The organism is Albimonas pacifica (assembly GCF_900113695.1).
Classification (GTDB): domain Bacteria; phylum Pseudomonadota; class Alphaproteobacteria; order Rhodobacterales; family Rhodobacteraceae; genus Albimonas; species Albimonas pacifica.
In genome coordinates, this window is the sequence record NZ_FOQH01000001.1 from 1 (window position 1) to 57,671 (window position 57,671).

The 57,671-nt window shown below is 74.1% G+C and carries 41 protein-coding genes and 1 pseudogene (1 of these 42 running past the window's edge); 15 read left to right on the plus strand and 27 right to left on the minus strand.

The features are described from left to right. From BM064_RS27885 to BM064_RS00020, 4 genes and pseudogenes are all read right to left on the minus strand, one after another. Positions 1-203 (minus strand): annotated as a pseudogene (locus BM064_RS27885) (IS66-like element accessory protein TnpA); the annotation flags it as partial. Positions 204-272: 69 nt separating this feature from the next. After that, a complete protein-coding gene (locus BM064_RS00010; RefSeq protein ID WP_092856426.1) occupies positions 273-749 on the minus strand; it encodes a hypothetical protein in 477 nt (158 codons plus the stop codon). Then, positions 749-1,015 carry a helix-turn-helix domain-containing protein gene (locus tag BM064_RS00015; protein ID WP_092856429.1) on the minus strand — a complete coding sequence of 89 codons (267 nt, stop codon included), beginning with the start codon at positions 1,013-1,015 and terminating at the stop codon, positions 749-751. The genes BM064_RS00010 and BM064_RS00015 overlap by 1 nt, the downstream gene beginning before the upstream one ends. A gap of 160 nt (positions 1,016-1,175) precedes the next feature. Further along, positions 1,176-2,486: a tyrosine-type recombinase/integrase gene (locus BM064_RS00020; protein ID WP_092856432.1), complete on the minus strand. Its 1,311-nt coding sequence runs from the start codon at positions 2,484-2,486 to the stop codon at positions 1,176-1,178. A gap of 615 nt (positions 2,487-3,101) precedes the next feature. Between BM064_RS00020 and BM064_RS00025 the strand changes: the two genes are divergently transcribed. From BM064_RS00025 to BM064_RS00055, 6 genes are all read left to right on the plus strand, one after another. After that, on the plus strand, positions 3,102-4,094 hold the full coding sequence (locus BM064_RS00025) for a TAXI family TRAP transporter solute-binding subunit (RefSeq protein WP_092856435.1): 993 nt from the start codon (positions 3,102-3,104) through the stop codon (positions 4,092-4,094). Continuing rightward, positions 4,091-4,558 (plus strand): DUF1850 domain-containing protein, encoded by a 468-nt coding sequence (locus BM064_RS00030; RefSeq protein WP_092856439.1) that lies wholly within the window; start codon positions 4,091-4,093, stop codon positions 4,556-4,558. The genes BM064_RS00025 and BM064_RS00030 overlap by 4 nt, the downstream gene beginning before the upstream one ends. Continuing rightward, positions 4,555-6,540 carry a TRAP transporter permease gene (locus tag BM064_RS00035; protein WP_092856442.1) on the plus strand — a complete coding sequence of 662 codons (1,986 nt, stop codon included), beginning with the start codon at positions 4,555-4,557 and terminating at the stop codon, positions 6,538-6,540. Before BM064_RS00030 ends, BM064_RS00035 begins: the two co-directional genes overlap by 4 nt. Before the next feature lie 55 nt (positions 6,541-6,595). Beyond that, positions 6,596-8,329: a sensor histidine kinase gene (locus BM064_RS00040; protein ID WP_092856445.1), complete on the plus strand. Its 1,734-nt coding sequence runs from the start codon at positions 6,596-6,598 to the stop codon at positions 8,327-8,329. Continuing rightward, positions 8,326-9,666, plus strand: coding sequence for a sigma-54-dependent transcriptional regulator (locus tag BM064_RS00045; RefSeq protein ID WP_092856448.1), 1,341 nt, complete (start codon positions 8,326-8,328; stop codon positions 9,664-9,666). The genes BM064_RS00040 and BM064_RS00045 overlap by 4 nt, the downstream gene beginning before the upstream one ends. A gap of 606 nt (positions 9,667-10,272) precedes the next feature. Next, entirely contained in the window at positions 10,273-12,693 is a 2,421-nt protein-coding gene (locus BM064_RS00055; RefSeq protein WP_092856454.1) for an arylsulfatase, read from the plus strand. Between the two features lie 371 nt (positions 12,694-13,064). On the opposite strand, the gene BM064_RS00060 is transcribed toward BM064_RS00055, so the two are convergent. The 9 genes from BM064_RS00060 to BM064_RS00100 all read right to left on the minus strand — a co-directional run bounded on the left by BM064_RS00060 (position 13,065) and on the right by BM064_RS00100 (position 24,446). Then, on the minus strand, positions 13,065-14,486 hold the full coding sequence (locus BM064_RS00060; RefSeq protein WP_092856457.1) for a hypothetical protein: 1,422 nt from the start codon (positions 14,484-14,486) through the stop codon (positions 13,065-13,067). A 9-nt stretch (positions 14,487-14,495) separates the two neighbouring features. Beyond that, a complete protein-coding gene (locus tag BM064_RS00065) occupies positions 14,496-15,875 on the minus strand; it encodes a trypsin-like serine peptidase (RefSeq protein WP_092856460.1) in 1,380 nt (459 codons plus the stop codon). Beyond that, positions 15,868-16,824, minus strand: a complete 957-nt coding sequence (locus tag BM064_RS27295; protein WP_092856463.1) for a hypothetical protein — start codon at positions 16,822-16,824, stop codon at positions 15,868-15,870. The genes BM064_RS00065 and BM064_RS27295 overlap by 8 nt, the downstream gene beginning before the upstream one ends. A gap of 162 nt (positions 16,825-16,986) precedes the next feature. Beyond that, a complete protein-coding gene (locus tag BM064_RS00075) occupies positions 16,987-19,164 on the minus strand; it encodes a hypothetical protein (protein WP_092856466.1) in 2,178 nt (725 codons plus the stop codon). Continuing rightward, positions 19,161-20,417: a phosphatase PAP2 family protein gene (locus tag BM064_RS28265; protein ID WP_092856469.1), complete on the minus strand. Its 1,257-nt coding sequence runs from the start codon at positions 20,415-20,417 to the stop codon at positions 19,161-19,163. The genes BM064_RS00075 and BM064_RS28265 overlap by 4 nt, the downstream gene beginning before the upstream one ends. A 16-nt stretch (positions 20,418-20,433) precedes the next feature. Further along, on the minus strand, positions 20,434-22,035 hold the full coding sequence (locus BM064_RS00085; protein ID WP_177236092.1) for a hypothetical protein: 1,602 nt from the start codon (positions 22,033-22,035) through the stop codon (positions 20,434-20,436). Positions 22,036-22,273: 238 nt separating this feature from the next. After that, positions 22,274-23,176: a GNAT family N-acetyltransferase gene (locus tag BM064_RS00090; protein WP_092856476.1), complete on the minus strand. Its 903-nt coding sequence runs from the start codon at positions 23,174-23,176 to the stop codon at positions 22,274-22,276. A gap of 121 nt (positions 23,177-23,297) precedes the next feature. Beyond that, complete coding sequence (locus BM064_RS00095) at positions 23,298-23,759, minus strand: hypothetical protein (protein ID WP_092856478.1); 462 nt, start codon at positions 23,757-23,759, stop codon at positions 23,298-23,300. Positions 23,760-23,876: 117 nt separating this feature from the next. Then, complete coding sequence (locus BM064_RS00100; RefSeq protein WP_092856481.1) at positions 23,877-24,446, minus strand: YcjF family protein; 570 nt, start codon at positions 24,444-24,446, stop codon at positions 23,877-23,879. A 252-nt stretch (positions 24,447-24,698) separates the two neighbouring features. On the opposite strand from BM064_RS00100, the gene BM064_RS00105 reads away from it, so the two are divergent. Next, positions 24,699-26,999 (plus strand): TOMM precursor leader peptide-binding protein, encoded by a 2,301-nt coding sequence (locus BM064_RS00105; RefSeq protein WP_143103226.1) that lies wholly within the window; start codon positions 24,699-24,701, stop codon positions 26,997-26,999. 160 nt (positions 27,000-27,159) lie between these two features. Then, a complete protein-coding gene (locus BM064_RS00110) occupies positions 27,160-28,719 on the plus strand; it encodes a SagB family peptide dehydrogenase (protein ID WP_092856487.1) in 1,560 nt (519 codons plus the stop codon). Here the strand turns inward: BM064_RS00110 and BM064_RS27300 are convergent. From BM064_RS27300 to BM064_RS00145, 8 genes are all read right to left on the minus strand, one after another. Beyond that, positions 28,661-28,831, minus strand: a complete 171-nt coding sequence (locus tag BM064_RS27300) for a hypothetical protein (RefSeq protein WP_177236093.1) — start codon at positions 28,829-28,831, stop codon at positions 28,661-28,663. The two genes, BM064_RS00110 and BM064_RS27300, sit on opposite strands and share 59 nt — an antisense overlap. 124 nt (positions 28,832-28,955) lie before the next feature. Further along, on the minus strand, positions 28,956-30,236 hold the full coding sequence (locus BM064_RS00115) for a prohibitin family protein (RefSeq protein ID WP_092856490.1): 1,281 nt from the start codon (positions 30,234-30,236) through the stop codon (positions 28,956-28,958). Then, positions 30,233-31,864 carry a cyclic peptide export ABC transporter gene (locus BM064_RS00120; protein WP_177236094.1) on the minus strand — a complete coding sequence of 544 codons (1,632 nt, stop codon included), beginning with the start codon at positions 31,862-31,864 and terminating at the stop codon, positions 30,233-30,235. Before BM064_RS00120 ends, BM064_RS00115 begins: the two co-directional genes overlap by 4 nt. Before the next feature lie 292 nt (positions 31,865-32,156). Further along, complete coding sequence (locus BM064_RS00125; RefSeq protein WP_143103227.1) at positions 32,157-42,053, minus strand: autotransporter outer membrane beta-barrel domain-containing protein; 9,897 nt, start codon at positions 42,051-42,053, stop codon at positions 32,157-32,159. A gap of 239 nt (positions 42,054-42,292) precedes the next feature. Next, on the minus strand, positions 42,293-43,033 hold the full coding sequence (locus tag BM064_RS00130) for a GntR family transcriptional regulator (protein ID WP_218160902.1): 741 nt from the start codon (positions 43,031-43,033) through the stop codon (positions 42,293-42,295). After that, positions 43,030-44,310, minus strand: a complete 1,281-nt coding sequence (locus tag BM064_RS00135; protein WP_092856502.1) for a TRAP transporter large permease — start codon at positions 44,308-44,310, stop codon at positions 43,030-43,032. The genes BM064_RS00130 and BM064_RS00135 overlap by 4 nt, the downstream gene beginning before the upstream one ends. Then, complete coding sequence (locus tag BM064_RS00140; RefSeq protein WP_092856505.1) at positions 44,310-44,828, minus strand: TRAP transporter small permease; 519 nt, start codon at positions 44,826-44,828, stop codon at positions 44,310-44,312. Before BM064_RS00140 ends, BM064_RS00135 begins: the two co-directional genes overlap by 1 nt. Positions 44,829-44,900: 72 nt before the next feature. Next, the gene (locus BM064_RS00145; RefSeq protein WP_092856508.1) at positions 44,901-45,896 is read right to left on the minus strand and encodes a C4-dicarboxylate TRAP transporter substrate-binding protein; all 996 of its coding nucleotides are present in this window, start codon (positions 45,894-45,896) and stop codon (positions 44,901-44,903) included. Between the two features lie 123 nt (positions 45,897-46,019). Here BM064_RS00145 and BM064_RS00150 point away from each other — a divergent pair, with 123 nt between their 5' ends. Further along, the gene (locus tag BM064_RS00150) at positions 46,020-46,919 is read left to right on the plus strand and encodes an SMP-30/gluconolactonase/LRE family protein (RefSeq protein WP_092856511.1); all 900 of its coding nucleotides are present in this window, start codon (positions 46,020-46,022) and stop codon (positions 46,917-46,919) included. A 21-nt stretch (positions 46,920-46,940) separates the two neighbouring features. Here BM064_RS00150 and BM064_RS00155 read toward each other — a convergent pair whose 3' ends face one another. After that, positions 46,941-47,630, minus strand: coding sequence for a TetR family transcriptional regulator (locus tag BM064_RS00155; protein ID WP_092856514.1), 690 nt, complete (start codon positions 47,628-47,630; stop codon positions 46,941-46,943). A 162-nt stretch (positions 47,631-47,792) separates the two neighbouring features. Here BM064_RS00155 and BM064_RS00160 point away from each other — a divergent pair, with 162 nt between their 5' ends. The 6 genes from BM064_RS00160 (at position 47,793) to BM064_RS00185 (ending at position 53,939) form a co-directional block, all read left to right on the plus strand. Beyond that, complete coding sequence (locus tag BM064_RS00160; RefSeq protein WP_092856517.1) at positions 47,793-48,692, plus strand: shikimate dehydrogenase; 900 nt, start codon at positions 47,793-47,795, stop codon at positions 48,690-48,692. Positions 48,693-48,703: 11 nt separating this feature from the next. After that, positions 48,704-50,647: a bifunctional sugar phosphate isomerase/epimerase/4-hydroxyphenylpyruvate dioxygenase family protein gene (locus BM064_RS00165; protein WP_092857609.1), complete on the plus strand. Its 1,944-nt coding sequence runs from the start codon at positions 48,704-48,706 to the stop codon at positions 50,645-50,647. Continuing rightward, on the plus strand, positions 50,644-51,627 hold the full coding sequence (gene dctP / locus BM064_RS00170) for a TRAP transporter substrate-binding protein DctP (protein ID WP_177236095.1): 984 nt from the start codon (positions 50,644-50,646) through the stop codon (positions 51,625-51,627). The genes BM064_RS00165 and dctP overlap by 4 nt, the downstream gene beginning before the upstream one ends. Positions 51,628-51,688: 61 nt before the next feature. Further along, entirely contained in the window at positions 51,689-52,198 is a 510-nt protein-coding gene (locus tag BM064_RS00175) for a TRAP transporter small permease (protein ID WP_092856523.1), read from the plus strand. Beyond that, a complete protein-coding gene (locus BM064_RS00180) occupies positions 52,195-53,499 on the plus strand; it encodes a TRAP transporter large permease (protein WP_092856526.1) in 1,305 nt (434 codons plus the stop codon). Before BM064_RS00175 ends, BM064_RS00180 begins: the two co-directional genes overlap by 4 nt. Positions 53,500-53,501: 2 nt before the next feature. Next, positions 53,502-53,939: a type II 3-dehydroquinate dehydratase gene (locus tag BM064_RS00185; protein WP_092856529.1), complete on the plus strand. Its 438-nt coding sequence runs from the start codon at positions 53,502-53,504 to the stop codon at positions 53,937-53,939. A 10-nt stretch (positions 53,940-53,949) separates the two neighbouring features. Here BM064_RS00185 and BM064_RS00190 read toward each other — a convergent pair whose 3' ends face one another. The 5 genes in view from BM064_RS00190 to BM064_RS00210 are tightly spaced (at most 1 nt apart) and all read right to left on the minus strand, a layout consistent with a single transcriptional unit that may run on beyond the window. Continuing rightward, positions 53,950-54,885, minus strand: a complete 936-nt coding sequence (locus BM064_RS00190) for a branched-chain amino acid ABC transporter permease (RefSeq protein ID WP_092856532.1) — start codon at positions 54,883-54,885, stop codon at positions 53,950-53,952. A gap of 1 nt (position 54,886) precedes the next feature. Then, entirely contained in the window at positions 54,887-55,753 is an 867-nt protein-coding gene (locus BM064_RS00195) for a branched-chain amino acid ABC transporter permease (protein ID WP_092856535.1), read from the minus strand. After that, positions 55,750-56,493, minus strand: coding sequence for an ABC transporter ATP-binding protein (locus BM064_RS00200; RefSeq protein WP_092856538.1), 744 nt, complete (start codon positions 56,491-56,493; stop codon positions 55,750-55,752). The genes BM064_RS00195 and BM064_RS00200 overlap by 4 nt, the downstream gene beginning before the upstream one ends. Then, positions 56,490-57,272: an ABC transporter ATP-binding protein gene (locus BM064_RS00205; protein ID WP_092856541.1), complete on the minus strand. Its 783-nt coding sequence runs from the start codon at positions 57,270-57,272 to the stop codon at positions 56,490-56,492. The genes BM064_RS00200 and BM064_RS00205 overlap by 4 nt, the downstream gene beginning before the upstream one ends. After that, positions 57,273-57,671, minus strand: the end of a protein-coding gene (locus BM064_RS00210) for an ABC transporter substrate-binding protein (RefSeq protein WP_218160903.1). 738 nt of this gene lie beyond the right edge of the window; 399 of the gene's 1,137 nt are visible here — the last part of the coding sequence; its start codon lies beyond the right edge, outside the window — the gene reads right to left on this strand; its stop codon occupies positions 57,273-57,275. It lies immediately after the preceding gene.

A 57,671-nucleotide genomic window follows, 5' to 3' on the forward strand; every position in this document is an offset into this window, starting at 1 on the left:
CGACCTTCGGCCGCCGCCCTGACCGCTGGCGCCGGCGCAGCCCCGACGACCTCGACCGGCAGGAACGACGGGGTCTCATCCTCCGCCGTCCCGGCGAAGCGCGGATCGCGAAGCCAGGTGAAGACCAGATTGGTGTTCACGTCGTAGCGCCGCGCAACCTGGCTCACCGAAACCCCGGCCAGCCGCGTCTGCGCGCAGATCATCCGCTTCTCGTCGTCCGTCCAGATCCGACGCCGGCCCCGCTTGCCCAAAAACGCCTCCGATCGTGTCCATCATCCCTTCATGGACACTATCGACACTTCAGCAGACCCGGCAGAGCGGCGAGGCCGGACGCTTACCTTGCGATGGTCGGCGGCCCGTTCCTTCTGCACAAGCGATCGTGCGTGGGTCATCTGCCGGGGCCGAACGCCGTCGCGAGTGATCCACATCCTGGCCTCAGCTTCTTGGTCCGTGGCCTCATGCAGTCGGATTGCTACGGCCTCCTCCTCGATGAGATCGGGCAGCCGCATGCCGATCCGAAGCGCCCGCTCCCACCCGTTCGCGAAATCGAAGCGTCGGCCATCCCAGACCGCCCAGCCGCGGCCGGGCTGATGCAGAAGGTGGTCCGAAAAGCGGGCTGCGAGGCGAAACGCATTCGCGCGATCGCTCTCGCCAAGCCGGCTGCGCTCCACGAGCGTCATGGCGCGGAGATCCGCGATCGTCGGGGTGCTTCGCCGGGGCGCGTGCTCGGCGTCGATGTCCCAGGCCATCAGCGCGCCCTCCGCCGGTCGGAGCGCCGTTCGACCGGACGGCACTCATGGCAATCGAGCCATTCCGGCAGCTTCTCGCAGTCGTAGAGGACCATCGAGCCCACCTTGACCCTCGGCGGCCCGATGCGGGCTTCATGCCAGCGGTTCAGCGTGCGGGGCGTGACGCCGAGAAGTCGGGAAAGTTCTGCAGGCGACAGATAGCGGCGGCCGGCGAGCGTAAGGCCGCCTTGCTGAGCGTCGGTGGCGTCGGTCGAGGGCTTGCCCATGCGTCCTGCTCCTGTGCTGGAGCGAGACCCCCGCCGAAGGGACTGGTGGCCTGGGACGACGGGGCCTTCTGGCCACGGCAACCGCATCGGTGGGGTCTCGAGCGGTTGCGGCGAGGATTGGCCGTGCTTTCGTCGTAGCGCGAAAGTGGTTAACCGCGGGCTAAACTCTCGTCTGCGCTTGTCCGAGAGCGGCGTCCCTCGTGTCGGCATCGTCCACGGACTGCGCCGCGAGGACCCCGGCGACCGCTTCCGTCGCCGCCCGTAATGGATCGTCGAGCAGATGCGCGTATCGCGCCGTCGTCTGCGGCTGGCTATGGCCGAGCAGCGCGCCGATCACCGGCAGCGACAGGCCCTCCGAGGCCAGGATACTCGCATAGGTGTGGCGCAGGTCATGCAGGCGGACGGTCGGCGTCCAGCGCAGACGCGGCTCGCCCTGCGGGTCCCGCAGAACCTCGCCAGCGGCCGATCGCATGGGCTCGCCGACCGCCAGCCCGGCGTCGCGGCAAACCGCCAGCCAGGTGCGCTTCACGTCCGTCAGCGGCCGCTCCGGATCCGCGCCCGGAAACACGAAGCGCCCTCGCGCCGCCTGCCGCATCTCCGCCAGCATCCTCACCCCCGGAGCCGAGAGCGGCACGCGATGCGCCCGGCGCTGCTTGGTCTGGGAGGACGGCTTGATCCAGATCCCGGCCTCGAGATCGAACTGGTCCCAGGTCGCGCCGAGCGCCTCGGAGCGCCGCGCCCCGGTCAGCATCAGGAGCCGGATCGCGCTGGCGCTGACCCGTTCGGGATGCCGATCCAGTGCCGCGACGAGGCGACGGATCTCGGCGGGCGCAAGGTAGCGGTCGCGGGGTTCCTCCCGGTTCCGCCGCACCCCCGCGGCGGGATTGTCGGCGCGCCAGCCCCACCGGATCGCGAGGTTAAACGCCTTGCGCAGCACCTCGACGACGCGGTTCGCCCGGACCGGCCGTGTCCGCGAGACCTCGGCATGCAACCGGTCGACATCATCCGGCGCGACCTCCGCAACCTTGCGCGCGCCAAGCGCGGGCAGGATGCAGTTGCGCCACATGCTTCGATCGTCGGCCGCCGAGCGCGGCGCCTTGGTCGGCAGGTGCTCCTGATCATAGCGCGCGAAAAGATCCGCGACCGTCGGCGTCGCCCGCGCGGCGGCCGCCGCCGCGTCCCGCGCGGCGCTCTCCGCCATCGGGTCCTCGCCGAGGTCGATCCGCCGGCGCAGCGCCCGCGCTTCCTCGCGGGCTGCCGAGGTCGACCAGGCCGGGAACCGCCCGATGGTCATCCGCCGCTCTCGTCCCGACACAACGTAGTTCAGCACGAATGCGCGCGCCCCGCCCGGCGTCAGCCGCAGCCCGAAGCCGGGCAGGGCCGCGTCATAAACGATCCGGGCGCGCGTCTCCGTATCCGGGAGCGACCGGATGAACCTGTCGCTGAGCTTCTCGGTGGATCTCCTGGGCATCGACCGCCTCCGCTGAATGGCTCTTGCGGCCCGATGTCCGATCCGTGTCCGAACGAATTCCGTCCGAACTCGTCTCCACATGTCCGGGCCTGTCGCCGAGGCTCGCGAAAAGTCGTTGAGAAAGAGCTAACTGCGGATGTCGCTCAAGATCTATCAACCAAGCCAATGGCTTCACGGATGGTCTTCCGCAGGCTCATAACCTGAAGGTCGCAGGTTCAAATCCTGCCCCCGCAACCAGAATATCAAACATCACCAATCGCTTGAACGCCGCCCAAAGGGGCGGCGTTCGCGTTCGTGCCGCATGCTCCCGATGACCGCTCCCGCGCCTCATGACGTGATCCCCACGTTCTCTGACCCTGCCCCCGCGGAACCGGAATCCGGGACTGATCTGGCGGCGCCTGGCAGCCGGCTTCAAGGCTGGCGGCGGCGCGCAGCGCCGGATGCGGCCTGCGGGTGGACGCGCCGTTCTGGCGAAATCCTGCTACAAGGGTGGCGGCCGGTCGCCACGAAAATCGTCCCGGGCGGAAAAAAATCATGCCCATTCATCCTCAGGTCTGAGAGCGTGGGCCCGTCGCGGGAGGAACGCGAAACGAGACGACGTCATGGGAGGACGCAATGCTTGACGCAATTCTTCGCGGGCCGAAGGGCCTGATCGGAGCGGCGGCGCTGGTCGCGCTCGGCCTCGGCGCGGCCGCGCCGGCGGCGGCGCAGACGCAGCTGTCCATCGCGACCGGCGGCACCGGAGGGGTCTACTACCCGCTCGGCGGCGGCCTCGCCGAGGTCATCAACAAGCACGTCGAGGGCTACTCGGCCACCGCCGAGGTCACCGGCGCCTCGGTCGAGAACATGGGCCTGATCGCGCTGGGCGACGCGGACCTGGCCATCGGCCTCGCCGACACCGTGTCCCAGGCCTACGCCGGGACCGGCCGCTTCGAGGGCCAGCAGCTGCCGATGGTGCGCGGCCTCGCCTCGCTCTACGCCAACATGATCCATATCGTGGCGCTCAAGAGCAGCGGCATCACGACGCTCGAGGACCTGCGCGGCAAGCGCGTGTCGATCGGCGCGCCCGGCTCGGGCACCGAGGTCAACACCGCCGCGATCCTCGAGGCGAACGGCATCAGCTACGACGACATCGAGGAGCAGCGCCTGAACTTCAACGAGACCGCGGACGCGCTGTCGAACGGGGACATCGACGCGGGCTTCTGGTCGGTGGGCGCGCCGACCTCCTCGATCCTCAACCTCGCCACCACGCAGGAGATCGTCATCATCGCCCTGACGCCCGAGCAGCTCGCGGCGGCGAGCGAGGCCGATCCCACCTTCGCGGTCAGCACGCTGGCGGGCGGCACCTACACCGGCGTCGACGCGGACATCGACGTGCTGGGCATCCCCAACGTGCTCGCCGTCTCCTCGGAGATGTCGGACGACCTGGCCTATGCGATCACCAAGGCCATGTTCGACAACATCGCCGAGCTGCAGGCGGTGCACCCGGCCGCCAACCAGACCACGGTCGAGTTCACGCTGAAGGCGACCCCGGTGCCGCTGCATCCCGGCGCGATCCGCTACTTCGAGGAGATCGGGGCCACGGTCCCGGATCGCCTGCGCCCGTGACGCGCGGACGGCGGGGAGGGCTTCTGGCCCTCCTCCTGTCCGTCCCCGCCCTGGCCGAGGCCGGGACGCTGCTGGCCACGCGCGAGAGCGGCGAGCCGATCGCCCGGTTCGAGGCGCCCGAAGGGGCCGAATGGTGCGTTCTGTGGCGCCATTCGGTGAAGGGGTTCGAGGTCGCGGACTGCTACGAGAACCGGGGCGGGCGGATGGTGCTGGTCCGCTCGCACCTGCCGGACTTCGCGGCGGGCCTCGACCACATCCCCGGCCGCGGGCGCCAGGTCTCGGACGGGCGGGGCGGCTACTTCATACTGGATATCGACGAGCCGGTGCCGGGCGACGCCTACGTGCTCAGGCCGGGCGCGGGCGACGTCGATCACCGGCTCAGGATGGGCGACAGGGAGGTGTCCCTGTCCGCGGCCGCCCCGCGCGAGCGGGTGCGGATCGCCTTGATCGGAACGGACGAATGACGACCGAAAACGACTTCGCCCCGGGTCCGGCGCCGCAGCCCCGGATCGTGCTGCGCGCGATCACGGCGATCGGCATCGCCCTGTCGCTGTTCCAGCTCTGGGCCGCCGGCGTGCAGCCGCTGGGCCTGTTCTTCCAGCGGCCCATCCACCTCGGCTTCGTGCTGGTGCTGTGCTTCCTGATCTACCCGGTCTTCGGGGCGAACCGGCCGCGCGGCGCGCTGGGCTGGGCCATCGACGGGCCGCTGATCCTGGCCGGGATCGCGGCCGGGGCGTGGGTGCCGATGAACATCGACACCATCGCCAACCAGATCTTCCCGCGCGACATCGACGTGTGGATGGGGGTGCTGACCATCCTGCTGGTGCTCGAGGGCGCGCGCCGCGCCGTGGGCCTGGGGATGACGGTCATCGGCGCGCTGTTCACCGTCTACGCCTTCGCCGGCAACCGGGGCGAGCTGCCGTTCCTCGCCGACTGGATGCCGGGGATCCTCAACCACCGGGGCTATACGCTCGACCGCTTCGCCAGCCAGATGACGCTGGGGGCCGAGGGGATCTTCGGCATCCCGCTGGGGGTGGCCGCGACCTTCGTCTTCATCTTCGTGCTGTTCGGCGCCTTCCTGGAAGTCACCGGCGCGGGCAAGTTCTTCATCGACCTCGCCTATGCCGCGACGGGCCGGCAGCGGGGCGGGCCGGCCAAGGCGGCGGTGATCGCCAGCGCCGGCATGGGCTCGATCAGCGGCTCGGCCATCGCCAACGTGGTGACCACGGGCGCCTTCACCATCCCGCTGATGAAGAAGCTCGGCTACCGCCCCGCCCAGGCCGGCGGGATCGAGGCCGCGGCCTCGACCGGCGGACAGATCATGCCGCCGCTGATGGGCGCGGGCGCCTTCCTGATGTCGGAGTTCACGCGCGTGCCCTACGTGGACATCGTGCTGATCTCGATCTTCCCGGCCGCGCTCTACTTCGGGATCGTCTACCTGCTGGTGCACATCGCCGCCGTGAAGCAGGGCATGACCGGGCTCGCGGCCGAGGACCTGCCCCGCACCCGCGAGGTGCTGGCCGAGGGCTGGCATTTCCTGCTGCCGCTGGTCGCGCTGATCGCGCTGCTGGTGGCGGGCTACTCGCCGATGCGCGTGGGCTTCTACGCGATCGGCGCGATCCTGACCGCGGCCGCGGCGCGGGCGCTGTGGAGCTTCTTCGCCGGCCGCCCGACGGCGGCGGGCTTCGCCGCGCTCTGCCGCCGGGGCGTCGCCCTGACGCTGGAGGCGCTGGAGCTCGGCGCGCGCAACGCCGTGGCGGTGTCGATGGCCTGCGCGGTGGCGGGGATCATCGTGGGCGTGGTGGGCCTGACCGGGCTGGGCCTGAAGTTCTCGGCGATGATGATCGCCTTCTCGGGCGGCAACCTGCTGCTGGCGCTGATCCTGGTGGTGATCGCCTCGCTGATCCTGGGCATGGGGCTGCCGGTGACGGCGGCCTACATCGTGCTGATCATCCTCGTCGGGCCGGCCCTGACCGAGGAGTTCGGCATCCCGCTGCTGATCGCGCACCTGGTGGTGTTCTGGTATTCGCAGGACAGCAACGTGACCCCGCCCGTGGCGCTGGCGGGGTTCGCCGGCGCCGCCATCGCCGGATCGAAGCCGATGGAGACCAGCATCCAGGCATGGAAATACGCCAAGGGCCTGTATCTGATCCCGCTGTTCATGGTCTACAACGACGAGATCATCCTCGGCGGTCCGCTGCCGATGGTGCTGTGGAGCGGGGCGATCGCCATCCTGGGCCTGGTCGCCTTCGCGGCCGTGCTCGAGGCGTTCCTGTGGCGGCCCCTGCAGTGGTGGATGCGCGTGCTGCTGCTGCCGGGCATCGTGGCGCTGTTCTGGCCCTCGCTGACGGTCGAGATCGTGGGGGCGGCCCTGGTCGTGGCGCTGCTCGCGCTCAACTGGGCGCAGGCGCGGGGCGAGCGGGACGGGGCCGGCCGGCCCGCATGAGCGCGCGCCCCGCCCCGAGCGGCCGGGCCCGCGGCGCGCCCGGGGCCGCCGCGCCATGACCACGGCGCGGGCCCTGATCCTGGCGGGGCTGATGGCGGCCCTGGTCTGGGTGCTCGCCCACGCGCGGGCGGTCGACGTCGCGCGGCAGGAGCTCGACCAGACCCTGCTGCTGACCACCCGCGCCGTGGCCGCCGAGATCGACCGCCTGCGCGCCCTGCCGGACGTCGTGGGCCAGGACGCGCGCATCCGCCGGGCCCTGTCGGGCGCCGGCCCCCTGCAGGACGCCGACCGCTATCTCGAGACGGTCGCCGGCCACGTGGGGGCGGACGTGCTCTATCTGCTCGACGCGACGGGGGAGACGATCGCGGCCTCGAACTGGAACCGGCCCGAGAGCTTCGTGGGGCAGAACTACGCCTTTCGCCCCTATTTCCAGGACGCGCTCGCCACCGGGCACGGGCGCTACTACGCCATCGGCGTGACCACCGGCGTGCCGGGCTATTTCCTCTCGGCCCGGGTCGAGGGGGCGGGGGCGGCGGGGGTCGTCGTCGTCAAGCTCGACCTCAGCCCGCTGCAGGACACCTGGCGCGCCGCCGAGGCGGACGTGGCGCTGACCGACGAACATGGCGTGGCCTTCCTCTCGGCCCGGCCGGAGTGGCAGTACCGCCCCCTCGCGCCCCTGCCGCCCGACGTGCTGGAGCGCCTGGTCGGCGCGCGCACCTACGAGGGCGTCGGGCTGGAGGCGGCCGCGCCGCTGCTGAGCGAGCCGCCCCGCGGCGCCGACGCCCGCGGGGAGGGCTGGATCGCCCGCATCGCCCCGGTCTCGGCCACCGGCGGGCAGGTGGTGGCCGCGCGCTCCCTGCAGGGGATCCGGCTGCTGGCGGGGGCCTGGGCGGCGCTCGCGGCGCTGGCGACGCTCGCCGTCGCGGCCATCCTCCAGGGCGTCGAGCAGCGCCGCCAGATCGTCGCCATGCGCCTCTCGCAGTCCGAGCGGCTGGAGGCCATGGTGATCGAACGCACCGCCGACCTCGGCCGCGAGATCGAGGCGCGCAAGCTCGCCGAGACCGACCTGCGCACCGCCCAGGAGGCGCTGATCCACACCGAGAAGATGGCCGCCATGGGCCGCATGTCCGCCGCCATCGTGCATGAGATCAGCCAGCCGCTCGCCGCGATGGAGGCGACGCTCTCGGCCGCCGAGCTGGGGATCCCGGCCGGGGAGGCCAAGACCCTCGCGCGGATCGGCAAGGCCCGCGACATGATCCGTCGGATGCAGCGCACGACCAAGCATCTCAAGAGCTTCGCGCGCAAGGACACGGTCGACGTCAGCCTGATCGACCTGCGCGCGCCGGTGAAGTCCTCGCTCGACCTGGTGCTGCCGCGGGCGAAGACGGTCGGGGTGACGCCCGCCCTGCGCCTGCCGCCGGACCCCGCCCCGGTGATGGCCGGCAGCGTGCGGATCGAGCAGGTGGTCGCGAACCTGCTCCTCAACGCGCTCGACGCGGTCGAGGGGCGCCCGGGCCCCGAGGTGGAGGTCGCGCTCGCGGTCGAGGGCGCGCGGGCCGCGATCACGGTGCGCGACAACGGCGCGGGCATCGCGGCCGAGGACCTGCCGCGCGTGGCGGACCCGTTCTTCTCGACCAAGCTCTCCGGCGAGGGGCTGGGGCTCGGCCTCGCCATCTGCAAGGCGATCCTTGCCGATTTCGGGGGGACGCTCGATATTCGCTCGATCCCGCAGGAGGGCACGCAGGTCAGCGTCTCCCTGCCGCTGGCGGAGCAGGACGAGCGGACGTGAGCGCGGCGCGCCTTCATATCGTGGACGACGACGCCGACCACCTGGCCGCGCTCGCCGACCTGCTCGACGCCGCCGGCTACGCGGTGCGCGGCTTCGCGGCCGCCGCCGACCTGTTGGCGGCGATGGACGATCCGCCGGACATGCCCCCGGACATGGTGATCAGCGACCTGCGCATGCCCGGGATGGACGGGATCGGCCTGCTGCGGGCCCTGCGCGAGCGCGCCCTGGGCGTGCCGGTGGTGCTGCTGACCGGCCATGGCGACGTGGCGCACGCGGTCGAGGCGATGCGCGCCGGCGCCGAGGACTTCCTCGAGAAGCCCTACGACTCGGCGCACCTGCTCTCGGTGATCCGCCGCACGGTCGAGGCGCAGGCCGCCCGGCGGGAGGTCACGCGCCTCCAGCAGGTGCTGTGCCAGCGCGACCAGGGAACGATCCTGGGCAAGTCGCGCGCCATGCGCGCCTTCCGCGAGCGCATCGCGGCGCTGGCGTCGGTGGATCTCGACGTGGTCGTCACCGGCGAGACCGGCACCGGCAAGGAGCTCGCCGCGCGCGCGATCCATGCCGGCAGCGCCCGCGCCGAGGGGCCGTTCGTGGCGCTCAACTGCGCGGCGCTGCCCGAGGCGATGGCCGAGACGATCCTCTTCGGCCACGGCCGCGGCGCGCTCGCCCATGACGCCGAGGGGCGGGCCGGCAAGCTCGAGGCCGCCCACGGGGGCACCCTGATGCTCGACGAGGTCGAGGCGATGCCGCCCTCGATCCAGGCCAAGCTGCTGCGGGTGCTCCAGGAGCGCGCGGTCGAGCGGATCGGCGAAACCGCGCCGCGCCCGCTCGACATCCGGGTGATCGCCGCCAGCAAGGCCTCGCTGCGGCTGGTGGAGGGGTTCCGGAGCGACCTGTTCTTCCGCCTGGCGGGGACCGAGCTCGCCACCCCCACCCTGCGCGAGGCGGGCGAGGACATCCCGCTGATCTTCGCCCATTACGCCCAGCTCGCCGCGCGCCGCTACGGCCGCCCCGACCCGGACCTGCCCTGGCTGCTGCAGCAGAAGCTCAGGCGCCTCGCCTGGCCCGGCAACGTGCGCGAGCTGAAGGCCAGCGCCGAGGCCTATGCGCTCGGCCTGTTCGAGATGCCGCGCCGCGCCGCGGCCGCTGCGGGCCCGATGACGCTCGCCGAGCGGGTCGCCGAGTTCGAGGCGCGCGAGATCGCCGCGGTGCTGGCCGCCCGCTCCGGCAACACCCTGCGCGCCTCCGAGGCCCTGGGCATCCCCCGCCGCACCCTCAACGACAAGATGCGCCGCTACGGCCTGACCGCGGATCCCGCCGCCGAAGACCTGGGCTGAGCGGGCGCCCCGGGGCCCAGGTCTTCCAAAGCGGAAGGGGCCGGTCCCTCGGGGCCTCCGGTCGCTGCCTCCCCTCGCCCGGCCGGGTCGACCCGGACCGTGCAGGCGAAGCTCGGGGTCGCGGCGTCGGAGGCGCAGCGGTGGCGGGCGGGGAGGTCGTGGGCCCACGTGCCCGGGATCGATCGCCGCTCCTCGACGGCGGCGAGGGACGCGGCGGGCCGGACCGCCATGCGCTTCATGGCGAACCGCTCCGCAGGCCGTGGGCGGGAGCGGGCCGCAGAGACGCCGCCGGCGCCGCGGGGCGAGGCGCCGCGATGCGCCGTCGCGGGCGTTCGTCCTGGATCCGGCCGCGGGTCCCGGGCGGGCGGCGGCTGATGCATCGGAATTCGAATGCGGGCTCAGGTTGCGTATCGCCACCCCGTCTCTCGCTTCTTGATCGCAATCAATGCGCGGTCCTGACCCAGCGTCAATGCTTCCGGCGTCCTCGTGCGCGCCGGACCGGCACGTGCGGGGCGGGGCGGGCAGGCCGGGACCGCCCGGCGAGGGCGTCTCCGCTGCGGGAGGCGCGCGACGCGCTCGGTCATTCCCTTTGGGGGGAGAGCCGCCATGCTGCGCGCCTCGTCGATCGTCCCGTTGCTCCTCGCGGCCACGCCGCTCGTCGCGCAGGAGGTCCTGCCGTTCCCGCCGCAGCCCTCGGGCAGCGTCGCGGGGCGCACGATGCAGGAGTCCGTCTACAGCCCGCTGCCGCCTGCGAGGCGCCTGCCCGCGGACGCGCCCAACATCCTCATCGTCCTGATCGACGACGTGGGCCCCGCCCAGACCGACGCCTTCGGCGGCGAGATCCACACCCCCACGCTGGACGAGATCGCCACGCAGGGCATCGCCTTCAGCCGCTTCCACACCACCGCGATGTGCTCGCCCACGCGCGCCTCGCTGCTGACCGGGCGCAATCACCAGCGGGTCGGCTCCGGCCAGATCGCCGAGCTCGCCAACGACTGGGACGGCTACAGCGGCCGCATCCCCAAGAGCAGCGCCACCGTGGCCGAGGTGCTGAAGCACTACGGCTACAGCACCGGCGCCTGGGGCAAGTGGCACAACACCCCCGCCTCCGAAACCACGGCGGCGGGTCCCTTCGACAACTGGCCGACCGGCTACGGGTTCGAGTATTTCTACGGCTTCCTCGCCGGCGAGGCGTCGCAATACGAGCCGATGCTGGTGCGCAACACCGCCTATGTCGAGACGCCCCACGCCTCCGGCGGCGGCGACGCCTATCACTTGAGCGAGGATCTCGCCGACGACGCGATCGGCTGGCTGCGCACGCACAAGGCCCTCGCCCCGGACCGGCCGTTCTTCATGTACTGGGCCAGCGGCGCCTCCCACGGCCCGCACCAGGTCCCGCAGGAATGGGCCGACAAGTATGCGGGCAGGTTCGACGACGGCTGGGACGCCTACCGCGAGCGGACGTTCGCGCGCGCGAAGGAGATCGGCTGGATCCCCGAGACGGCGACGCTGACGCCGCGGCCCGGGACGCTCGCCTCCTGGGACTCGATCCCCGAGGCGGAGAAGCCTTTCCAGCGCCGCCTGATGGAGGTCTTCGCCGGCTTCACCGAGCATGTCGACGTCCAGGTCGGCCGCATCGTCGACGAGATCGACGCGCTGGGCTACGGCGAGAACACGCTGATCTTCTACGTCTGGGGCGACAACGGCGCCTCGGCCGAGGGCCAGAACGGCACGATCAGCGAGCTGCTCGCCCAGAACGGCATCCCCTCCACCGTCGAGCAGCACATGGCCGCGCTCGACGCGCTGGGTGGGCTCGAGGTGCTGGGCACGGGCAAGACCGACAACATGTATCATGCGGGCTGGGCCTGGGCGGGAAGCTCCCCCTACCAGGCGACGAAGCTCGTCGCCTCGCATTTCGGGGGCACGCGCAACCCGCTCGCCGTGCGCTGGCCGGCCGGGATCGAGGCCGACGCGGCGCCGCGCCCGCAGTTCCTGCACGTGATCGACGTGGTCCCGACGATCTACGACCTGCTCGACATCGCCCCGCCGCGGGTGGTGAACGGCGTGCCCCAGGATACGCTCGACGGGGTCAGCTTCGCCTCGACCTTCGCCGACGCCGGCGCGGAGGAAGTGCGCCGCACCCAGTATTTCGACATCATGGGCAGCCGCGGCATCTACCACGACGGCTGGATGGCCTCGGCCTTCGGTCCGCGCGCGCCCTGGGTCCCGGGCCTGCCCGAGGGCATCCACGAGTGGACCCCCGACCAGGACCGCTGGGAGCTCTACGACCTGCGCCGCGACTGGACCCAGTCCGAGGACCTCGCCGCCGCGATGCCGCAGAAGCTGGCGCAGATGAAGGAGCTGTTCCTGATCGAGCTGACGAAGAACAACGGCCTGCCCATCGGCGGCGGCCTGTGGATCCCGACCTTCCACCCCGAGCTGCGGGCGACGCCGCCCTACACCTCCTGGACCTTCCCCGGCGCGATCACCCGCCTGCCGGAGTTCGCGGCTCCCGCCCTGGGCAACCGGCGCAACCGCGTGCGGGTCGAGCTCGACGCCCCCGCCGGGGCGAGCGGCGTGATCTATGCGCTGGGCGGCTTTTCGGGAGGGCTCTCGCTCTTCGTCGAGGACGGGGCGCTGGTCTACGAATACAACCTCTTCGAGATCCAGCGCACCCGGATCGAGGCCTCCGGCAGGCTGCCTGCCGGCCGCGCGGCCATCGAGGTCGAGACGGACTACGTCGAGCGCCGCCCCGCCGGCCCCCTGCGCGTGGTCCTGCGGGTGAACGGGACCGAGGTGGCCTCGGGCGTGATCCCGGTCAGCGCCCCGCTGGGCTTCACGGCCAACGACGCGCTCGACTTCGGCCGCGATCTCGGCTCGCCCGTCAGCCTCGCCTACTACGACCGCGCGCCCTTCGCCTTCACCGGCGAGATCCTCGGGGCGGACGTCGCCTACCTCGGCGAGGATGCCGACCCCGACGGCCCCACGGAGCGCCAGGTCGCCAACCCGGTCCCGATCGGCGACTGAACCGGGCCGGTCCGCGCCCGAAGGCGCGGACCGGCCCCCTTGGGAGACGCGGACCGGGACGTGCCGGGCCGGCGCGATCTCGTCGTGGACGGCGAGGATCGCGACGGTCGGCGGCAAGCCGAAGCCGACGAGGGCGACGGAGGCGGTGACGCCGCCGCGGGTTCAGATCTCGAAGACCGCAGCGAAGACGCAGGGCGGACCGCCGTCCGGCAAGCTGTCGCCGAGGGGGGCGTGTCCCATTCCCAGACGGCCGTCCCGTCGTCCGCGTCGACCCTAAGCCGCGCCTCGATCGTGATGTCGCCGGAAAGGGGGGCGGGGGGGCGCCAGGACCCGGACGGGCGCCCCTCGGCCTCCGGGGATCGTGCGGCCCCTCAGCGACCGTCGGGAAAGCGCAGGCGGGCGGCGGAGGCGGCGAGGTTGGGCGTGGCGGGGCCTCGCGCAAGGCGCAGGCATGTCTCCGACATGCCCGGATCGATCCGCGCGACCTGGATCGCGGCGAGGCGCGCGGCGCCGTCGGGGCCGGTCGTGAACAGCGGGCTGCCGCTCATCTGGTGCTCGGTCTGGCAGGCGTGGAGCACGCAGCCCTCCGCGCTCGTCGCCATCGCCCGGCACATCACGCCGACGTCGGCGAAGAACAGCCCGCCGGTGCCGGGCGCCGGCATCGCCAGCATCGCGCGGATCGAGGCGCGCTCCCGCGCGTTCAGGTTCGGCCCTGCGGAGATCAGCGCCGCCCCCGGGTCCGCGGCCGCGATCTCGAGCTCGGGTCCCCAGCCGGTCCGCGCGTCCGCGGGCAGGGGGAGGGCGACGATGTCGTCGGCGTCGCCGTGCCCGCCCGAGCGCAGCATCGCCGGCGGGTCGGCGACGGTCCAGACCGCAGCCTCGGGCGCGAAGCCCCGGACCGGGATGCCCTCGGAGCTGCGGAACGCGAGGCCGTCCAGGGGCAGCAGCTCCGTCGGCCGGCCCGGCGCCCGCAGGCAGTGCAGGGCCGTCGCCACATGGCCGCCGACCACGACGCCGCCGCAGCGCCAGTTCGGCCGGGCGTCGTCGGTGAAGACGCCCGTGCGCCGCGCGATCGCCTCGGCCGCCGCGGCGGGCGCCGCCGTGGCGAGCCGCTCGAGCGGCGTCAGGCACAGGTCGAGATAGGCCCCCAGCGCCGCCTCGTAGGCGATCAGGAAGGCGACCCGGTCGGCCGGAGGGATGTCGCGGGCCATCAGCTCCAGCGCGCCGATCAGGTAGGCGTCCGCGCCCGTCTCCGCCGGATCGTCGCGGAACCGCATCGCGAGCAGCGCGCGCACGGCGTCGCTGCAGGGTCGGGTCTCCTCCAGCAGGGCCGGGTCGCACAGGGTCTCCATCACCGCGGAGGGCAGGCCGAGGGGGTTGCTGCACCCGGCCTCCGCCGCCGGGGGGCGGTCAGGGGCCAGGAGCTGCACGAGGCTCGGCGGCGGGGCCGCCGACGCGCCCCCGTCGGGCGAGAGGTCGAAGCCCAGCGGCTCTAGGGTTCCGCAGCAGGGCCGGCCGGTCGCGCAGCACAGGGGCTGGTCGGGCGGCCAGGGCATCCAGAGCTTCGGATCGTCCAGGAAACGCTCGGGCGGCACGCCCGGGCCCGGGACCCCTGTCGTGCCCTGCGGCGGCAGCGGAAGCCGCTGATCGGGCGTCGGCTGCGGCAGGAGCCGGTCCTCCAGCCGCGGCGTTCGGTAGGGCGGCTCCTCGCCCTGCGCCCCGGCCGGGGCGGGCGGCCAGAGGGCCAGCGCCAGGGCCGGGACAAGGGCCGCCCGGAGGGAGAAGCGGGTCATGGCCGGACCTCAGAGGATGTCGGACGCCGCCAGGATGGCGTCGATCGAGGTCGCCGAGTTGTGCCCCGCCCCGCCGCGCGTGCAGCCGCCGTGGGTGTGCACGCCGACCACCTCGCCGGCAGGGTTCATCAGCGGCGCGCCGGAGGAGCCGCCCATCGTGTCGAGCGAGCCGTAGTAGAGGCGCGCGGGGTTCGCGAAATCCAGCGGGCCCCCGTGGACCTTCTTCGGATCGCCGTTCGGGTGCTGGATCAGCATCAGCGCCGTGGCGAGCGCGGGCGCCCCCGCGGCGACGGCGGCCACGGGAAACCGGTCGCCGGCCGGCCGGCCGTCGGCCCCCGCCCCCAGGCGCACGATCGCGTAGTCGAGGTCGTCGCGCTGGTATTCGACCAGCTCGGCGATCGGGTAGGCGGTCGCCGGCCGGGGCGCGTCGCCGCTGGGGGGGAGCTGGTAGCCGAAGTTCACGTGCATCCGCGAGGCGAGCTCCGCCTCGGAGACCACGCTCCACCGGCCGCCGACGCGCACCGAGGGGCGGATCCAGCCGTCGCCCGAGCGGTGGAAGCAGTGCCCGGCCGTCAGCACGAGGTCGGGCGCGATCAGCGCCCCGCTGCACCACCGCTGGCCGGTCACGTTCCCCGGGTCGGCGTTCGGCCCCGCGTAGATCCGGTGAAGGTCTTCGTTCCACTGGAGCTGCACGACCGCGGGCTCGTGGCGCGCCACGAAGCCGACGTTGCCGGCGGGCGAAGCGCCCGGGCCGGCGGCGCCGTCGTAGCGCTCCACATGCTGGGTGTCGTCGGCCGGGCCGCAGAGGGACTCGAGCCAGGCCGAGGCCTCGCGCGCCGCTTCGGTCTCGGCGGCGGCGGCGGCGGCGGCGGGACTGTCGGCCGCCAGGCCGACCGGCGCCTCGACGAGCGCCGCGCCGGGCCGGGGCAGGGCCGGGCGCAGGGCGGACTGGGCGAGGGACGCCGCCGGCGCGGCGACGGACGCGAGGGCGAGGGCCGCGACGAGGCGGCGGCGGAGAATGCGGGACATGACGGGCTCCTTTCGCTGTCGGGTCTTGCGGGGGGGAAGGGGCGCGGGGCGTCGCGCCCCGGTCTCCCTCGTCGCCGCCGCCCGGCTCGGGGCGGCGGCGGTCGGCGGCGGCGCGGGACGGATCGGCTCGCCCTCCGGACCTTCCAGCGCGGAGAAGGCGTCGAACAGCCGGGTCGAGCCGAGGCTCTCGCCCATCAGCACGATGGCCGCGGGCGGCGCCTCCGCCACGATCCGCGCGAGGGAGGGCGTGGGGACGCCCGCCGGCTCCACCAGCGGCGGCGCGCAGGGACGCGCGCAGCCGGCGAGGTCCGCGACGGCGACGCCCAGCGCGCCCTGCAGCCCGGGGGGGCGCTCAGCCATCGCCGAGCGCCCCCACCAGGCGCGACTTCAGCGCCGGGCGCAGCGCCGCGTCGACCGCGTCGATCTCGGCCTTCGCGGCGCTGGCGTCGGGAAAGCCGCTGCCGGTCTCGCTGACGGCGAAGGTCAGCTCCAGCGCGGTCGCCTCGCTCGAGGGCAGGCGCAGCAGGCCGGTGCCCGCGGGCAGCGCCTCGCGGCCCATCGCCTGCCCGATCCGCACGTCGCCGATGGCGTAGGAGCCGAGCTCGATGTCCTCGATCGCGTAGCCCGCCTGGGAGGGCTGCACGGCCCGGATCGACAGCGCGAAGCCCATCGCCAGGCCCTCGCCCCTGCCGGTCAGCGCGGCGGTCTTGCCCGCCCAGTGGAACAGCGGCTCGAGCCGCACGGCGCCCCGGCGCGACCCCATGGGCACGAGCCGGGCGAGGTGGACGAAGGTGGTCTCGGCCGCGTCGCCCTTGCCGTGCCGGCGCAGCAGCACGACGCACTGGTCGTCGGGCTTCGCGCCGCCGGTCCAGGCCATGAAGCCGGCCGGCTCCTCGATGTACCAGGTGGCTTTCCAGGCGGCCTGGCTGCGGGCCGCGAGGGCGTCGATGGACGACTTCATCTGCGACACGATCGCCCCCGCGACCAGGTCGAAGGCGAAGGGCGCCAGCGCCAGCGCGGCGGCGCCGACGACGGACTCCGTCGTCGGCCCCGGCTGGCCGGCGGGGGCGCAGCTCGTCGCGAGCGCGGCCCGGAAGGCGGCCGCGGCCGCCTCGGCGCCGGGCGGGAAGGCCGCGCCGGCCGGGTGGGCGGACGGGGCGCCCGGCGCGACCGGCAGGTTCAGCGAGGCGCTGGCGGGGCCGGGGACGCCGCTGCCGGGCTCGGCCCTGAAGGTGGCCGCCTTGTAGGATTCGCAGCCCGACAGCGTCAGGGCCAGGCCGGCCGCGGCCGCAAGGGTCTTCTTGCGCATGGTGATCTCCTCCTCGCGCCATTCGGGTCGGCCGCGGGACCGGATCCCGGCCGCGGCGAGTGCGAGGGGAAGCGTGGAGGAGGCGCGTCAGCGCAGCGGCAGCCCGGCGTCAGCGACGCGCGAAATCGCCCCCGCGCGGCGTGCGCGCGGGGGCGGGGGCCGTCACGAGGACCGGGAGGGGAGGATCCGCCCCCGGCCGCCGCGCTCGTCGGGGGGCGTGGATCGCGCGTCCGGCGATCCGGGAAGCGGCGGGGAGAGGGGCGGGGCCTGGGCGATCTCGGCCTCTCCCTGCTCGGCCAGGCTGCGCAGCAGGGCGGCGGGATCGGCGTCGGCGCAGGTCCAGGCGTCGGCCAGGCGCCGCGCCGCCAGCGCCGATGCGGCGCTGGTCCCGGCCAGCGCGACGCCGCCGGGGCTGCGGTTGCTCGCCGTCGGCGCGCCCGGCAGGGTCGGCGCGCGGTCGGCGGCCAGCATCGCGACCGGCGTGCGGCGCTCGCGCTCCGGCGGCGGGCCGGGCGGATCCGGCCGCAGCGCGGCGGCGGCCGAGTAGGGCGAGGCGCGGCGGTCCGAGCCGCGGAAGGCCCCCACCACCAGGGGCGCCCGGCCGGTCGCGGCGCCGCTGAGCGTGCCGAACCGCCGGATCGCGCCCCCCTCGTCGCCCGGCATCTCCCGCCAGGCGCCCGCCGGCGTGAACCGCCGGTAGCTCGCGTCGCCCCCAAAGCGGCTGGGGCGGCCGCGCTGCGCCAGGCCGACGGTCTGGTCCTCGCGCTGGATCCAGGCCGCGATCTCCTGCCGCGGCTTCAGGCCGGCCGCCACCCGGATCCGCCAGACGCCGGCCGGCGCCGGGTCGCGGGGGGCGGCCGCCGCGCTCGCGTCCGTGGGCGCGAGCGCGAGCACGAAGCGGGCCTTCGCGTCGGAGAAGAACGGCCGGTCGAAGGTCAGCCGGGCGAGCACGCGGCCGTCGGCCGAGATCAGCTTGCGGGCGACGACGGACGGGCCGTCCCTGACGAGCTGCGGCCGCCAGGTCGTGGCCTGCCCGGCGTTCGGCGGCGCGATCTCGATCGCGGGCGCCTCGGCGTCGCCCGGCAGCCAGACCTCGACGAAGCTGGAGGTGCGGTCGGCGGGCGGGACATGCCAGTCCACCGCGAGCGCGACCGGCCCGGGCGCCTCGCCGCCGGCGGCGCGGGCATGGGCGCGGGACTGGAGCCCGTTGCCGGCGGGCAGGGTGAGCGCGATGGGCGCCGTCGCCGGCACGCCGTCGGGCAGGGCGGCGCCGGGGCCGGACGAGGGGTGGAAGACCTTGCGCCAGCGCTCGTCATAGGTGCGCAGCACCGCGTCGATGTGGCTTTCCATCATCCCCGATCCGTCGTGCGGGCCGCCGGAGATGCCGTAGCTGAGATTGACCAGCACCCTGACCCGAGGCTTGTTCTGCGCCGCGATCAGCGCCAGGGCCCGCAGCAGCGCATGATGCAGCGCGTAGCTCACGAACACCGTCAGCCCCGCGCCGGAATGGTCCCAGTTGCCGAAGGAGGGCAACCCCACCGTCATCAGCCAGGCCCGCTCCGCCCCGGTCGCCGCGTGCGGCGGACCCGCGGCGCCGAGACGGCCCGCCGCCAGCGCCGCCACGGCGGCGCCATGGGTGGTCCGCGCCAGGCCGACGGGCTGCTGATCGCGGGCGACGTCGATCAGGCCGAGCCGCCGCATGGCCGTCTCCGGGTCCGGCGCGGCCCGCCGCGCGGCGTCGATCTCCGCCCCCGACAGGGCGCGGCCGAAGGGCGTCTGCTGGCCCGCGCGGGCCTGGCCCTCCTGCGCCCAGTGCCACAGCACCCGGGTCCGGCTTCCGTCGGGGGCGAGGAACGCCTCGTGCGCGGGGTTGGGCGCGTGATCGACGACGATCATGATCACGTCCGCGTCGTCGAGATCGACGTCGGCGACGTCGGCGAACCGCCTTGGCGCCGGGCCGGCCGGCGGCGCGTCCGGGGCGGCGGGCGGCGTCTGCGCCTCGTGCAGCGCGTCCCGACGCAGGGCGACCGGCACGGTGAACACCGCCGGATCGTCCGGCTTGAGGTCGTCGATCGGCGGCGGGCCGACCGAAAGACGGAGCGCGCGTTCGATGAACCCCATGCGGATGTAGTCGAACGGGATCTCGGTCTCGTCGTCGCTCCGGCCGCTCGGCTGCGTCCGGATCGTCGCCCAGAAATTGGGCTCCCGCGCCTCCTGCCGGATCCGCGTCAGGTCGCGCTTGAAGTCGAGCAGGAAGTCGGCCCCGTCGTTGCTGGCCCAGTCGCCATAGGGGTCGAGGCTGTTCACGCCCGCATCCTGCCATCGGGGGGCGGGCGTCATGGCCGGCCCTCCATCCGGGCCGCGAGCTCCTCGACCGCCTTGTCCCACAGCCACCGCAGCGGCTTCGACACGCCCACGCCGCGCGCCTCGACCGCCTCGCAGCTCAGTTCGCTGGGGCTCTGGGGGTCGTCGCGCGGCGTCTCCCGCAGCCCCGGCGCGGCGTCGGGCGGGGTGATCTCGTGGGGATCGAAGTCGTCGGCGGCGTTGCGCAGGCGGGCGCCGTCGAAGGTCCAGAACCGGGCCTCGGCCGCCTCCCACCCGGCGCGCCGGGCCAGATGCGCGGCGAGGCAGCGGCCCAGCACCGCCCCCGCGAAGCCGTCGACGGGGAAATGCACGCCCGCCACCACCCGGTTGGCCGAGATCCGCGCCGCCTGCCGGTCCAGCGCCGCGTTCACCGCCTGCGCCGTCTCCGCCGCCGGGGCGCAGCGCGGGGCGTGCGCCCGGGCCGCGGCGAGCAGCATCTTCAGCAGGTCGGCCACCGCGAAAGCCTCCGCCGCATGGGCGGCCGGGAAGGCGCCGTGACCCGGCGTCGGGATCATCGGCATGATCTGGTGCGAGAGCTCGTCCGGCCGGCGACAGGCCAGCGCGTGCTTCACGCGCATCGACACGGTCGCCGCCAGCCCCTGCATCGCCGCGATCAGCTCGAGCGCACAGGCGTCGCGGGCGGGGTGCAGCGAGACGATCGTCCCGAAATAGGGCGTCGGAAAGCCGAGCTGGGAGACGATCTCGGCCTGCCGGTCGACCCGCAGGTCGGCATAGGCGCGCACCAGCTTCATCTGCTCGGCGAAGGCCGCGTCGCCGGGCGCGTCGATGCGCACCAGCGGGGCCTTCACCAGCATCGCGGGCAGGCCGTCGCGCTTCGGACGCTCCTCCAGCTCCGAGATCTCGATGCCGTGGGCCCCGTCCTCCTGCACGTCGAAGGCGAGCCTGGGGAGGATCTCGGTCGAGAGGATGAAGCCGCGCACCCAGGGCGCCCAGAGCGCCAGGTTCGCGGGATCGTCGAGCGCCCGGCCCGGGCGCGGCGCGACCGGCGCCCACGGGACCGCGATGCCGTCCGCGGCCGAGAGCATCCCGGCCGACAGGGCCGGGTCGTAGGGCGCGGGCGCGCCGCGCGCGACGAGGCCGGCGTCGAGCCCGATGGCGAGACCGCCGTAGCCCCCGTATCCGCCATAGCCGCCATAGCCGCCATAGCCCCCGTATCCGCCATATCCTCCGTAGCCGCCGTAGCCGCCGTATCCCCCCTGCGTCGCCATGGACCTCACTCCTTCCTCAAGCGCTTTGGGGGACGCCCGCCGCGGCGAGCGCCCGTGCGAATTCCTGTCCCGACGCGCTCTCCGCCGCGGGGTGGCGGGCGAGGTAGCGGTCGATGGTCAATCCCGGCTCGAGCTCCATCAGCGCCCGCGCGGCGCTTCGCGCCTCGTCGCCGCGGTCGAGCATCTGCAGCGCGATGATCTCGACCCGCCGCGTCGAGGGGTGGTTCCGGTTCGCCTTCAGCGAGGTCTGGGCGAGGTCGAGCGCCTCCTGGAAGCGCCGCCCGCACAGGTAGGCCGTCGCCCCGAGCGAGTCGTAGTGGTAGCGCTCGGGGTCCAGCGGCGAGAGGCTGCGCGCCCGCTCGGTGAGCTCGATGGCCTCCGCCGGCCGGTCCTGGAACGCCCGCACGGCGCCCAGCAGCAAGGTCGAGAAGGCGTCGCTCGGCACGATCGCGCGGGCGGCGGAGAAATGCGTCTCCGCCGCGGTGAAGTCCCGCATCAGGTGGCTGTGCACGAAGCCCGTCACCGCATGCGCCAGCGTCGCGTCCGGATCGGCGTCGAGCGCGCGCGCCGCGTGGCGCAGGGCCGCGTCCTGATCCTGCCGCGGCGCCTCGGACAGGCTGCGCTGGACCCGCATCACGTGCCACTTGCCCAGCCAGGCGTGCGTCGCCGCCTGCCGGGGATCGCGCCCCAGCGCGTGGCTCAGCAGGCGCCCGGCCTCCAGGAACTCGCCCGGGGCGGAGCGGTGCATCAGCCGGATCGCCGCCACGGTCAGCTCGCGGCCGCTGAGCTGCTCCAGCGGCAGGGCGCGCGCCTGCTCCACCGCGCGTCCGGCCAGGGTGGCGAAGACCGCCTGCGCGATGCCGGCGGAAATCGAATCCGGCCGCTCGAACGGCTCGTCGGCCGCGCAGAGGAACCGGCGGCTCCACACGAACCGGCCGGCGGCGATGTCATGCAGGTCGATCTCGCAGTCGATCCGGGGGCTGGTCTGGAGCACACGCCCGCAGACCACGAAGGCGGCGCCGAGGCTGCTCGCCAGCGGCAGGCCGGAGCCCTGGCGCACGAACTCCCGCGCCGAGAGATGGGAGACGACGTCCAGCACCCCCGTGCGCCCCAGCCGCCGGGCGACGTCCTCGGAGACCAGGTCGCCCAGCGGCGAGGGCGCGGCGGCGTATCCGGCCGACAGCAGCGGCAGGACCACGACCTCGGCGCTCCATGGGCGCGCCGGGGGCGGGACAGGGCGCCGCCGCCGGCCCTGCCGGGCCTGGCGCAGCCAGTCCTCGAAACCGTCCGCGTCGGGCAGGTCGATGCCCGCCAGCAGCTCGCCGTCGCCGGGATCGTCGACGACGCGGACGCGCTCGAGGTCGAGGGAGACGTCGCTGCGCGAGGCCGAGAGCACGCCGGCCGCCGGCCCGAGGGCGCGGCGCAGGTCGGAGATCGCGGTGCGCAGGCTCGACTGCGCCTGCGGCGCGTCCGAGCGGCTCCACAGCGCCGCCTGCAGCCAGGCCCGGGCGCGGGCGCCGTCAGGCGCGAGCGCCAGCACGGCCAGCAGCGCCTTTTGTTTCGACCCCAGCGAAAGTCGCTCGCCCGTCGAAAGTCGTGCGCTGAATCCGCCGTGCAACGACAACTCGATGAGGGCCCGGGGGGAGGTGTTCAATGGATAAGCGCCGGCGGTTGCCGTCCTGGAATGGCGATGGGTTCATGAACACATTTTGCTTTCCGTTGCGTCCGGTCTGTCAAGGGATTTGTCGGGACGACGATCCGCCCCCCGATCACTGCGCCGCGCGCCCCTCCCGGCGCCGGCGCAGGGGCGGTCCGGGGGCGAGCGGTCCGCCTGCCTGCGGACCGACGCCGCGGGCTCAGGCCCGGGCCGGCACCTCGCGCGTGCACATCTGCAGCGCACGCAGCGGCGCGGCGCCGGAGCGGGCCTGGAGCTTCAGCGAGGCCGCGTTCTCCGGGCGCACCAGGGAGAAGGCGAAGGCGGCGCCGCGTTCGGCCATCCCGCGCAGGCCGGCGCGGGTCATGTGGTCGGCGAGCCCGGTCCCCCAGTGGCTGCGCGCGATCGCCATCATGCTGTAGAAGCCGGAGGCGGGCAGGGTCTCGGCCACGCCGACCACGCGGCCGGTCGCGCCCTCGCGCGCCAGCAGCCACAGGCTCTCGGGCCGGGCCATCTGCTCGGCGAGCGCGGGGCCGTCCAGCTCCGGCCAGACCCGCTCGCGCCTCAGCATCCGCCAGGCGATGGCGGCGGCCTCGGCCTCGGCCTCGGGGTCGCCGCCGGCATGAGGCGCGACGCTCACCCCCTCGGGCGGCGCCGAGGCGGGCTGGTCGAGGGGCAGCGACACCACCAGCAGGCGCTGGTAGGGCGCGAAGCCCGCGGGGCAGAGGGGTGCGGCTGCCGGGTCCTCGGGCGCGTCGACGGTGGCGGCGAGCAGGCCGACCCCGAGAGGCCGGGCGATCGCCTCGATCCCGCGGTTCAGCGCCGCGTCGAGCGCCGGCGCCGCCCCCGGCGGGCGCGCGAAGACGCACATCCGCCCGTCGAGGCGGATCATCGCCCGGTCCTCCAGCGCGCCCAGCCCGGCCACGGGGGCGCCGGGGGCCGCGCGGTCGCGCACCAGCGCCAGGGTTTCGGGCCCCTCGTCCAGGCGCTTGCGCCACCAGGCCTCCGCCGCGGTCGTCTCGGCGAAGAGCCCGGCGAGGAAGGCATGCGCCTCGGCCGCGTCCTCGGGGCGGACCGGGGCTGCGTGCAGGTCGGGGTCGGTCATCCAGGTCTCGCGCAGGGCCGGACAGGGCGAACCCGGCTTCGGGGAAGCCGGGTTCGGGTCGCGTGCAGGCGACGCGGATCGCCGCCCGCCCCCTCCGGCCGGAGGAGACGGGCGCGGGGCCTCAGCCCGCGGCGAAGGACGCGTGGTCCTCGGACGCCGCCGGGGACGCCTGGCAGCAGAACAGGCACACGCAGGGCGCGGCGGCGGCGGGTGCGTCCAGGACCTCGGCCGCCGGCGCCTCCTCCGGGCCCCTGCACATGAAGCAGCAGGGGGCGCAGGGCGCGGAGGCGGAGAGCGGCGCGTCGAGGACCTCGGCCGCCGGCGCCTCCTCCGGGCCCCTGCACATGAAGCAGCAGGGGGCGCAGGGCATGGCGGCGGAGAGCGGCGCGTCGAGCGTCTCGGCGGCCTGCGCCTCCTCCGGCCCCTTGCAGACGTAGCAGCAGGGCGTGCAGAGGAGGGCGGCGGCGAGGGGCGCGTCGAGCGTCTCGGCCGGCGCGGCGGCGGGGCCGGCCGCCGTCGGCCACGGGGCCGGGCGCGCGTCGGGCGCGAGATCGAACGTGGCTGCGATCAGGTGATGGGTCATCTTCGGGTCCTCCCCCCACGGGTCAAATGCCAGGAGCGCCGGGCTGTCGGCGCGCCGCGTCGCCGGGCGGAGCGGCGACGTCGTGTCGGCGGCGGCGGGCGCGGCCCGCCGGGCCGGTCAGCCGGCCTCGGTCTTGACGACCTCGGCATCGTCCGCCTTCGACGTGTCGCGTCGGCGGACCGCGGATTTCACCGCGGATTTCCCCCGCTCCACCTCGGTGGCGAAGCGGCTGCTCAGGGCGGCGGGGTTCAGGGTCTCGATCGTGCCGCCGCGGGCGAAATGCCAGTCGAAGACCCGGCCCACGGCCCAGGTCACCGCGCCGTTCAGCGCCGGCAGCGTGGCGACCGCCAGCAGCGTGCCGATCCCGGGCACCGACTTGGCGGCCGAGATCGCCGGGTAGCCGAGCACGCCGCGGGGCAGGCCCACGGTGATCAGGGTGGAAATCACGGTCTTCACCGCCTGCTCGGAGAATTTCACGCCGCGCGCCTCGCACAGCTGGGCGACCATGCGCACCTGCACGGTCGTCGCGGCGGCGATGTCCACCGCGGGGATCGGCACCAGGCCGGCGACCGCCGCATAGGCCACGTGGTTCCAGATGATGCGGTCGCAGGCAGCGTCGGCCTCGGGCGTCGGCGCGCGCGGCGGGCCCCCGTCGTCGCCGGACGTCGTCTCGATCTGAGCCGTCATGCCTTCCCCCCCGTCTGTCCCGGCGTCGCCCGGCGCCCGTCATGCGTGCATGGCGCGGCAGTCGATCCGCCGCAGAGCGTTTCACAAGGGCGACGCAACGTAAAGTTCTTTTCCATGAAAAGTCGTTCATGGTCAGGCGGTTCGGACTCGCGGTCGCAGCCATGTTTGCCTTGCCAGCGCCGCCCGCCCCCGGTTACGCAAGGGAAAAGGGGAGGGCGCGGCGGCGCCGGCGGACGGGAGGCGCGGCGGGCCATGGCCGAGGATCTGGCGGACAAGCACCTGGCGATCGCGCCCCATTTCACCGTCCACCAGGAGGCGAGCGACCGCTTCCTCCTGTTCGCCGAGGGGCGCAGCCTGCGCCTGCGCGGCGACCTCTACAGCCGCCTGATTCCCCGCCTGACCGGGGAGCGCACCGGCGCCCGCATCCTCGCCGAGATCGCCGCCGACCCCGGCGCCGCCCCCGACGCGGGCGAGCAGGCGCGCCGCACGCTGGTCAGCCTCTACGAGGCGGGGCAGGTGGTGGCGCTGGCCCCGGGCGCCGACGTCAACCGCCAGGCCTTCTGGTCCGAGGGCGGACTGCCCCCGGCCGAGACCGAGCTGCGCCTCGCCTCCGCCCGCGTCGCGGTGGCCGGGCTGGGGCGCGGGGCGGCGGCGGGCTCGACCGGGGCGGGGGCGCTGACCGGGATGCTGATGGGCTCGGGCTTCGCGCCCGGCGACCTGCGCACGGCCGAGCTGGTGGTGGCGCTGGTCGACGACTACCTCGACCCCGCGCTGCAGGACCTCGCCCGGGCGCTGGGGTCGGAGCGGACCTGGCTGCCGATGCGCCCGGGCGGGCGGCGGGCGCTGATCGGGCCGCTGATGGGGCCGGGCTTCGGCGGCGCGACGGGGGGCGGCTGCCTCGCGTGCCTCCTGCGCCGGATGGCCGAGCACCGGCCCAACGACGCGCTCGCCCCCGCCGGCGCCGCCGGGCCCCGGCCCGCGCGCGCCTGGCTGCCGGCGTCGCTCGAGATGGCCCGCGCCGCCGCCACGCTGGAGATCACCCGCATGGCGCTCGACGAGGGCGAGACGCTCTCGGGCGCGCTTCTGGAGATCGACGGCGCCACGGGGGAGCGTCGCCTGCACCGCTGCTGGACCTTCCGCGACTGTCCGGTCTGCGGCCCCGAGGCGCCCCCGCCCCCCGCCGCCGCCGAGCCCTTCCCGCTGGGCGAGGAGGCGTCGGTCGACAGCGAGATCGGCGGCTGGCGCGCCTGGAGCGCCGAGCAGGCGCTGGCGCGGCTGGAGCCGCTGGTCAGCGACCTGACCGGCATCGTCTCCGGCATCGTGCCGGGGCACGACCACGGCCGCGGCCTCTATGTGTTCAACGCCAGCCAGGCCACCCGGGGCGGCGTCGACTTCACCCGCAACCGGCGCGCGGGCAAGCCGGGCGCCGCCAGCGGCAAGGGCCTGACCGAAGCCCAGGCCCGCGTCTCCTGCCTCGCCGAGGCGGTGGAGCGCTACGGCTCGGGCTGGTCGGGGGCCGAGCCGCGGATCCGCGCGCGCCTGGCCGACCTGGGCGAGGCCGCGATCCGGCCCGAGGCGCTGCTGGGCTTCTCCGAGCGCCAGTATGCCGAGCGCGCCCGGATCAACGCGCAGAGCTCGCCGCTTCACCACGTGCCCGTGCCCTTCGACGAGACGGCGGAGGTCGAGTGGACCCCGGTCTGGTCCCTGACCCACGAGGCCACGCGCTGGCTGCCCACGCGCTTCTGCTACCACGGCTACGAGCCGCGGGGCGTGCCGGGGGACCATCCCTTCGCGCTCGGCGATTCCAACGGCTGCGCGGCGGGCGCGACGCCGGCGGAGGCGGTCCTGCAGGGCCTGCTGGAGGTGGTCGAGCGCGATGCGGTGGCGATCTGGTGGTACAACCGCCTCGCGCGGCCCGGCATCGCGCTGGAGGGGATCGCCGACGCCTTCGTCGAGCGGATGCTGGCGGTCTACGCCGAGCGCGGGCGCCAGGTGCACCTGCTGGACCTGACCACCGACGTGGGCATCCCGGCGGCGGTCGCGGTCTCGTCGACGATCGAGGGGGGAGGGCGGATCCTGATGGGTTTCGGCGCCCATTTCGACCCCCGCGTGGCGGCGGAGCGGGCGCTGACCGAGCTCAACCAGATCATCGCCTTCGACGGCCCCGAGGGGGCGGAGGCCGAGAAGGCCGAGTTCGACGGCCACCTCGCCCGCTGGCTGGAGACGGAGACGCTCGACCGCCAGCCCTGGATGCGCCCGGCCGCGGGAGCGCTGCGCGACGTGCGCCGGATGCCGCGGCCCGAGGCGCCCAGCCTGCGGGGCGCGGTGCTCGAGGCGCGCGACCGGCTGGCGGCCTGCGGGATCGAGATGCTGGTCCACGACTACGCCCGCGGGGACCTGCCGCTCGCCTGCGTGAAGGTGGTGGCGCCGGGAATGCGCCACTTCTGGTCCCGGCGCGGCCCGGGCCGGCTGCTCGAGGTTCCTGCGAAGATGGGCTGGCGCGACCGCCCCGCGCGGGAGGAGGAGCTGAACCCGATCGATTTCGTCCTGTGACCCGCCCCGCGCCCTCCGCGGCCCTGGCGCCCGCCATCGCCCCGACCCCGGGGCGTCGCCCGGCGCCTGCGCGGGGCCGGGCGTCCGCCGCGACCTCCCGGGCTCCGGGCCCGGCATCCGTCCCGGCCGCCGCATCCGCTCCCGCCCGGCGGGCCGCCCGATGAGCGGCGACGCGCCCGGGCCGCCGCGGGGGGAGACGCTGCGCCTGGTCCCCGCGGCGGCCGGCGGCGAGGCGGAGGCGCCCGGACCGCGGCCCGAGTCGGACCCGGAGAGCTGGAGCCTGCATCTGGGCCTGCATCCCCGCGTCACGGCCGCTCAGGCCCTGCCGGGCGCCCTGCGCCTGACGCTGGTCGAGACCCGGGAGACGCGGCTGCCCTGGGAGGCGCCGGCGCTGGGCCGGGCGCTCGCCGCGCTGGCGCGGGGGGGCCTGGCCTGGGCCCAGCTCTCGGCCCTCTGCCAGGGCGTCGACGGCGCGCCGGACGCGCCTCCCGCCGATCCCGCCGACACCGCGCGGCTGGCGGAGGAGGCGCGGGCGCTGCTGGCGCGGCTGCGGGCCGAGGGCCTGCTGACCTGGTGGCTGGGCGCCCCCGGCCTGCGGGCCGCGACCTTCGAGCCGCTGCGCCTGGGCTACCTGCCGCTCGATCCCACGCCGCCGTCGCTGTCGCTGCGGCTGCCCCCGGGGACGGTCGCGGCCCGCGGCCCGCGCGAGACGATCCTCGAGATCCCCGACCTCGACGCGCTGGTGACGCTGGGGCCCGAGGGGCTGCCGCTGCTGGGCGCCCTGCTGGGCCACGGCCACGCCGGGGCGCCGCCGATGCCGGCCATGGCGCGCGGGGTCTTCGCCGCCGCCGGCGTGCTGCGCCCGCCGCCGGTCCCCGGCTCGGCCGAGGCTGCGGCGGACGCCGGCTGGACCGCCTGGGACCGGCTGGGCCACCGTCTGACCCGCAACGTGCACCGCCTGCACGCGCCTGTCCCGGGCGGGCCCGAGCGTCCGCCCCTCCCCGCGCCGCCGCCGGCCTGGGCGCGGTCCGACCTTGCGCGCGTGACCCTGCCGCGCCCCGCGCCGGACGCCCCCTCGCGCCCCCTCGCCGCGGTTCTGGAGAGCCGCCGCTCGCGCCGCGAGCCGGGGGCGCGGCCGCTGGAGGTCGGCGCGGTCGCCACGCTGCTGTGGCGCATCGCCCGCCGCCGGGCGGAGCGCGAGGCCGCCGGCCTCGGCGGGCACTCGCGCAACCTGCCGGCGGGGGGCGCGAAGGGGGACGTGTCGCTCTACCTCGCCGTCGGGCGCTGCCTGGGCCTGCCGCGGGGGTTCTATGGCTACGACGATCTCGCCCACGCGCTGACGCGCTTCCCGGACCCGTCCGTCGCGGGCGGCGATCCGCTGCAGGCGGTCCTGGACCAGACCCGGGAGGCGATGCAGGCCCGCGCGACGCCCGACGCGGTGGTGGTGCTGGCCTGGCGGCCGGGCGCCCTGGCGCCGCGCTACGCCTTCAACGCCTACCGGCTGGGGCTGATGCACGCCGGCGTGGGGATGCTGGCGCTGAGCCTCGCGGCCGAGGACCTCGGCCTCGCCGGCTGCCCGGTGGGCCTGGGCGACCAGCGCCACTTCGCGCTCCTGACCGGGTGCGATCCGCGCATCGAGACCTCGCTGGCGGAGTTCGCGCTCAGCGGGCGGGACGACGCTGCAGCAGCACCAGGGCCAGCAGCACCGCCAGGGGCGTGAACAGCAGCGACAGCACCAGGCAGCCGCCGAAGCCGGCGAGGGTGCTGCGCCCCAGCCAGCCGACGCCCAGCGCGCCGGCGATGTAGATCGCCCAGAGAATGTAGGGAAGCATCGCGCGTCCTCCTTGCGGCGGCGCCCCCGGCCCGGCGCGGGCCGCGGGGAAGGGCGCGGGGCGCGCGCGCGCGCCCCCCGCCGTGCGCGCGGGCCCCGGAAGGCGGGGCCGCGCGGGCCCCGCCTCAGTTCGGCGGGGGCGGCGAGCCCGGGGGCGCGCCGCCGTCGGGGGCGGGCTGGCGGCCGTCCTGGGGGATGGCGCCGACTGCGGGCTCCCCGCCCGGCCGGGCGACCGCGGCGCCGGGGTCGTCGGCGTCGCCGCCGGTCCCCCCGCTCCGGCCGCCGGGCAGGGCGGGCAGGCCGTCGCCGGGCTCGCGCTCGGGGGCGGAGCCGTCGGCGGGCAGCGGGCCGCGCGGGGGCAGGACGCCGCCGCTGCGGGCCCCGCGCGAGTCCACCTGGGACTGCAGCTCGGGGAACAGCATGGGGATGTCGTTCCAGTTCGGCAGCGCCGTGTCCTGGCCGGGCGGCATCGAGGGGACCGGCTGGGCGACCGCGGGCAGGGCGCCCAGCTCCCCGCCCAGGATCAGCGGCATCGCGTCCTTGCCGTTGCCCACCACCACCACCTTGGCGTTGGGCGACTTCGACAGCTGCACCGTCGCCTCGATCCCCCGCCAGGTCAGCAGCGAGTCGTTCAGCGCCTCGGAGACGATGGTGTAGAAGGTGCGGATGCCGATCGCCTCGATCCGCCGGCGCTCGGCCTCCTGCTTCTCGGACATCAGCCGGAACTCGTAGGAGGCGGCGAGCTGCTCCTGCGCCAGCTTCTGGTCGATGGCCTGGGTCACCTGCTCGGGCAGGTAGATGCCGCGCACGGCGACGTCGAGGAACTCGATCACCTCGGCGGCGCGGTGGGTGGTGATGTCGTCCAGCACCTCGCGCTTGAGCGCGTCGAAGTTGATCGAATAGAGCTCGTTCGAGGTGTGGTTGGCCACCGCGTGGCGCAGGGCCGCGACCGAGATCGGCCCCACCACGCGGGCGCGGTATTCCGGCCCCACCGCCTTCTGCAGGCCGCCCAGCGTCTCGTAGCGCACGCGGTAGATCACGTTGCCCTCGATGCGCACCGACATGCCCTCGGACGAGAGCGCCTCGATCGAGAAGGGGAACTGCTGCACGCGCAGCTCGTAGATGTAGATCCGGTCCCAGGGCCACTTCAGCGCGTAGCCCTCGGGCAGGGCCTCGCCCAGCTCGGTGCCCCCGCCCAGAAGCTTGTAGCGCACGCCCGCCTGGCCGGGGAGGATCTGCACGAAGATCACGTTCCACAAGACCAGCAGCACGATCGCCAGCGCCCCCGAGACGCCCACCGCCCAGGCCACGATCCGCTCGCCCCGGGTGAACAGCGGCGGCTTCTCGGGCCGGGCGGGACTGCGGGGCGGGGGCGCGGCGGGGCCGGGCTGGCTGGGATCGGTCACTCTCGCGCTCCTTCCAGGCGCCGCTCGTCCACGATGCGCCCGTCCGCGAAGCGGATCACCCGGTCGGCGCAGTCGTAGTAGCGGTCGTCATGGCTCACCACGATCAGGGTTCGCCCCTCCCGCTTAAGGCGGGGCAGGATCTCCCGGTAGAGACGTTCGCGGAACTCCTGGTCCTGGTCGGCGGCGACCTCGTCCAGGATCAGGATCGGGCGACGCTCCAGCAGCGCCACCGCCAGCGCCAGCCGCTTGCGCTGGCCGGTCGAGAGATCGGTGGTCGAGAAGGCCCCGTCCTCGAAGCGCACCTTGCGCCCCAGGCCCAGGTCCGCGAGCAGGGCGTTCACCTCCGCGGGGTCGCGGTCCTCGAGCCCGTAGAGCCGGTCGAAGAGGTGGAAGTCGGTGAACACCGAGCTGAACAGCCCCCGCCACTCCGCCGCCTGCGCCGGCCCGACCGGGCGGCCGTCGAGCTCCAGCGCCCCGGAGTCGGGCGGGTAGAGCCGGCAGAGCAGTTTGAGGAAGGTCGACTTGCCAGAGCCGTTGCCCCCCACGACGAACAGCGTCTCCCCCGCCGGCACCGTCAGGTCCACCGGCCCGATCGAGAAGGCCGGCGCCCCGGCCGCGTCGCGATAGGTGAAGGTGGCGGCGCGGACCCGGATCTCGCCGAAGGCGGCCGGGACCTCGCCGGTCTCGGCCCCGGCGGCGGCGGCCTCCACCGCGCGCTCGGCGCGCTCCAGCTCGTCGAGGGCGAATTCCGCGCGCGCGATCAGCGGGATCGAGCGCAGGATGATCTCCACCGTCGAGAGCAGGAAGATCGCCACGTAGATCGCCTGGCCGATGATTTCCTGGTCGCCGACGAAGGGCGGCAGCACGAAGGCGATCGAGGCCAGCGCCACGTAGAAGAACCCGTAGGAGATCGAGATCCCGCTGTTGATCCGCGCCGCCGCCCGGGCGCGCGCGTCGCGATGCGCGGCCGAGGCGGGGGAGAGGTGCGCGTCCTCCAGCGAGTCCCCGCGCGGGCGGTGCAGGCGCGTCTCCTTGAAGCCGTGGACCACGTGGCCGAGCAGGCGCAGGAAGGCGGTCTCGGCGCCCGCCGCCTCGGTCAGGGCGGCGCGCACGCTGCGCTGGGAGATCGTGTAGAGCGCCGCCGAGGCGCCCAGGATCCCCGCCAGGGTGAAGAACACCACCGGCGACAGCGCCAGGGTGTAGAGCCCCCCCAGCGCCAGCGAGCCCAGGGCCGCGTAGCCCGGCAGCATCACCATCGCCGCTTCCGAGATCACGCCGGTGTTGCGGGTCAGGGCGTCGTAGATCCGCCCGCCGCCGATGCGCTCGAAGTCGGAGTATTCCAGGCGGCGCAGACTGCCCACCAGGCGCATGCGGATGCCGTCGAGCAGGGTCTCGACCGCGTCGACGGTCAGCCGGGCGCCGACGAGCTGCCCCCCGACCACGCCGAGCGTCGAGAGCAGGAACAGCGCCACGTCGAGGGCCCGCACCGTGTAGCCGGCGCCGCCGGAGATGACGGTGTTGACCACGGCCAGCACCCCGACGGGACTGACCGTCGCGACCATGAGCACGCACAGAAGCCAGAGCCGTCTGCCTTCGGCCGCCCCCCAGACCACGGATGCGAATCGCAACGCAGCTCCCTTCGCGTCCCCTCGCGCCGCCCGCCGGGCCGCCCGACGGATCGCGGCGTCCTCTTTACGCTTGGGCAGCTTCCTGAACCCTCCCCTCCAGGCGCCTCTAAAGTCAACCTTTTCCGCGCCGCCGTGGCGCCGGGCGGCGGCGGAGAGGGCGGCGTCGGGAAGGGCGGTTCGGGAGAGGGCGGCGCAGGACCCCCCGCCCCCGCCGCGCGAGGGCGGGGGGGCGGGGCGCGACGGGCCCGGGGAGGCGAAGGGCGGGCGCCGCGCAGCGCCCGCCCCTGCCGCGTCAGAAGCGGATCGACACGTCGATCCCCGCGGCATGGCCGGCGTAGCCGTCGCCGAAGGCCCCCTCGTAGCGCAGGCCGACCGAGACGCGCTCGCCCTGCGCGAGGCTGACGCCCGCGGCCAGCCGCGCCGTCGTCCCCGGCATCGCCACGCCGTTCGAGAAGCCGGCCGCGCCGCTCGCGTCGTTGGCGAGCCGCGCCGTGGCGTCGTAGGAATCGAGGCTCGACAGGCTCGCGCCCACCCGCGCCCAGGCCCCCAGCGACAGGCCGTCGTCGAGCGCGCGGTCGACGCCGAACTCCACCGCCGGGGTGACCACCACCGCGGTCGCCTCGCTGGCCGAGACCCGGAGCGAGCGCGCCCCCGCCCCCTGCTCGAGGTAGCCGTCGGCCGAGACGTGGATCAGGTCGAGGTCCACCATCGGCCGCACCCAGCCGCCCGAGGTCGCCGGCAGCGGCTGGGTCCAGGAGGCGCGCAGCCGCGCCCCCAGGCTCAGCGTGTCGTGGTCGGCCGTGGCCTTGCCCGGGGCCAGCGGCGCCGTCGCCCGGTCGGTGTCGAACGACCCCCAGCCCAGCGTCGCGGCGCCCGACAGCGCCAGCCGCTCCCAGCTCCGCGTGGCGGCGAGGCCGACGAAGCCCGCGCCGCCCTCGGAGCCGCCGCGGCCGGTCTCGCCGTTCAGGTTCACCGCCTCGTAGCCCGCCGCCGCGCCGAGCCGCCACTCGGGCGTGACCTGCAGGCCGGCGGCGAGGCCGGTCGTCCAGGCCTCGCCCGAGAAGCCGGCGCCGGGGCCCTCGCCGTCCTGGTCGAAATGCCGGGCGGAGCCGAGCATCTTCAGGCACACGTCGCCGCCCGCGAAATTGCGCGCGCCGGGGCCCGTGCAGCCGAGCGCCGCGTCGAAGCGGTCGCGGGTCAGCTCGAACGTGGCGGCCTCGGCCGCCAGCGAGGCGTCGAGCGTCATGCCCGACAGCAGCGCCCCCAGCGCCCCGCCCCCGGCGCCGGCGGCGAGGTCGAGCTCCCCGAACAGGCGCGCGTAGGTCGGATCGCCGGTGACGAAGACCCGCTCGAGATAGCGCGCGGCGGCCGACTCCTGGCCGCCGAGCCCGAACTCCGGCCGGTCGATGTCGGCGCTGGCCGCGGTCAGCGACAGGGTCTGGCCGTCGATCTGCTGCTCGAAGCCGAACAGCGCGCTCTCGACCGCCTCGAAGCGGCCCGTGATCTCGCCGCCCGCCTCCAGCAGCCGGAACTCCGACCCGCCGGCGACGGCCGAGGGCAGCAGCGTCAGCCGGCCGGCCAGGGCGACGTCCCCATCGACCTGCAGCAGGTCGTAGACGCCGCGCAGCCCGTTCACGTCGGCCACCAGCTCGCTGGAGCCGTGCAGGGTCAGGTGGCCGCGGATGCGCAGGCGCGAGACGTCGCCGGTCTCGCCGACCACCAGAAGGCCGCGGTTGACCACGTCCGCCTGGTAGACCCGCGCCCCCAGCGCCACGCCCGTGCGCCGGTTGATCAGCCGCGCCGCCGGGGCCGAGCGCCGGACCGGGCGCCCGGCCGCGATCTCGGCGCCCGCGGCCGAGGCGACGGCGGAGGCGGCGGTGGACAGGGTCGGCTGGAACACGTTCCCGTTCGCGTAGGTCGCCAGGATCGAGCCGTTCACCTGGCCGGCGTTGTCGATGGTCAGCTTCGAGTTGCCGTCGTTGCTCGCCCCCACGTAGCGGATCGCGGTATTCGACAGGGCGCTCAGCAGGCCCCCTTCCTCGAGCTTGACGAGGTTGTTGCCGTTGCCGCCGTGGGCGAGCAGCCCGACGCCGAACTCGCCGAGGCCGCCGACCACGGGGGCGGAGATGTCGATCTCGATCTTCTCGCCGTCGAAGTCGTCGCTCAGGCTCTGGGCGAAGATCGCCGCGCTGTTGGTCCCGGTGGCCGCGAGCGGCGCGTCGATGTCGATCGAGACCTGGCCGGCCTGGTTGCGCCCGCTGGAGACGCCGCTGCGTCCGGCCTGGGTTCCGCCGGACCATCCGGCGAGACCGCCGCCCCCGCCCAGCGACTGGCCGATGATGCCGTAGGCGCCGTCGCCCTGGGTGCTGAGGCTCGAGCGCAGGTTGACGACCACGTTCGAGGCCCGCCCGTAGGCGCCCGCGACCCCGCTGAAGCCGTCGCCGCCGCCGTTCGCGCCGGTCACGTAGACCAGCTCGATCCCGTCGGCGAGCGAGACGTCGCCCAGCAGGCCGCCGCCGCCGCCGATGGACTGGGCGACGATGCCGTGGGCGCCCTCGCCGAGCGTCAGGTTGCAGGCGCTGTCGGGGGCGGCGCAGCCGTCGCGCGACTGGACCGTCACCGTGACCGCGCCGGCGTCGCCGCCCCCGCCGCCCAGGGTGATGTCCACGATGTCCTCGCGCGCGCCGGTCGCGGCGATGCCGCCGCCGCCGCCGATCGACTGAGCGACGATGCCGATGGCGCGGTCGCCCTGCGTCGAAAAGGCGACCGGCGCCGCCCAGGTGACCGGGCCGCCGTTGGACGTGTAGATGCCGGTCGCGTTGCGCTGGCCGAGCCCGATCTCGATCCCCGGGCCGCTCTCGCTCCCGCGGAAGCGCACGATGCCGCCGCCGCCGCCGATCGACTGCAGCGCCACCGCGTGGGCGTCGTCGCCCCGCGTCGCGATATGCTGGTCGGCAACCTCGCCGCTGGAGGGGGCCTGGTAGGCGACCTGCACCGTGCCGCCCTCGACGCCGTTCAGCGGCGCGCTCGTGCCCAGCCGAACCGTCGCCTGGCCGATGCGGTCGGCCTGGTGGGAGACGAGCCCCCCGCCGCCGCCGATGGACTGCAGCACCAGCCCGTAGGCGCCGTGGCCGGCGGTGTCGATGGCCACCCCCCGCCCGGCGCCGTCGAGCGTGGCCGAGGTCGTCCAGCCCCGCCCCAGCAGGGGGCCGTTCGCGCCCAGCGTGACGTCGACCCGGCTCAGCCGGTCGGTGTCCGCGGTCTCGGCGAAGTCGGCGAGGCCGCCGCCGGCGCCGATCGTCTGCAGCACCACGCCGTCGGCGAAGTCGCCCTGCGTCGAGATCCCGGCCGACAGCGTGCCGTCGACCTTTCGCGCGTCTCCGCCGCTGAAGGCGCCGCCCGCGCCGAGCCGGACCGAGGCGCCGTCGGGGTCGGCGTAGCCGTCGTCGAGCGGGGCGCCGGCGAAGACGCCGCCGCCGCCGCCGATCGACTGCATCACCGCCCCGCGGGAGAAGTCGCCCGCGGTCGCGACCGAGACCGGCGTCGTCGCGTCGGCGGCGATCTCGTAGGTCACGAAGCCGCCCTGGGCGGCCTGGAAGTCGGCGCCCACGACCAACGAGGGCACGCCCTGCGCCGGGGCGATCAGCAGCCCGCCGCCGCCGCCGATGGACTGGCCCAGCAGCGCCGTCGCCATGGCGCCGGAGGTGGAGACGCCGGCTCCGTCGAGGCGCAGCTGGACGTCCGGGCCGGTCGCGAACTGGGGCGCGCCGGGGGCGAGGGGCACGTTGGGCTTGCCCGTGCCGTTGGTCCCGCCGACCCGCGCGTCGAGGTCGTAGCTCCCGTGCTCGCCCGAGCTCGTGCGCAGCGAGGTGCCCAGCGCGCCGAGGCCGCCGCCGCCCTGGATGCCCTGGGCGACCGCCGCGAAGGCGCCGTCGCCGGCGGTGGCGAGGCTCGCGCCCGACTGCAGCGACAGGGCGACGTCGCCGGGGTGGTTCGCGCCCTGGGCGCCGGAGTCGCCGCCGACGACGACGCCGATGCCGGCGGTCCCGTCGGGCAGGTCCTCCTTGCGTGCGCGCACCGCGCGCGAGCCGATGGCCCCCACGCCGCCGCCGCCGGAGATCGACTGCGCCACCAGCCCGCCCGCCGCGTAGCCGGAGGTGGCGTAGCTCCCGGCGAAGGTCGCGCTCACCCCGCCGTTGGAGGCGGAGTCGCTGGTCTGGCCCTGGCCCCCCACCCGCATCGAGGCGTGGAGCTGCTGGCTCGAGGTGGGGTCGTGCGAGAAGCCGGCGATGCCGCCGCCCCCCGCGATGCCCTGCACGATGGCGGCCTCGGCGAAATCGCCCCAGGTGGCGACGTGGCCGCCCAGGTCGGCGCGCACCGTGTTCTGGTGGCGCCCGCCCGTCGGGCCCTGGCCGCCGAGCGTCATCGAAGCCGAGTAGACGGTCGCGTCGGAGGTCTGGTCGATCGGAGCGGCCGCCTGCACGGTCCCGTTCGCGCGGAGCGTGGCGGACGCGCCGCCGGCCGAGCCGATGAGGCCGCCGCCGCCGGCGATGGACTGCAGCACCAGCGCGTCGGCGTCGGCGCCGATGGTGCGCACCACGCCCGCGGCCTCGAGGCTGACGGTCTCGCCCGAGATCTGGCCGGGACGGCCGCTCTTCACCCCGTAGATCAGGGAGACGAGAGAGCTCTCGCCGGCGCTGGGCCGCTGCATCACCTCGAAGCCGCCGGCGACGCCGCCGCCGGTGTCGATGCTCTGGGCCACCACGGCGCGCGCGCCGATGCCCAGCGTCTCGACGAGGCCGTCCGCCCCCAGCGAGACGTCCACCCCGGCCGCGTCCCAGGTGGCGGCGGTGGTCCCCAGCGTCACCGTGCCGGAGGAGACGGTGGTGGTCGTGGCCCGGTCGATCTCGGCCTCGGTCAGCAGGGCGACGCCGCCGCCGTTGGCGATGGACTGCACGATGACGCCGTGGGCGTGCCCGCCCGAGGTCTTGATCACGCCGTCATGCGCGAAGCTCGCGACGCCGGAGGACGAGGCCGCGCCGCCGGTGGCGCCCATCGACAGCTCGAACGGCAGGGCCAGCGCCGTCTCGGGCGGCGCGTCGACGTTGTAGCGCCGCAGCGCCGAGCCGTAGGCGAGGGTCGAGGCGACGGTCCCGCCGCCGCCGGTCAGCGACTGCGCCACCACCCCGTGCGAGCCGACGCCCTGCGTGTCGATGAAGGCGCCGGCGTCCAGGATCACGTCCACCAGGCCCGCGCCCCCGGGGCTGCCGTCGCCGCCCAGCCGCATGATGCGCGCGCCCTCGATCCCCGCGGCCCCGCCGCCGTTGCCCACCGACTGGGCCAGCAGGCCGATGCTGCGCGGCCCCGTGGTGGCGATGTCGAAGGCGCCCGAGATCTCGACCGCGCCGCCGGAGCCGCCCACGCCCCCGTCGCCGCCGGCCATGAAGTCCAGGTGCGCCCCGCGGAACAGGGCGTTGAACGTGGCGGCGTAGTCGGCGCGGTTGGCGTCCTCCTGCGCGTCCTCGAGCGAGATCTGGTCGGCGGTGATCGGCGCGCTGCCGATGCCGCCCATGCCGCCGCCGCCGCCGATGGACTGCGCCACGACGCCGAAGGCGTGGAAGCCCGCGGTGCGGATCTTCGATCCGGCGTTCGCGCGCAGCTCGATCAGGCCGCCGTTCATGGCCGCGCCGCCGACGCCGCCCCTGCCCACGCCCATGCGCACCACCGCCGCCGGCAGCGGGTCCTCGGGCGCGAGCAGGTCGGAGACGTCGATCTTGTCGAAGGCCGGGTCGTCGTTGACCCGCACGTTGCCGTAGTCGACGGCGCCGCCGCCGTCGGGGTCGGGAAGCTCCGTGCCCGGAGGCGCCTCGCCGGGGTCGGAGGGATCGGCCTCGGGCGCCTCGGTCTGCGCGTCGAGCCCGTAGCCCGCCACCAGCCGCGAGCCGGTGCCCCCCATGCCGCCGCCGCCGCCGATGGACTGCAGCACCGCGCCATGGGCGCCGAAGCCGGCGGTGGAGATCAGCGCGCCGCCCTTGAGCTGGAAGCCCACGTAGCCGCCGCTGCCGCCTACGCCTCCCACGCCCCCCACCCGCATCGACAGGTCGAGCAGCCCGATGGAATCCGAGGGCACCGCCGAGCCGCCCGCGCCGCCGCCGCCGCCGATGGACTGCAGCACCGCGCCGTCGGCGAAGTCGCCGAAGGTGACGATCCGCCCGCGCAGGGTGGGCGAGGTGTACGGCGGGTCGCCGTCTGGAGTCTGGGCGTCGAGGTCGACGAAGTTGCCGCCGTCGCCCCCGGTCCCCCCGGTCCCGCCCACGGTGAGGCTCAGCGCCGTCGGACGCTCGATCGCCTCCTTGATCTCGTTGTATTTCAGGCCGAACTCCAGCGGGTTGAAGCCGCCCGAGCCGTCCTCCTCCTCCTCGGTCCCGGTCCCCCCGAAGGAGCCGCCGAGCCCGCCGCCCCCGCCGATGGCCTGGATCAGCGCCCCGTCCGCGTCGGCGCCGTAGGTCACGATGACCCCGTCGAGGTCGAGCGCCCGCACCGTGCCGCCGCGGCCGCCCGTGCCGCCGGTCATGCCCACGCCCACGGTCATCCGCGGGGCCTTCACGCCGGCGAGCGCCTCGGTGACCTGCTCGGTCAGGTTGCCGGGCAGGCCGACGGTGACGGTCTGCGAGGTCCCGCCGCCGCCGCCCACCGTCTGCAGCACCACCCCGCGCGAACCCTCGCCGGCCGTGCGCACGGCGGTGTAGCGCTTCAGGTCCGCCGAGATGTCGCCGCCGTGGCCGCCGCCCCCGCCCTGGCCGCCGACCGAGAGCGAGGTCTTCACCCCGTCGCCCTCGCCGAACTTCTTCACCCCGGCCGAGGCGATGCCGCCGTCGCCGCCGCCGCCGCCGATCGACTGGGCGAGCAGGCCGTTGGAGCTGTCGCCTAGCGTCACGATCCGGCCGCCGCCGCCCAGGAAGAGCTCGACCAGGCCGCCGTTGCCGGCGGCGTTGCCCGCCCCGCCCACCGCCGCCGAGATCGAGGCGTTGAGGGTGACGCCTTCCTCCTCGTCGCCCTCGGAGGGGACCTGCTCGGCGATCTTCTCGCGCAGGGTCGAGGCCGCGGCCATCGCGCCGCCCTCGCCGCCGACGCCGCCGCCGCCGCCGATGGAATGGGCCACGATCCCGTGGGCGCCCGATCCCGCGGTCTGCAGCGCCGAGTCGGTCAGGGTCAGGCTGACATGGCCGCCGTCGCCGCCCACGCCGCCCGCCCCGCCGACGCCGGCCGCGCCGGCGACGGCGATCGAGACGTCGGCGTCGGGGATGCTCAGCGCCGAGGCGACCGCGGTGGCGTCGCCCGAGCCGCCGATCCCGCCGCCGCCGCCCACCGACTGCACCACCAGCCCGTGGTTGTGCGAGGCGGCCGTGGGGTCCGAGGCCTGGCCCGTGGTCAGGGTCATGGCGTCGAGGGCGACCGAGACCGCGCCGCCGTTTCCGCCCGCGCCGCCCTTGCCGCCGACCGCGGCGGCGGTGGAGATGCCGAAGCTCTGGTTGACCGAGCTCGCCGCGCCCCCGGCGCCGCCGCCCCCGCCGACCGAGTGCAGCACCATGCCCTTGGCGTGGGAGCCCGTGGTGGAGACGTCGACCTGGCTGAGGTCGACCGTGACCGTGCCCCCGTGCCCGCCGCTCTGCGCGCCGCCGGCCATGGCGATGGCCGAGAGCGAGCCGATCCCGAAGCTGACCGCGCGGGCGTCGCCGCCCGCGCCGCCGCCGCCGCCGATCGACTGCAGCAGCGCGCCATGGGCGTTGTCGCCCCGGGTGGAGATCTGGCGGCGATTCCCGCCGACCGAGGTCTCGGTCAGGGTCACCGCGCCGCCGTCGCCGCCGACGCCGCCGTCGCCGCCGACCGCGACGCTGGGCAGGCGGCCGGCGATGGTGAACACGTCGCCCCCGTTGCCGCCGCCGCCGCCGATGGACTGCATCAGCATGCCGTAGGCGAAGCGCCCGTCGGTCTGAAGCTCGATGTCCTGGTCGAAGCTCGCGGTCACCGCGCCGCCGGGACCGCCGGGGCCGCCCTGGCCGCCGATGGTGAAGACGCTGCCGGCGCCGCCGTAGTCGTTCACGTCGCCGCCGCCGCCGCCGATCGACTGCATCACCAGGGCCGAGGCCGCCACGCCCGAGACGATGATCGAGCTGCCGTCGCCGTGCCAGGTCACCGTGCCGCCCGCCTGGCCGTCGCCGCCGCCGCCCGCCACCGCGATCAGCCCGCCGTCGGAGGTCAGGTCGCCGCCGCCGCCGGAGATCGACTGCATCAGCACCCCGTGCGCGCCCGCGCCATCGGTCAGGATCCCGAAGCGCCCGCTGACCGTCACCGCGCCCGCATGGCCGCCGTTGCCGCCGTTGGTGGCGCCGGTGGAGATCAGCGAGTAGTTCTCGCTCGCCGCCCCGCCGGAGCCCGCGAGGCTCTGCGCCGCGATGCCGATGGCGCGCGCGCCGCTGGTCGCGATGTAGGCGGCGTGGGTCAGGTCGTCGGCGGCGACGCCGCTCTCGACCGTCACCGCGCCGCTGGAGCCGCCGGAACCGGCCGAGTCGTCGCGGAAGTCGGTCAGCCCGCTCGGCGTCCAGAGGCCGCCGCCCGGGCCGCCCTTGGTGCGCACCAGCACGCCCACGCCGTTGTCGCCCTGGGTCGTGATCACGGCGTTCTGGCCCAGGCTGACCGTCGCGGCCCCGGCCGAGCCCCCGTCGCCGCCGTTGCTGTCCGAGGACTGGCCCTTGCCGCCGTCGCCGCCCTCGAGGAACAGGCCGATGCCGATCAGCTCGTCGCCGATCACCTCCACCCGGGATCGGGCCGCGAGCGTGATCGTGGAGGGGGCGAACAGGTCGTTCTCGTCCACCCCGGCGCCGCCGCCGTCGCCGGCGTCCTGGTTCGAGGCGCCGTCGTGCGACCCGCCCGCCGCCGCGCCGAGCGCCACCGCGACGATGCCGCCGGCCTGGTCGATGTAGCCGGGAAGGACGTCGGGCGTGACGTCCTCTCCGCGGTCGATCTCGGTGTCCTCGCGCGGGTCGAAGTCGCCGGCGTCGACCGTGATCACGCCGTCGTGGCGGACGGTCAGCACGCCCGCGTGCCCGCCGCTCCCGCCGGGGGTGCCCGACTTGCGGCTGTCGATGCCCGCGGCGCCGCCCTGGCTGAGCAGGTAGACGCCCCGCGCGGCGCCGCCCGGGGCGACCGGCGCGACCACCGTGATGTCGCCCGTGGTGTCGACCGAGACCGAGCCGGCCCGCCCTCCGATCGAGGTGTTGGGGCCGCCGTAGCCGCCGACGCTCTCGGCGTGGATGCCCTCGGCGAGGCGGTTCAGCGTCGGGCCCTCGGCCGCGCCGCCGCCGTCGCAGGCGGCCGAGGCGTCGCAGACCGAGATCGAGCCGGTGTTCTGCACGTGGACGTCGCCGGCCGTGCCGCCGTCGCCGTCCTCGGGATCCTCGCCTATGGTGGTGTCGCGGTTGCCGCCGACGCCGCCGGTGGAGCCGGCGAAGATCGCGACCGCGCCGTCGGTCCCGGCGCCGCTGGCCGCGCCCGTCGGGCGCAGGGTCAGCGCGCCGCTGTTGATCGCCTCGGCATAGCCGCCGGCGCCGCCGGCGCCCCCGTCGCCGCCGCCGACGTCCTGGTCGCGCGCGTTGATGCCCGCGCCGCCGGAGCTGGAGGCATGCAGCAGGTAGACGATGCCCGGATCGTCGACGAGGCCGACGCCGCCTCCCCCGCCCATCGCGGCGTCGAACAGCAGCGCGTCCACGTCGATCGTGCCGGTGTTGGTGATCGAGGCGACGCCCCCCCGGCCGCTGGCGCCCGCGTCGTCGGGCGCGTTCGAGCCCTGGCCGCCGCGGGTGCGCACCACGAAGACGCCCGGCGCCTGGGCCGACTGGTCGACGTCGGCGGCGCTGGTCAGCGTGTAGCTCGCCGCCGTGGGCGCGTCGGGGTTGTCCTCGGTCCCGTTCGGGCCCTTGTAGTTCACGTAGACGCCGTCGCCGGTCTCGTCCGCGTCGATGGTGCAGACCACGTCCTGCGACCCTCCGGCGGGGCAGGGGAACGGGTCCGCCAGCGCGGCCCCCCCGCCCAGGCACAGGGCGGGAACCGAGCAGGCCCCCAGCAGGCGGGTCAGACGGCCGGACGCGGACGCAGGCCGAAGCCGCGCGCGAGACGCAACGATGAGCATGGTGGTTTCGCTCCCCACAGGGCGACGAACGCCTCGCGCGGAATGCGGAGCGCTCCGGGTGCCGCCGGCTTCGTCCCCCCGAACGAACGGTGCACTTTCGTGCAAACCGATTCCAACCCTCGGAAAGCAAGACTGATTCTGCAATCGCCTTCGGCGAGCGTCGCTCAATCTTCACGGGCTGCGTGGGGCGACGGTTACACTCGGCAACCATCCCGCGGACGGGCCCGCCGTCCCGGCGCTCAGCGGGCCGCGAAGTAGTCCGGCCGCTGGGCGACGATCTCGGGCAGGCGCTCGATCGAGCCGGAGAGGTGGCGGCGCATGGCGTCGGAGGCGCCGTGCCGGTCGCCCGCGTCGATCGCCGCCAGCACCGCCGCGTGCCCCTCGATCACCGAGCGCATCTTGCTGGTCCGCGGCAGGTCCAGCGCCCGCACCCGCGCCATCTGACTGGAGCGGTCGGCGACGAGCCCGTGCAGCGCTTCCTGCCCCGCGGCGGCGAAGAGCTCGCGGTGGAAGTCGGCGTCGAGCTCGCGGAACAGCTCGATCTGGTGGAGGTCGTCGGAGAGCGCCTCCTGCATCTTGAGGATGCCGCGGGCCTTGAGCAGCACCGACTTGTCGGGCGCGGCGGCCAGCGCGTTGGCGACCTCGCACTCGATGCCCGCGCGCAGGAAATGCTCCTGGCGCAGCTTGGCGGGGTCGATCAGCGTCACCTCGGTGCGCGACTGGCGGAAGGTGGCGACCAGGCCCACCGCCTCGAGCTGCAGCAGCGCCTCGCGCACCGGCGACTGGCTGACGCCGAAGGCTGCCGCCAGCTCGGGGCGCGAGAGCCGCGCGCCGGGGGGGAGCTGCAACGAGACGATGCGCGCGCGCAGCGTCTCGTAGACCAGCGCCGAGGCCGGCACGTGGGCGCTGGGCATCGGGGGGTCGGCCGGGGTCTCGGCGGCGGCGCGCGGGCTCATCGTGGCCTGGGTCTCCCGTCTCACATCAACATCCTGGGCAGGGCGGTGGACAGCGCCGGAACCGCCGCCAGCAGGATGAAGAAGATCGCCAGCGCCAGGAAGAAGGGGGCCGATGCGCGCACGTAGGCCCCGCTCTTCACGTCGAGGATCCCGCAGACGGTGAACATGATGACGCCGACCGGCGGCGTCAGCCCGCCCAGGTTGATCAGCAGCACCAGCAGGATGCCCATGTGGATCGGGTCCCACCCCGCCTCCACCAGCACCGGCATCACGATGGGCGTGACCAGCAGGATGTTGGCCGCGCCTTCGAGGAACATGCCCGAGATCACCAGCAGCGCCGTGACCAGCGCCAGCACGCCCACGGGGCTGGAGGTCAGCGCCGCCACCGCCTCGGCCACCTGCTGGGGCGCGCGCTCGAGCGTGATCGCATAGCCCAGCACGCCCGCCATCATGATCAGCAGCATGATCATGCCGAGATCGTGGACCGTCGCCTCCAGCGCCTCGCGCATCCGCGCGAGGGTCAGCTCGCGATAGACGAAGAGGCCCACCAGCAGCGCGTAGACCACCAGGAAGGCGCCGGCCTCGGTGGCGGTGAAGATGCCGAAGCGGAAGCCCACGATCAGGATCACCGGGAACATCAGCGCCCAGACGCTGTCGAGGAAGCTCGCCCACAGCTCCCGCGCGCGGGGCGGCTCGGCGAGGTCGGGGACGTAGCCGCGGCGCTTGGCGACCAGCCAGGCCGCCAGCATCAGGGTCAGCGTCAGCAGCGCGCCCGGCACGATGCCGGCCAGGAACAGGCGGCCGATCGAGACCTCGTTGATGAAGCCGAACAGGATCAGCCCGATCGAGGGGGGGATCGTCGCGGTGATGATCGAGCCGAAGGCCAGGATCGCCGCCGTCGTCGCCGGCGCATAGCCCTGGCGCGCCATGGCGGGGCCGAGCAGCCGGCTCTCCATCGCCGCGTCCGCCACCGCGGAGCCCGAGATGCCGCCCATCATGAAGCTGAGCACGATCGAGACCTGCGCCAGCCCGCCGGCCAGCCACCCCGTCAGCAGGCGCGAGAAGCCGATCAGCCGCTCGGTGATGCCGGTGACGTTCATCAGGTTGCCGGCGAGGATGAAGAAGGGCACGGCGAGGAGCGGGAAGCTCTGCGTCGTGGCCACCATCTTCTGGATGGCGACGGCCGGCGGCATGGTCCCGGTGAAGATGAACACCGGGATCGCGGCGAGGCCGAGCGCGAAGGCGACCGGCTGGCCGAGGAACAGGAACAGGGCGAACAGCCCCGCGATCAGCAGCAGCATCACGAGGCGTCCCGTGCAGGAAGGGCGGAGGAGGGGGCGGGCGCCTCGGCCGGCGCGGCCGCCAGGCGCCAGAGGTTGGTCAGCATCGTGCGCAGCATCAGCGCGAAGCCCGCCACCATCGAGCCGTGCAGCCAGGAGCCGTGCATCTGCGTCGCCCCGATCAGGCGGGGGTGCATCAGGATCGTGTTGCGCCAGGCATGGACCAGGAGGAAGGCCAGCAGGATCGCCAGCACCGCGTGGTTGAGGATCGCGAGCCGCCGCGCCGCCCGGGGGCTGAGCGCGTCGACCAGGAAGCTGAGGCCGAAGTGCCGGTCGCGCTGCATGGCGAGATCGGCGGCGAGGATGCACAGCCACACGAAGAGAAGCTGGGCCACCTCCACCGACCAGATGATCGGCGCGCCGAGCGCCCGGGCCACCGAGGCCGCGGCCACCAGCGCCACGATGGCGGCCAGCAGCGCCAGCGCGCCCCAGCCCTCGGCCCTGCGCAGCGCCCGGTCGAGGCGGGCGAGCGCGCTCATCGCGCGCCGCCCGCGACGGCGGCGGGGCGCAGGGTCCCCGCCGCGGCGACGCCGGTGATCAGGCGCATCGGCTCACTCGCCCAGCACGCGCTTGACGATGGCGGCTTCCTCTTCGAGGTCGAGCGTCGCGTAGACGCCCGAGACCGCCTCCTTGAACGGCGCGAGGTCGACCTCGGCGACGGTCACCCCCGTCGCCGCCACGTCGGCCAGCGCCTTCTCGCCCAGCTCGATGGTCAGGCCGGAGGCGTAGCGCCCGCCCTGCACCGCGAGGTCGCGCACGATGGCCTGGTTCTCGGGCGAGATCTCGTCCCAGGTCTCCGCCCCGATCACCAGCGCGGTTACGAGCTGGATGTGCCCGGTCTTGGTGACGGTCTTGACCACCTCGTAGAGCTTGGCGCCCCAGATCGCGGTGGGCTGCGCCTCGGCCGCGTCGAGCGCGCCGAGCTGCAGGGCCGAGTAGACCTCGCCCCAGGCCATCGGGGTGGGCTCGGCGCCCATCGCCCGGATCGTCTCGATCCAGATCGGCGCGCCGATGGTGCGCATCCGCAGGCCCTTGAGGTCCGCGGGCCCGGTCACCGGCCCCTGGGTCAGCGCATGGCGCGGCCCCTGGTACCAGTTGGAGGCGAGCATCACGAGGCCGGCGGTCTCCGCCAGCTCCTCGCCCCAGCCGAGGTATTCGGGGGAGAGGGCGAACTTGTCGGCGTCCTCGTAGGTGTCGAACAGGAACGGCGCCGACATGATCGCCAGCGACGGCACGAAGGCCGACAGGCGGGCGACGTCGGTCACCGTGCCGACGTTGGCGCCGGCGCGGGCCTGGTCGAGCATCTCGGTCGTGTCGCCGAGCTGGGAGTTGTGGAACACCTCCACCACCACCTCGCCGCCGGTGGCCGCCTCGACCTCCCTGGCGAACTGCTCCAGCCCCTGGCCCATCGGGTCGTTGGGCGACAGCACCGTGCCCAGGCGCAGCACGGTCTCGGCCCCCGCGGGCGCGGCGAGGGCGAGGCCAGCCAGCGCGGCGAGCGAAGCCGCGGCCGCGGCGCGGCGCAGTCCGGCGAGCGATCCAGTCATCACATCCTCCCTGTCGGCCCTGCCGGCCAACTAATATATCAGTTGTGGTGAAACACTAGAAACGGCATAGATCGGCGTCAACGAGATTCTGACGCGCCGCCGGGACCGGGCGGGGAGGGGGAGATGAACGAGCCGACCGCACAGGCCCAGGCCGCTGACGCGCCTGCGTTTTCCCCCGTCTCCGACCGCGAGGCCGAGCTCGGCGAGAGCCCGGTCTGGCGGGAGGAGGACGGCGCGATCTGGTGGGTCGACGTGGAGGGGCGCCAGCTCCTGCGCAGCGAATCCGCAGGCCCGGGGCAGGGCCGCACCCGCGCCTGGGCGACGCCGGAGATGGCGGGCTTCGTGCAGCTCCACGCCTCCGGCCGGCCGCTGGTGGGGATGGGGACGGGGCTGTTCCTCTTCGACGAGGCCGCGGGCCGGTTCGACCGGCTGGCGGGCGTCGAGGCCCCCGGGCGGCGCTGCAACGACGCCTGCGTGGACGCGGCCGGGCGGCTGTGGTTCGGGACCATGGACCTCGAGAACCTGCGCCCCGACGGCGCGCTCTACGTGATGGGTCCCGACGCGGCCCCGCGCCGGGTCGCCGAGGGTTTCCGCACGATCAACGGCCTGGCCTGGGACGCGGCGCGCGAGCGGCTGTTCGTCTCCGACTCCCACCCCACGGTGCAGACCCTGTGGACCCTGCGCTTCGAGGGCGGCGAGGTCCGCGAGCGGTCGGTCTTCGCGCGGTTCGACGCCCTGCCGGGGCGCCCGGACGGCGCGGCGATGGACGCCGAGGGCCACCTGTGGATCGCGGGCGTCGGCGGCTCGGAGCTGTGCCGCTTCGCCCCCGACGGGCGGCTCGTGGGGCGCCTGCCGACGCCGATGACCCATCCCACCAAGCCCGCCTTCGTCGGCCCGCGCCTCGACCGCATGGCGCTGACCTCGCGCCGCGGGCCGGGGGGCGGAGGGCGGCTCGCGCTGCGCGCCCCCGCGCCCGGCCTGCTGGGCGCGCCGGTCCCGCGCTGGCGGGGCGCGGCGGGCTGAGGGGCCCGGACTGAGGGGGCCTCAGGGCAGCTCGCGCGCCGCGGCCTCGGGCGTCAGCACGAAGCGCAGCAGGCTTTCGCCGACCTGGCGCTTCAGGCGGGCCTGGCCCTCGGGCGTGAACAGCGCGTCGCCGAAGATCCGCGAGAAGGTCGCCTGGTTGGCGACGTTGAAATACGACAGCGCCGAGATCTGCCAGTGCAGCTCCAGAGGCGTCAGCCCGGGGCGGAAGATCCCCGCCGCGAGGCCCCTGCGGTAGATGTCCTCCAGCAGCCGAATCACCGAGAGGTTGGGCCCCGACATCTCGTCGGCCTGGGGCATGTGGGCGCCTTCGTGCACGTTCTCGATCATCACCAGGCGGATGAAGTCGCGCCGGGCGGCGTGATTCTCGAAGGTGAAATCCGCCAGCCGGCGCAGCGCCTCGGCCGGGGGCAGGCCGTGGAGGTCCAGCGCCTCCTCCGCTTCGCGGGTGCGCCGGTAGGCCTCGGCCAGCACGGCGCGCCACAGCCCCTCCTTGTCGCCGAAATAGTAGTAGATCATCCGCTTCGAGCAGGCGGTCAGCGCCGCGATCTCCTCGATCCGCGCGCCGGAATAGCCCTTCTGCGCGAACAGCTTCCGGGCGGCGCCCAGGATGTCCGCGCGCACCGCCTCCGGGTCCTGCTTCCAGCGCCGCCGCGCGCCGTCGGCCGCGATGTCCTCGTCCGCCTCGTCCATGCCGTCTCCTCCGCCGGCCAGTCCAGCGCCCTCCGACCCGCGGCGCCAGCCCCCTCGTCGTCGCGCCTATTTAACCGATACGAACATTGTTGACATATTTAACCGCAGCGGACATTTTCTGGCCAAGCCGAAGGGAGAGATCGGCGACGGGAGGAGATCGGCTTGGCGGATCACAGGGCTCCGGGCGGGGAGGCGCGCGCGACGGGCGCGGGGCGGCGGGTTCGCGTCGGCCTCGTCGGCCAGGGCATCGGCCCGTCCCGCACGCCGCGGATGCATGTCGAGGAAGGGCGCGCCCAGGGCATCGCGCTCGACTACCGCCTGATCGACATGGCGGGGCGCGAGGAGCCGCTGGCCGAGCTTCTGCCGCGGCTCGAGCATGAGGGCTACGACGGGATCAACGTCACCTATCCCTACAAGCGCGCGGTGATGGCCCACCTGCAGGCCCTGTCCGACAACGCCGCGGCGGTGGGCGCGGTGAACACGGTGGTGTTCCGCGACGGCCGCCGCCACGGGCACAACACCGACCACTTCGGCTTCGCGGAAAGTTTCCGGACCGGTCTTCCCGACGTCCCGCGCGAGACGGCGCTGCTGCTGGGGGCCGGCGGCGCCGGCGGCGCGGTGGCGCATGCGCTGGCGGATGCGGGCGTGGGGCGGCTGCTGATCCTCGACGTGGACGCGGGGCTGGCGCGGGATCTCGCCGCCGCCGTCGTCGCCCGCCATGGCGCAGGCCGGGCCGAGGCCGCGACCGACCCGGCCTGCGCCGCGCTCGCGGACGGCATCGTCAACGCCACTCCGGTCGGCATGGCGAAGCTGCCCGGCCTGCCGATCCCCCAGGCCGCCATCGAGCCCCGCCACTGGGTCGCCGACGTGGTCTATTTCCCGCTGGAGACCGAGCTTCTGCGCGTCGCCCGCGCCCGCGGCTGCCGGGTGTTGCCGGGGTCCGGCATGGCGATCCACCAGGCGGTGCGGGCCTTCGGCCTGTTCACCGGCCTGACCGCCGACCCCGCGCGGATGCGCGCCGCCTTCGAGAGCTTCGACGCCGTCCCGGAGGCCCCGGCATGAGCCGCACGCCCCTGAAGACCTCGATCGCCACCGTCTGCCTCGCCGGCGACCTGCGCGAGAAGCTGGCCGCGATCTCGGCCGCCGGCTTCGACGGCATCGAGATCTTCGAGCAGGACTTCATCGCCTTCGAGCATGGCGCCCGCGAGGTCGCGCGCATGGCCGCGGACCAGGGCCTCGAGATCACCCTCTTCCAGCCCTTCCGCGACTTCGAGGGCCTGCCGGAGCCCCTGCGCGCCCGCGCCTTCGACCGGGCCGAGCGCAAGTTCGACCTGATGGAGCGGATGGGCTGCGACCTGGTGCTGATCTGCTCCTCGGTGCACCCCGAGAGCCTGGGCGGCATCGACCGCATGGCCGACGATTTCGCCGAGCTGGGCGAGCGCGCCGCCGCCCGCGGCCTGCGCGTGGGCTTCGAGGCGCTGGCCTGGGGCCGCCACGTCAACGACCACCGCGACGCGTGGGAGGTGGTGCGCCGCGCCGACCACCCCGCCGTGGGCCTCATCGTGGACAGCTTCCACACGCTCGGCCGCGGCATCGATCCCGACACGATCCGGCGGATCCCGGGCGACAGGATCTTCTTCGTGCAGCTGGCGGACGCGCCGAAGATCGACATGGATCTTCTCTACTGGTCCCGCCACTTCCGCTGCATGCCGGGCGAGGGCGACCTGGACGTGACGGGCTTCATGCGGGCCGTCGCCGCCACGGGCTACAAGGGCCCGCTGAGCCTCGAGGTGTTCAACGACCAGTTCCGGGGCGGCAGCCCGCGCACCATCGCGGTGGACGGCCGCCGCTCGCTCCTGCACCTGATGGACCAGGTGGCGCGGCTGGAGCCGGAGATCGCCATCGCCCCGCCCCCGATGCCGCCGCGCATCCACGCCCGCGGCGTCGGCTTCGTCGAATTCGCCGCCGACGAGCGCGAGGCCGAGAGCCTCGGCGCCCTCCTGCGCGCCATGGGATTCCGGAGGGAGGGGCGCCACGTCTCCAAGGCCGTGGACCTGTGGCGGCAGGGCGAGGCGCGGGTGGTGGTGAACACCGACCGCGACGGGTTCGCCGGGGCCTCCCACATCGCGCATGGGCTGAACGTCTGCGACCTCGGGCTGGCGGTGGACGACGCCCAGGCGACCGTGGAGCGTGCCCGCGCGCTGGGCGCGGCCACCTTCGCCCAGGCCGTGGGGCCGGGCGAGCTCGACATCCCCGCCATCCGCGGCGTCGGCGGCGGGGTGCTGCACTTCATCGACCGCTCCAGCGGCCTCGCGAAAGTCTGGGAGACGGAGTTCCGGCCCGTCGAGGACGACGCCCCCGCCACGCCTGCGGGCCTCACCGGCGTCGATCACGTCGCCCAGACCATGAATTACGAGGAGATGCTGACCTGGTCGCTGTTCTACCTCTCGCTGTTCGAGGTCGAGAAGCAGCCCATGGTCGACGTCGTGGACCCCGGCGGGTTGGTGCGCAGCCAGGCCATCGAGGCCGAGGACGGCGCCCTGCGCCTGACCCTCAACGGCGCCGAGACGCATCGCACCTTCGCCGGCCGCTTCATCGCCGACAGCTTCGGCAGTTCGGTCCAGCACGTGGCCTTCGCGTCCACGGACCTGCTGGCGACGGCGGAGGCGCTTGCGCAGAACGGCTTCGCGCCCCTGCCGATGCCCGACAACTATTACGAGGACCTCGCCGCCCGCTTCGCGCTGGACGACGCCTATGTCGCCCGGCTGCGGGCCGCGAACATCCTCTACGACCAGGACGCCGGCGGGCGGTTCCTGCAGCTCTACTCGCGGCCCTTCGGGGACGGGATCTTCTTCGAGATCGTGGAGCGGCAGGGCGCCTATGCCGGATACGGCGGACCCAACGCCCCCTTCCGGGTGGCGGCGCAGGCCCGCCTGATGGGACCCCCGGGCCTGCCCCGGGACGCGCGGTCCCCAATGGACGACCAGACGGGAACGAGAAAGGGAGGAAGACCATGATGAAGATTGCACGCAGAACCGCGCTGGGCCTGCTGGCGGGGGCCACGCTGCTCGCCGCCGGACCGGCCTTCGCGCAGGACAAGCCGACGCTGAAATTCTCGGCCGTGTTCTCCGAGCAGGACATCCGCGCCGAGATGATGAAGAAGCTCGTGGCCGACGTCTCCGACATCGCGACCATCGAGCCCTACTACGGCGGGACCCTGTTCAAGCAGGGCGCCGAGATCATCGCCATCCAGCGCGGCAACCTGGAGATGGGCAACATCGCCCCCCAGGACATCGCCAACCAGATCCCTGCCTTCTCGATCCTGACCTCGGCCTACCTGTTCCGCGACGCGGCCCACCTGAAGGCGTTCTTCGACAGCGAGGCGGGCGCCGAGATGAAGAAGATGGCCGAGGACCAGCTCGGCATCCACATCCTGGGGCCGACCTATTTCGGCACGCGGCAGGTCAACCTGCGCACCGACCAGAAGGTGATGACCCCCGCCGACATGGCCGGCGTGAAGCTGCGGATGCCCGGCGGCGAGGCCTGGCAGTTCCTGGGCGAGGCGCTGGGCGCCAACCCCACGCCGATGGCCTATGCCGAGGTCTACACCGGCCTGCAGACCGGCGCCATCGACGGCCAGGACAACCCGCTGCCCAACGTCGAGAACATGAAGTTCTACGAGGTCACCAAGCAGATCGTCCTGACCTCGCACCTGGTCGGCTACGACCTGCTGGTGATCTCCAGGGACGCCTATGAGGGCATGTCCGACGAGGCCCGCGCCGAGTTCGACGCCGCCGCCGACGAGGCCATCGCCTGGTCGACGGAACAGCATCTGGCCCGCGAGGAAGCGCTGGCCGAGAGCTTCAAGGAGCGCGGGCTCGAGGTCTACACCCCCGACGTCGACGCCTTCCGCGCCCATGCGCAGAAGATGTATCTCGACTCGGAGCTCTCGGCCTCCTGGCCCGAGGGGATGCTCGAGAAGATCAACGCGCTCTGAGCGCCGCGTCGCGCCGCGCCCGGGACCTCTCCCGGGCGCGGAGCAGGAGGGACCCGGGACCATGGAACGCCTGACCTCGCTGGGCGGCTGGCTGCATCGCCGGGCCGAGAACGTCGCCGTCGGGATGCTGGCGACGATGTTCGCGGCCTTCATCGTGCAGGTGGCCTTCCGCTACCTGCTGAACCTGCCGGTGGGCTGGGCGTCCGAGCTGACGCTGGTGATGTGGCTGTGGCTGGTGCTCTGGGGCGCCGGCCTGGTGCTGCCCGAGCGGGAGGAGATCCGCTTCGACGTGATCTGGGGCGCCGCCGGCCGGAAGGCCCGGCGCTGGATGCAGGTCGTCGCGGCGGGGGCGCTGCTGTTCCTCTACGGCGCCTCGCTGCCGGCGGCCTGGGACTTCGTGAGCTTCATGTCGATCCAGAAGACCTCCTATCTCCGGATCCGCTACGACCACCTGTTCATGGTCTTCATGATCTTCCTCGTGGCGGTGCTGTTCCGCTACGCCTGGCTGTTCGTGCAGGCCCTGCGCGGGCGGCCCGAGCCGGGCGGCCATAACGTCGAGGACCTGCCGTGAGCCTGCCGATCGACCCGTTCGCGGCCTCGGTGATCTCGATCGTGGCGCTGGCCCTGCTGGGGCTGCCGATCGGGCATGCGATGATCGCCTCCTCGATCCTCTACCTGATGATGCGGGGGATGGACCTCGGGACCGCGGCCGAGCAGATGCTGAACGGCCTGTTCTCCAGCTGGATCCTGCTGGCGGTGCCGCTCTTCATCCTGGCGGCCGAGCTGATGAACGCCGGGGCCATGACCTCCCGCCTGCTGGCCTTCTGCAACGCCTTCGTGGGGCGGTTCCGGGGCGGGCTGGCGCTGGTGAACGTGGTGCAGTCGGTGATCTTCGCGGGCATGTCGGGCTCGGCCATCGCGGATGCGGCGGGCACCGGCAAGCTGATGCAGAAGATGATGACCGAGGGGGGCAAGTATCCGCCCGCCTTCGCCGCGGCGCTGACCGCGTCGTCGGCGGTGATCGGTCCGATCATCCCGCCCTCGATCCCGGTGGTGATCTACGCGCTGGTCTCCGACGCCTCCATCGGCTTCCTGTTCCTGGCGGGCGTGGTCCCCGGCCTCCTGATGGGCCTGATGCAGGCGGGCCTGATCGTCGGCGTCTCCCGCCGCCGCGCCTTCCCGGTCGAGGCCCCCGTGCCCGCCCGGGACCTGCCCAGGATCACCTTCACCGCCCTCCCGGCCCTGCTGATGCCCGCGGTGCTGCTGGGCGGCATCTACGGCGGCGCCACGACCCCGACCGAGGCGGCGGCGGTCGCCGCGCTCTACGCCCTGCTGGTCTCGGCCTTCCTCTATCGGTCGATCACGCCGGCGTCGTTCTACGCCTCGCTCTCGGGGGCGGCGCGGACCACGATCTCCATCGGGATGCTGATCGCGGGGGCCATCGTCTACAACTACGTGGTGACGCTGGAGAACATCCCCTCCGCCCTTTCGGGGTGGCTGGCGGGGTTCGACCTGTCGCCGCTGGCGTTCCTGCTGATGGTCAACCTGATCCTGCTGGTGCTGGGCTGCCTGCTGGAGGGGACCACGATCCTGCTGGTGGTGGTCCCGGTGTTCATCCCCACCGCCAACGCGCTGGGCATCGACCTCGTGCATTTCGGCATCGTCTGCGTCGTGAACATCATGCTGGGGCTGATCACGCCGCCCTACGGGCTCTTGCTGTTCGTCATGGCCTCGATCTCCGGCCAGAAGCTCAACGCCATCGTGCGCGAGGTGCTGCCGTTTCTTGTCGCGATGCTGCTGGCGCTGGCCCTGATAACCTTCTTCCCGGGGCTGTCGCTGTGGCTGCCCCGTCTCTTCGGCTACCAGGGGTGAGCATGAGCGGCGCGATCTGGGTCCTGAACGGACCGAACCTGAACCGGCTGGGGAAGCGCGAGCCCGAGATCTACGGCCGCACCACGCTGGCCGAGGTCGAGGCCATGTGCCGGGCCGAGGCCGGGGATTTCCCGCTGGTGTTCCGCCAGACCAACTCGGAATCCGAGCTGATCGGCTGGATCCACGAGGCCATCGACGAAGGCGCGGCCGGCGTGGTGATCAACCCCGCCGCCTTCACCTTCTACTCGATGGCCGTGATGGACGCGCTGAAGATGGTCCCGTGCCCGCTGATCGAGCTGCACATCTCCAACGTCCACAAGCGCGAGGAGATCTACCACCACTCGCTGGTCTCGCCGGTGGCGACGGCGGTGATGGCCGGGCTCGGCGCCCGGGGCTACAGGCTCGCGGTGCGGGCGCTGATCGAGATGGCGGGGGACTGAGGCGGGGGGCTCAGCCCCCTCGCCTCGCCATCTTCAGCCCGCTGCGCGCCAGCCCGGCGAGGCCGCCGGGCAGGAACGACAGCACCAGGATCAGCACGCCGCCCAGCACGATCGAGTCGACGTAGCCCCCGAAGGACAGGAACTTCTCCTGCATCAGGATCAGCGCAGTGCCGATCAGCGGGGCGAGCAGCATCCGCCGCCCCACCAGCACCACCGCGGTCAGCATCAGGATCAGGAAATACGTCTCCAGCACGTCGGCCGAGATGTAGGCCCGCTGGTAGGCGTAGAGCCATCCCGCCGCCGCCGTGATCGGGGCCGAGACCAGGAACACCTGCAGCCGCGTGCGCAGCGGGTCGATGCCCGACATGGTGGCGAGCTCGGGGTTCAGATGCACCGTCATCGCCCGCTGGCCGAGGCCCGAGCGGCGGAAGGCGTCGACGAGGTAGATCGCGCCCATCAGCAGCGCCCAGGCCACCGGCCACAGCTCCCGGTCCGTGCGCGCCTGCCAGCCGGCGAGCGAGAACAGCGGGATGCCGCTGATCCCGTCCGACCCGCCCAGGAAGGCCCAGTTCGCCGCCACCGTCATCGCCACCACCGTCACCGCATAGGTGACGAGGGAGAACACGAACTCCCGCAGGCGCAGCGTCACCAGCCCGATCACGGCGGCCACCGCCAGCGCGGTCAGGACGGTCAGCAGAAAACTCTCCACCGGCCCGAAGCCGAGCCGGGTGGTGGAGATCGCGGTCGCGTAGGCCCCGCAGGCGAAGAACACCGGATGGGCGAGGCTGACCTCGCCGAGATCCGAGACGATCACGTCCAGCCCGTAGGCCATGGTCGCGAAGATCGCGATCAGCACGAAGGCGGAGAACACCGCCCCTCCGCCCCCCAGCAGCCAGGGGCCGGCGAGGATCGCGAGCGCGACGGCGGGCCAGAGCACGATCCGCATCTCAGCGCCCTCCCGCACGGGCCGCGAGGCCGCCGGGCCGCAGGGCCAGCACCACGATCAGCACGCCGAACATGGCCGCCGTGGCGTAGGCCTGGCTGACGTAGGCGCCGAAGAAGGCGGTGAAGAAGCCCAGGCCCAGCCCCGCGAGGTAGCTGCCCGTGACGCTGCCGATGCCGCCCAGCACCACGACGACGAAGGTGATGATCACCTCCTGGAAGCCCATCGAGGTCAGGATCGGCGTCCGCGGCGCAACCACCGCCGCGGCCAGCGCCACCGCCGCCCCCTCGAAGGCGAAGACGCCGAGGTAGACGCGGCGCACGTCGACGCCGGCCAGCAGTGCGAGCTTCGGGTCCTCGGCCACCATGCGCACCAGCCGGCCGAGGCGGGATTTCTCCAGCACCAGCTTCAGGGCGATGAAGACCGCGATGGTGACGATCACGATGGCCACGTCCTGCCAGGTGATCCACAAGTCGCCGATGTAGATGTCCTTCAGCGACAGCGGCGTATCCAGGATCTGCCCGGTGGAGCCGAAGGAGAGGCCCGCCGCCCCCTCCAGCATGTGCCCGAAGCCGAGCGTCACGATCATGATCGAGACGAGGTCCTGCTTGATCGTCAGCCGCAGCAGGGTGGCCTGCATGATCCAGCCGATGATCACGCCGGCCAGCATCGCGGCGGGGACCGCCAGCAGGTAGGGCAGGCCCCAAGAGGACATCACGAACCAGGCGACGAAGGCGCCGATCATGTACATCTGCCCATGGGCGAAGTTCACCAGCCGCGCGGTGCCCAGCAGCACCGTCCAGCCGATGGCGATCAGCGCGAACGCGTGGCCAAGGATCAGCCCGTTCAGCGCCTGTTGCGCGAAGTTCATGCGGCGCCTCCCAGATAGGCCTCGGCGATGCGGGGGTCGTCCTGCATCTCTGCGGTGGGGCCCTGGGCCAGGATCCGGCCCCGCTCCAGGAGCACCAGGCGGTCGACCACCGGAATGGTCGCCTTCACGTTCTGCTCGACCAGCAGCACCGTCAGCCCGTCGTCGACCAGCGCCCGGATCGTCTCGAGCACCGTGGAGACCAGCCGCGGGGCCAGCCCGATCGAGGGCTCGTCCAGCATCAGCGCCCGCGGCGCCAGCCGCAGGGCGCGGGCGATCCCCAGCATCTGCCGCTCCCCGCCCGAGAGCTGCCCGCCCAGGTGCCCCCGCCGCGAGGCGAGGTTCGGGAACAGGTCGAAGATCTCGTCCGTCGAATAGGCCCGCCGCCCCTGCGCATGACGGGGGTGGGCGGCGTGGGCGAGGTTCTCGTCCACGCTGAGCGTCGCGAAGACCAGCCGGGATTCGGGGATCAGCAGCAGGCCGGCCTTCACCCGCTCGGGCGTGCGCAGGCCGGAGATGTCGCGGCCGTCCAGCCGCACGGTCCCCGTGGCCTTCGGCTCGCCCCGCGACCAGCCGGCGAGCGCGTTGACCAGCGTCGACTTGCCCGCCCCGTTGGCGCCGACGACGCCCACCAGCTCGCCCTGGGCGATGGCCAGACGATCCACCGAAAGCGCCAGGTTGCCGCCGTAGCGCACCTCCAGCCCCTCGGCCTCCAGCACCGGCCTGGTTTCGGGCGCGCTCATGCGCTGCGCCCCAGGTAGGCTTCCAGCACGGCGGGGTCGCGGCGGACCTCCTCGGGCGGGCCGCTGGCGATCATCCGCCCCTGGTCGAGCACAACGATCCGGTCGGTGACGCTCATGATCAGGTCCATGTGATGTTCGATGACGACGAGGGCCATGCCCTCGGCGCGCAGGGACTGGAGGAGCGTCACCAGCTCCGCCATGTCGGCGCCGCCGAGGCCGGCGGCGGGCTCGTCCAGCATCAGGATCTTCGCGCCCGAGCCGTTGGCGAGCGCGATCGACAGCATCCGCTGCACGCCGTAGGGCGTCTCGCCCGGGTAGGCGTGGTGATAGCGGGCGGGCACGCCCATCCGCTCCAGCGCCTTCGCGGCGGCGCGCCGCGTCTCGGCGGCGTCCCGCCGCGTGGCGAAGGGGCGGAAGACCGCGCGGCCGAGGCTCGCCCCGCGCTCGTCCTGCAGGACGGCGGCCATGTTCTCCAGCACCGTCAGGTCGCCGAAGAAGGCGTTCTGCTGGAAGGCGCGGCGCAGGCCGCGGGCGGCGAGGCGATGGGCGGGGACGTCGGTGACGTCCTCGCCCAGCAGGGTCACGCGGCCCTCGCGCCGCACCAGGTGGGTGGCGGCGTTGTAGCAGGTGCTCTTGCCCGCGCCGTTGGGGCCGATGATGCCCAGGATTTCCCCGGGCGCCACCTGCCATGAGACGTCGTCGAGAGCCACGAGCGCCCCGAAGGCGACCCGCAGCCCCTCGACCTGCAGCGCCGGGGCCGCGGTCCGGGTCGACGCCATTTACTGCTCGACCACCATCTTCTGGTCCACCACCGTGAACAGGTAGTGGTTCGAGTCGAGCTGCCCGTTGGGCTGGAAGGTCACGTCGCCCAGCAGCGTGCCCGTGAAGGAGCCGCCGCGGATGCGGTTGGCGACCGCCTCCTTCTCGAAGGACTGCACCTCCTCGACCGCCATCGCCCAAACCTGCAGGGCCGCGGCCGCCAGCGCCATGAACTTGTCGGGCGTGCGGTCGTGCATTTCCTGCATCTTGGCGACATAGGCCTGGTTCACGGGGTTGGAGGCGAAGGGCTCCACCTGCGGGAAGTAGATGTCGGCGCCCACGACCCCGTTGGCGGCCTCGCCCGCGACCTCGATCACGCTCGGCGCCACCGTGCCCACGGCCGAGACCAGCGTCCCCGG

Excerpts from the sequence above, each read along its gene's own strand:
- BM064_RS00010 (WP_092856426.1), bottom strand. The coding sequence starts at position 749 with ATGGCCTGGGACATCGACGCCGAGCACGCGCCCCGGCGAAGCACCCCG.
- BM064_RS00015 (WP_092856429.1), bottom strand. The coding sequence starts at position 1,015 with ATGGGCAAGCCCTCGACCGACGCCACCGACGCTCAGCAAGGCGGCCTT.
- BM064_RS00020 (WP_092856432.1), bottom strand. The coding sequence starts at position 2,486 with ATGCCCAGGAGATCCACCGAGAAGCTCAGCGACAGGTTCATCCGGTCG.
- BM064_RS00025 (WP_092856435.1), top strand. The coding sequence starts at position 3,102 with ATGCTTGACGCAATTCTTCGCGGGCCGAAGGGCCTGATCGGAGCGGCG.
- BM064_RS00035 (WP_092856442.1), top strand. The coding sequence starts at position 4,555 with ATGACGACCGAAAACGACTTCGCCCCGGGTCCGGCGCCGCAGCCCCGG.
- BM064_RS00040 (WP_092856445.1), top strand. The coding sequence starts at position 6,596 with ATGACCACGGCGCGGGCCCTGATCCTGGCGGGGCTGATGGCGGCCCTG.
- BM064_RS00055 (WP_092856454.1), top strand. The coding sequence starts at position 10,273 with ATGCTGCGCGCCTCGTCGATCGTCCCGTTGCTCCTCGCGGCCACGCCG.
- BM064_RS00060 (WP_092856457.1), bottom strand. The coding sequence starts at position 14,486 with ATGACCCGCTTCTCCCTCCGGGCGGCCCTTGTCCCGGCCCTGGCGCTG.
- BM064_RS00065 (WP_092856460.1), bottom strand. The coding sequence starts at position 15,875 with ATGGCTGAGCGCCCCCCCGGGCTGCAGGGCGCGCTGGGCGTCGCCGTC.
- BM064_RS27295 (WP_092856463.1), bottom strand. The coding sequence starts at position 16,824 with ATGCGCAAGAAGACCCTTGCGGCCGCGGCCGGCCTGGCCCTGACGCTG.
- BM064_RS00075 (WP_092856466.1), bottom strand. The coding sequence starts at position 19,164 with ATGACGCCCGCCCCCCGATGGCAGGATGCGGGCGTGAACAGCCTCGAC.
- BM064_RS28265 (WP_092856469.1), bottom strand. The coding sequence starts at position 20,417 with ATGGCGACGCAGGGGGGATACGGCGGCTACGGCGGCTACGGAGGATAT.
- BM064_RS00090 (WP_092856476.1), bottom strand. The coding sequence starts at position 23,176 with ATGACCGACCCCGACCTGCACGCAGCCCCGGTCCGCCCCGAGGACGCG.
- BM064_RS00095 (WP_092856478.1), bottom strand. The coding sequence starts at position 23,759 with ATGACCCATCACCTGATCGCAGCCACGTTCGATCTCGCGCCCGACGCG.
- BM064_RS00100 (WP_092856481.1), bottom strand. The coding sequence starts at position 24,446 with ATGACGGCTCAGATCGAGACGACGTCCGGCGACGACGGGGGCCCGCCG.
- BM064_RS00105 (WP_143103226.1), top strand. The coding sequence starts at position 24,699 with ATGGCCGAGGATCTGGCGGACAAGCACCTGGCGATCGCGCCCCATTTC.
- BM064_RS00110 (WP_092856487.1), top strand. The coding sequence starts at position 27,160 with ATGAGCGGCGACGCGCCCGGGCCGCCGCGGGGGGAGACGCTGCGCCTG.
- BM064_RS27300 (WP_177236093.1), bottom strand. The coding sequence starts at position 28,831 with ATGCTTCCCTACATTCTCTGGGCGATCTACATCGCCGGCGCGCTGGGC.
- BM064_RS00125 (WP_143103227.1), bottom strand. The coding sequence starts at position 42,053 with ATGCTCATCGTTGCGTCTCGCGCGCGGCTTCGGCCTGCGTCCGCGTCC.
- BM064_RS00135 (WP_092856502.1), bottom strand. The coding sequence starts at position 44,310 with ATGCTGCTGCTGATCGCGGGGCTGTTCGCCCTGTTCCTGTTCCTCGGC.
- BM064_RS00140 (WP_092856505.1), bottom strand. The coding sequence starts at position 44,828 with ATGAGCGCGCTCGCCCGCCTCGACCGGGCGCTGCGCAGGGCCGAGGGC.
- BM064_RS00145 (WP_092856508.1), bottom strand. The coding sequence starts at position 45,896 with ATGACTGGATCGCTCGCCGGACTGCGCCGCGCCGCGGCCGCGGCTTCG.
- BM064_RS00150 (WP_092856511.1), top strand. The coding sequence starts at position 46,020 with ATGAACGAGCCGACCGCACAGGCCCAGGCCGCTGACGCGCCTGCGTTT.
- BM064_RS00155 (WP_092856514.1), bottom strand. The coding sequence starts at position 47,630 with ATGGACGAGGCGGACGAGGACATCGCGGCCGACGGCGCGCGGCGGCGC.
- dctP (WP_177236095.1), top strand. The coding sequence starts at position 50,644 with ATGATGAAGATTGCACGCAGAACCGCGCTGGGCCTGCTGGCGGGGGCC.
- BM064_RS00175 (WP_092856523.1), top strand. The coding sequence starts at position 51,689 with ATGGAACGCCTGACCTCGCTGGGCGGCTGGCTGCATCGCCGGGCCGAG.
- BM064_RS00185 (WP_092856529.1), top strand. The coding sequence starts at position 53,502 with ATGAGCGGCGCGATCTGGGTCCTGAACGGACCGAACCTGAACCGGCTG.
- BM064_RS00190 (WP_092856532.1), bottom strand. The coding sequence starts at position 54,885 with ATGCGGATCGTGCTCTGGCCCGCCGTCGCGCTCGCGATCCTCGCCGGC.
- BM064_RS00195 (WP_092856535.1), bottom strand. The coding sequence starts at position 55,753 with ATGAACTTCGCGCAACAGGCGCTGAACGGGCTGATCCTTGGCCACGCG.
- BM064_RS00200 (WP_092856538.1), bottom strand. The coding sequence starts at position 56,493 with ATGAGCGCGCCCGAAACCAGGCCGGTGCTGGAGGCCGAGGGGCTGGAG.
- BM064_RS00205 (WP_092856541.1), bottom strand. The coding sequence starts at position 57,272 with ATGGCGTCGACCCGGACCGCGGCCCCGGCGCTGCAGGTCGAGGGGCTG.